Annotated in this window: 50 protein-coding genes (2 of these 50 cut by a window edge); 36 read left to right on the top strand and 14 right to left on the bottom strand. The window is 59.5% G+C overall.

Annotation, left to right across the window (positions count from 1 at the left end; all coding sequences use genetic code 11):
• The 3 genes from ABLX76_RS22600 to ABLX76_RS22590 all read left to right on the top strand — a co-directional run.
• Positions 1-415, top strand: the 3' portion of a protein-coding gene (locus ABLX76_RS22600) for a YfbU family protein (RefSeq protein WP_023290515.1). The gene continues 80 nt to the left of window position 1, outside the view; only the last 415 of its 495 coding nucleotides appear in the window; its start codon lies beyond the left edge, outside the window; its stop codon occupies positions 413-415.
• Positions 416-426: 11 nt separating this feature from the next.
• Positions 427-1,086: a sugar phosphatase gene (locus ABLX76_RS22595; RefSeq protein ID WP_023290514.1), complete on the top strand. Its 660-nt coding sequence runs from the start codon at positions 427-429 to the stop codon at positions 1,084-1,086.
• A 76-nt stretch (positions 1,087-1,162) separates the two neighbouring features.
• A complete protein-coding gene (locus ABLX76_RS22590) occupies positions 1,163-2,995 on the top strand; it encodes an SLC13 family permease (protein ID WP_044524269.1) in 1,833 nt (610 codons plus the stop codon).
• Positions 2,996-3,040: 45 nt separating this feature from the next.
• Here ABLX76_RS22590 and yfbR read toward each other — a convergent pair whose 3' ends face one another.
• Both yfbR and alaA read right to left on the bottom strand, forming a co-directional pair.
• Positions 3,041-3,640 (bottom strand): 5'-deoxynucleotidase, encoded by a 600-nt coding sequence (yfbR, locus tag ABLX76_RS22585; RefSeq protein WP_002913188.1) that lies wholly within the window; start codon positions 3,638-3,640, stop codon positions 3,041-3,043.
• 81 nt (positions 3,641-3,721) lie between these two features.
• Positions 3,722-4,939, bottom strand: a complete 1,218-nt coding sequence (gene alaA, locus ABLX76_RS22580) for an alanine transaminase AlaA (protein ID WP_004201748.1) — start codon at positions 4,937-4,939, stop codon at positions 3,722-3,724.
• Between the two features lie 877 nt (positions 4,940-5,816).
• On the opposite strand from alaA, the gene ABLX76_RS22575 reads away from it, so the two are divergent.
• From ABLX76_RS22575 to nuoN, 14 genes are all read left to right on the top strand, one after another.
• On the top strand, positions 5,817-6,743 hold the full coding sequence (locus ABLX76_RS22575) for a LysR family transcriptional regulator (protein ID WP_262962596.1): 927 nt from the start codon (positions 5,817-5,819) through the stop codon (positions 6,741-6,743).
• A gap of 650 nt (positions 6,744-7,393) precedes the next feature.
• Entirely contained in the window at positions 7,394-7,840 is a 447-nt protein-coding gene (nuoA, locus tag ABLX76_RS22570) for an NADH-quinone oxidoreductase subunit NuoA (protein ID WP_002913181.1), read from the top strand.
• A gap of 15 nt (positions 7,841-7,855) precedes the next feature.
• Positions 7,856-8,530: an NADH-quinone oxidoreductase subunit NuoB gene (gene nuoB / locus ABLX76_RS22565; protein ID WP_002913178.1), complete on the top strand. Its 675-nt coding sequence runs from the start codon at positions 7,856-7,858 to the stop codon at positions 8,528-8,530.
• Positions 8,531-8,617: 87 nt separating this feature from the next.
• Positions 8,618-10,426: an NADH-quinone oxidoreductase subunit C/D gene (gene nuoC, locus ABLX76_RS22560; protein ID WP_025711579.1), complete on the top strand. Its 1,809-nt coding sequence runs from the start codon at positions 8,618-8,620 to the stop codon at positions 10,424-10,426.
• A 2-nt stretch (positions 10,427-10,428) separates the two neighbouring features.
• Positions 10,429-10,929 (top strand): NADH-quinone oxidoreductase subunit NuoE, encoded by a 501-nt coding sequence (nuoE, locus tag ABLX76_RS22555; RefSeq protein WP_002913160.1) that lies wholly within the window; start codon positions 10,429-10,431, stop codon positions 10,927-10,929.
• The gene (gene nuoF / locus ABLX76_RS22550) at positions 10,926-12,263 is read left to right on the top strand and encodes an NADH-quinone oxidoreductase subunit NuoF (RefSeq protein ID WP_002913158.1); all 1,338 of its coding nucleotides are present in this window, start codon (positions 10,926-10,928) and stop codon (positions 12,261-12,263) included. Before nuoE ends, nuoF begins: the two co-directional genes overlap by 4 nt.
• A gap of 33 nt (positions 12,264-12,296) precedes the next feature.
• The gene (nuoG, locus tag ABLX76_RS22545) at positions 12,297-15,023 is read left to right on the top strand and encodes an NADH-quinone oxidoreductase subunit NuoG (RefSeq protein WP_348875330.1); all 2,727 of its coding nucleotides are present in this window, start codon (positions 12,297-12,299) and stop codon (positions 15,021-15,023) included.
• Positions 15,020-15,997 carry an NADH-quinone oxidoreductase subunit NuoH gene (gene nuoH / locus ABLX76_RS22540; RefSeq protein WP_023290510.1) on the top strand — a complete coding sequence of 326 codons (978 nt, stop codon included), beginning with the start codon at positions 15,020-15,022 and terminating at the stop codon, positions 15,995-15,997. The genes nuoG and nuoH overlap by 4 nt, the downstream gene beginning before the upstream one ends.
• A 14-nt stretch (positions 15,998-16,011) precedes the next feature.
• Positions 16,012-16,554: an NADH-quinone oxidoreductase subunit NuoI gene (nuoI, locus tag ABLX76_RS22535; protein ID WP_002913152.1), complete on the top strand. Its 543-nt coding sequence runs from the start codon at positions 16,012-16,014 to the stop codon at positions 16,552-16,554.
• Positions 16,555-16,564: 10 nt separating this feature from the next.
• Positions 16,565-17,119, top strand: coding sequence for an NADH-quinone oxidoreductase subunit J (gene nuoJ / locus ABLX76_RS22530; protein ID WP_004201743.1), 555 nt, complete (start codon positions 16,565-16,567; stop codon positions 17,117-17,119).
• Positions 17,116-17,418, top strand: a complete 303-nt coding sequence (gene nuoK / locus ABLX76_RS22525) for an NADH-quinone oxidoreductase subunit NuoK (RefSeq protein WP_004865088.1) — start codon at positions 17,116-17,118, stop codon at positions 17,416-17,418. Before nuoJ ends, nuoK begins: the two co-directional genes overlap by 4 nt.
• The gene (nuoL, locus tag ABLX76_RS22520) at positions 17,415-19,256 is read left to right on the top strand and encodes an NADH-quinone oxidoreductase subunit L (RefSeq protein WP_032453592.1); all 1,842 of its coding nucleotides are present in this window, start codon (positions 17,415-17,417) and stop codon (positions 19,254-19,256) included. Before nuoK ends, nuoL begins: the two co-directional genes overlap by 4 nt.
• A gap of 298 nt (positions 19,257-19,554) precedes the next feature.
• Positions 19,555-21,084 (top strand): NADH-quinone oxidoreductase subunit M, encoded by a 1,530-nt coding sequence (nuoM, locus tag ABLX76_RS22515; RefSeq protein WP_048297929.1) that lies wholly within the window; start codon positions 19,555-19,557, stop codon positions 21,082-21,084.
• Between the two features lie 6 nt (positions 21,085-21,090).
• A complete protein-coding gene (gene nuoN / locus ABLX76_RS22510; RefSeq protein ID WP_004201737.1) occupies positions 21,091-22,548 on the top strand; it encodes an NADH-quinone oxidoreductase subunit NuoN in 1,458 nt (485 codons plus the stop codon).
• 56 nt (positions 22,549-22,604) lie between these two features.
• On the opposite strand, the gene rnz is transcribed toward nuoN, so the two are convergent.
• On the bottom strand, positions 22,605-23,525 hold the full coding sequence (rnz, locus tag ABLX76_RS22505; protein ID WP_087849538.1) for a ribonuclease Z: 921 nt from the start codon (positions 23,523-23,525) through the stop codon (positions 22,605-22,607).
• 57 nt (positions 23,526-23,582) lie between these two features.
• On the opposite strand from rnz, the gene ABLX76_RS22500 reads away from it, so the two are divergent.
• The 7 genes from ABLX76_RS22500 (at position 23,583) to menE (ending at position 31,172) form a co-directional block, all read left to right on the top strand.
• A complete protein-coding gene (locus tag ABLX76_RS22500; RefSeq protein ID WP_080901565.1) occupies positions 23,583-24,044 on the top strand; it encodes a GNAT family N-acetyltransferase in 462 nt (153 codons plus the stop codon).
• A 135-nt stretch (positions 24,045-24,179) separates the two neighbouring features.
• Positions 24,180-25,469: an isochorismate synthase MenF gene (gene menF / locus ABLX76_RS22495; RefSeq protein WP_348875327.1), complete on the top strand. Its 1,290-nt coding sequence runs from the start codon at positions 24,180-24,182 to the stop codon at positions 25,467-25,469.
• A gap of 82 nt (positions 25,470-25,551) precedes the next feature.
• The gene (gene menD, locus ABLX76_RS22490) at positions 25,552-27,222 is read left to right on the top strand and encodes a 2-succinyl-5-enolpyruvyl-6-hydroxy-3-cyclohexene-1-carboxylic-acid synthase (RefSeq protein ID WP_277475862.1); all 1,671 of its coding nucleotides are present in this window, start codon (positions 25,552-25,554) and stop codon (positions 27,220-27,222) included.
• A complete protein-coding gene (menH, locus tag ABLX76_RS22485; protein ID WP_044524260.1) occupies positions 27,219-27,977 on the top strand; it encodes a 2-succinyl-6-hydroxy-2,4-cyclohexadiene-1-carboxylate synthase in 759 nt (252 codons plus the stop codon). Before menD ends, menH begins: the two co-directional genes overlap by 4 nt.
• Positions 27,978-27,991: 14 nt before the next feature.
• The gene (menB, locus tag ABLX76_RS22480) at positions 27,992-28,849 is read left to right on the top strand and encodes a 1,4-dihydroxy-2-naphthoyl-CoA synthase (protein WP_004201730.1); all 858 of its coding nucleotides are present in this window, start codon (positions 27,992-27,994) and stop codon (positions 28,847-28,849) included.
• A complete protein-coding gene (menC, locus tag ABLX76_RS22475) occupies positions 28,849-29,814 on the top strand; it encodes an o-succinylbenzoate synthase (RefSeq protein WP_277475864.1) in 966 nt (321 codons plus the stop codon). The genes menB and menC overlap by 1 nt, the downstream gene beginning before the upstream one ends.
• On the top strand, positions 29,811-31,172 hold the full coding sequence (gene menE, locus ABLX76_RS22470) for an o-succinylbenzoate--CoA ligase (protein WP_348875325.1): 1,362 nt from the start codon (positions 29,811-29,813) through the stop codon (positions 31,170-31,172). Before menC ends, menE begins: the two co-directional genes overlap by 4 nt.
• Here the strand turns inward: menE and ABLX76_RS22465 are convergent.
• From ABLX76_RS22465 to ABLX76_RS22455, 3 genes are read right to left on the bottom strand one after another with little or no spacing between them, the layout of a single operon-like run.
• On the bottom strand, positions 31,169-32,686 hold the full coding sequence (locus tag ABLX76_RS22465; RefSeq protein ID WP_023290502.1) for a tripartite tricarboxylate transporter permease: 1,518 nt from the start codon (positions 32,684-32,686) through the stop codon (positions 31,169-31,171). The two genes, menE and ABLX76_RS22465, sit on opposite strands and share 4 nt — an antisense overlap.
• An 11-nt stretch (positions 32,687-32,697) precedes the next feature.
• Positions 32,698-33,129 carry a tripartite tricarboxylate transporter TctB family protein gene (locus ABLX76_RS22460; RefSeq protein WP_023290501.1) on the bottom strand — a complete coding sequence of 144 codons (432 nt, stop codon included), beginning with the start codon at positions 33,127-33,129 and terminating at the stop codon, positions 32,698-32,700.
• Positions 33,130-33,144: 15 nt separating this feature from the next.
• A complete protein-coding gene (locus ABLX76_RS22455; protein ID WP_023290500.1) occupies positions 33,145-34,125 on the bottom strand; it encodes a tripartite tricarboxylate transporter substrate binding protein in 981 nt (326 codons plus the stop codon).
• 133 nt (positions 34,126-34,258) lie between these two features.
• Between ABLX76_RS22455 and tctD the strand changes: the two genes are divergently transcribed.
• Together tctD and ABLX76_RS22445 are read left to right on the top strand one after the other, a co-directional pair.
• Positions 34,259-34,936 (top strand): transcriptional regulator TctD, encoded by a 678-nt coding sequence (gene tctD / locus ABLX76_RS22450; RefSeq protein WP_032453566.1) that lies wholly within the window; start codon positions 34,259-34,261, stop codon positions 34,934-34,936.
• A complete protein-coding gene (locus ABLX76_RS22445) occupies positions 34,923-36,329 on the top strand; it encodes a sensor histidine kinase (RefSeq protein WP_032453565.1) in 1,407 nt (468 codons plus the stop codon). The genes tctD and ABLX76_RS22445 overlap by 14 nt, the downstream gene beginning before the upstream one ends.
• Here ABLX76_RS22445 and nudI read toward each other — a convergent pair.
• On the bottom strand, positions 36,321-36,746 hold the full coding sequence (nudI, locus tag ABLX76_RS22440) for a nucleoside triphosphatase NudI (RefSeq protein ID WP_050533212.1): 426 nt from the start codon (positions 36,744-36,746) through the stop codon (positions 36,321-36,323). The two genes, ABLX76_RS22445 and nudI, sit on opposite strands and share 9 nt — an antisense overlap.
• A 138-nt stretch (positions 36,747-36,884) precedes the next feature.
• On the opposite strand from nudI, the gene ABLX76_RS22435 reads away from it, so the two are divergent.
• The 7 genes from ABLX76_RS22435 to yfaU all read left to right on the top strand — a co-directional run bounded on the left by ABLX76_RS22435 (position 36,885) and on the right by yfaU (position 44,281).
• Positions 36,885-37,802, top strand: a complete 918-nt coding sequence (locus tag ABLX76_RS22435; RefSeq protein ID WP_023290496.1) for an Rpn family recombination-promoting nuclease/putative transposase — start codon at positions 36,885-36,887, stop codon at positions 37,800-37,802.
• A gap of 283 nt (positions 37,803-38,085) precedes the next feature.
• Positions 38,086-38,628 carry a YfaZ family outer membrane protein gene (locus tag ABLX76_RS22430; RefSeq protein WP_004201712.1) on the top strand — a complete coding sequence of 181 codons (543 nt, stop codon included), beginning with the start codon at positions 38,086-38,088 and terminating at the stop codon, positions 38,626-38,628.
• A 102-nt stretch (positions 38,629-38,730) separates the two neighbouring features.
• A complete protein-coding gene (locus tag ABLX76_RS22425) occupies positions 38,731-39,927 on the top strand; it encodes a nicotinamide mononucleotide deamidase-related protein YfaY (protein ID WP_044524253.1) in 1,197 nt (398 codons plus the stop codon).
• A 203-nt stretch (positions 39,928-40,130) separates the two neighbouring features.
• On the top strand, positions 40,131-40,916 hold the full coding sequence (locus tag ABLX76_RS22420) for an IclR family transcriptional regulator (protein WP_023290494.1): 786 nt from the start codon (positions 40,131-40,133) through the stop codon (positions 40,914-40,916).
• A gap of 10 nt (positions 40,917-40,926) precedes the next feature.
• Positions 40,927-42,132 carry an L-rhamnonate dehydratase gene (gene rhmD / locus ABLX76_RS22415; protein WP_101977635.1) on the top strand — a complete coding sequence of 402 codons (1,206 nt, stop codon included), beginning with the start codon at positions 40,927-40,929 and terminating at the stop codon, positions 42,130-42,132.
• A 41-nt stretch (positions 42,133-42,173) separates the two neighbouring features.
• A complete protein-coding gene (locus tag ABLX76_RS22410; RefSeq protein WP_032453561.1) occupies positions 42,174-43,463 on the top strand; it encodes an MFS transporter in 1,290 nt (429 codons plus the stop codon).
• A gap of 14 nt (positions 43,464-43,477) precedes the next feature.
• Positions 43,478-44,281: a 2-keto-3-deoxy-L-rhamnonate aldolase gene (gene yfaU, locus ABLX76_RS22405; RefSeq protein WP_023290492.1), complete on the top strand. Its 804-nt coding sequence runs from the start codon at positions 43,478-43,480 to the stop codon at positions 44,279-44,281.
• A gap of 21 nt (positions 44,282-44,302) precedes the next feature.
• On the opposite strand, the gene glpC is transcribed toward yfaU, so the two are convergent.
• Genes glpC through glpA form a run of 3 tightly spaced genes read right to left on the bottom strand, consistent with a single transcriptional unit; the run spans position 44,303 to position 48,349 of the window.
• Positions 44,303-45,481, bottom strand: coding sequence for an anaerobic glycerol-3-phosphate dehydrogenase subunit GlpC (gene glpC, locus ABLX76_RS22400; protein WP_080901569.1), 1,179 nt, complete (start codon positions 45,479-45,481; stop codon positions 44,303-44,305).
• Entirely contained in the window at positions 45,478-46,737 is a 1,260-nt protein-coding gene (gene glpB, locus ABLX76_RS22395) for a glycerol-3-phosphate dehydrogenase subunit GlpB (protein WP_064155531.1), read from the bottom strand. Before glpB ends, glpC begins: the two co-directional genes overlap by 4 nt.
• Positions 46,727-48,349 carry an anaerobic glycerol-3-phosphate dehydrogenase subunit A gene (glpA, locus tag ABLX76_RS22390; protein ID WP_348875322.1) on the bottom strand — a complete coding sequence of 541 codons (1,623 nt, stop codon included), beginning with the start codon at positions 48,347-48,349 and terminating at the stop codon, positions 46,727-46,729. The genes glpB and glpA overlap by 11 nt, the downstream gene beginning before the upstream one ends.
• A 272-nt stretch (positions 48,350-48,621) precedes the next feature.
• Between glpA and glpT the strand changes: the two genes are divergently transcribed.
• Both glpT and glpQ read left to right on the top strand, forming a co-directional pair.
• On the top strand, positions 48,622-49,968 hold the full coding sequence (gene glpT / locus ABLX76_RS22385) for a glycerol-3-phosphate transporter (RefSeq protein WP_023290488.1): 1,347 nt from the start codon (positions 48,622-48,624) through the stop codon (positions 49,966-49,968).
• Between the two features lie 9 nt (positions 49,969-49,977).
• Positions 49,978-51,048 carry a glycerophosphodiester phosphodiesterase gene (glpQ, locus tag ABLX76_RS22380; RefSeq protein WP_348875320.1) on the top strand — a complete coding sequence of 357 codons (1,071 nt, stop codon included), beginning with the start codon at positions 49,978-49,980 and terminating at the stop codon, positions 51,046-51,048.
• A 210-nt stretch (positions 51,049-51,258) separates the two neighbouring features.
• Here the strand turns inward: glpQ and yfaE are convergent, their stop codons facing one another.
• From yfaE to ubiG, 4 genes are all read right to left on the bottom strand, one after another.
• A complete protein-coding gene (gene yfaE / locus ABLX76_RS22375; protein WP_004201692.1) occupies positions 51,259-51,513 on the bottom strand; it encodes a class I ribonucleotide reductase maintenance protein YfaE in 255 nt (84 codons plus the stop codon).
• Complete coding sequence (nrdB, locus tag ABLX76_RS22370) at positions 51,513-52,643, bottom strand: class Ia ribonucleoside-diphosphate reductase subunit beta (RefSeq protein WP_004140835.1); 1,131 nt, start codon at positions 52,641-52,643, stop codon at positions 51,513-51,515. Before nrdB ends, yfaE begins: the two co-directional genes overlap by 1 nt.
• 101 nt (positions 52,644-52,744) lie before the next feature.
• Positions 52,745-55,030, bottom strand: coding sequence for a class 1a ribonucleoside-diphosphate reductase subunit alpha (gene nrdA / locus ABLX76_RS22365; RefSeq protein WP_048297918.1), 2,286 nt, complete (start codon positions 55,028-55,030; stop codon positions 52,745-52,747).
• A gap of 344 nt (positions 55,031-55,374) precedes the next feature.
• Positions 55,375-56,103 (bottom strand): bifunctional 2-polyprenyl-6-hydroxyphenol methylase/3-demethylubiquinol 3-O-methyltransferase UbiG, encoded by a 729-nt coding sequence (ubiG, locus tag ABLX76_RS22360; RefSeq protein WP_023290485.1) that lies wholly within the window; start codon positions 56,101-56,103, stop codon positions 55,375-55,377.
• Positions 56,104-56,249: 146 nt separating this feature from the next.
• Here ubiG and gyrA point away from each other — a divergent pair, with 146 nt between their 5' ends.
• Positions 56,250-57,671, top strand: partial view of a DNA topoisomerase (ATP-hydrolyzing) subunit A gene (gene gyrA, locus ABLX76_RS22355; RefSeq protein ID WP_004201688.1) — the 5' portion only. 1,212 nt of this gene lie beyond the right edge of the window; 1,422 of the gene's 2,634 nt are visible here — the first part of the coding sequence; the start codon lies at positions 56,250-56,252; its stop codon lies off the right edge, out of view.

The following is a 57,671-nucleotide window of genomic DNA, read 5'->3' as shown; positions in this document are numbered from 1 at the left end:
GCGCTATCGTCGTCTGCAAACCATCATTGAGCGTGGGTATGGGCTGCAGATGCGTGAACTGGACCGCGAGTTCGGCCAGTTGACGGAAGAAACCTGCCGTACCGTTATCGACATCATGGAGATGTACCACGCGCTACACGTCTCCTGGACCAACCTGAAAGACGCGGAGGGTATCGACGAGCGTCGGGTCACCTTCCTCGGCTTTGATGCCGCCACCGAAGCGCGTTTTCTCGGCTACGTGCGCTTTATGGTCAATGTTGAAGGCCGTTACAGCCACTTTGACGCCGGCACCCATGGCTTTAACTCGCAGACCCCGATGTGGGAGAAATATCAGCGGATGCTGAGCGTCTGGCACGCCTGCCCGCGCCAGTATCATCTGAGCAGTAACGAAATTAACCAAATCATCAATGCCTGAGGGAGGTGCCCGTGCAGTGTAAAGGTTTCCTGTTCGATTTAGACGGGACGCTGGTGGATTCCTTACCGGTGGTGGAGCGTTCATGGTGCAAGTGGGGGGATCGTTTCGCCATCGACCATGATGAAATTCTCAGTTTTATTCACGGCAAACAGGCCATTACCTCCATTCGCCATTTTATGCCGGGTCGCAGCGAGGAGGATATCCAGGCCGAATTCCGTTATCTCGAGCAGATGGAAGCCACTGATATCGAAGGCATCGTTGCCCTGCCGGGGGCGTTAGCCCTGCTGAATTCGCTCAATGAGGCTGGGATCCCGTGGGCGATTGTCACCTCCGGCTCGATTCCGGTTGCGCACGCGCGTCACCGCGCGGCGGGCCTGCCGATGCCGGAGGTGTTTGTCACCGCAGAGCAAGTGAAGCACGGCAAGCCGGCGCCGGACGCCTATCTGCTGGGCGCCGAGCGGTTGGGGCTGCCTGCCGGGGAGTGCGCGGTGGTGGAAGATGCGCCGGCGGGGCTGCTCTCCGGGCTGACGGCAGGCTGTCGCACCATCGCGGTCAAGGTGCCTGCCGATGCCCCCCGTCTGGATGAAGCCGACCTCGTGCTGAGCAGCCTGGAAGATCTGCTGGTTGAACGCCAGGCCGACGGCGTGGTGAATGTGCGTCTTAAAGCGTAAACCCATGATTTCGCCCCGCGTCGTCGGGGCTTTTTTATGCCACTATGTCGACTCCCACTTGTGACAAGGAAACGTTGTGAACGGTGAATTGATTTGGGTTTTATCCCTCCTGGCCATCGCGGTTGTGCTGTTTGCTACCGGCAAGGTGCGCATGGATGCTATCGCCCTGATGGTCATTGTCGCCTTTGTCCTCAGCGGCACGCTGACGCTGACCGAAGCTTTTTCCGGGTTCAGCGATCCTAACGTGATCCTGATTGCCGCCCTGTTTATTATCGGCGACGGCCTCGTGCGTACCGGGGTAGCCACCAAGATGGGCGCCTGGCTGGTGAGCGTAGCAGGCAACAGCGAAACCAAAATGCTGATCTACCTGATGCTCACCGTCGCCGGGCTGGGCGCGTTTATGAGCTCCACCGGCGTGGTCGCCATTTTCATTCCGGTGGTCCTTAGCGTCTCGGCGCGGATGAATACCTCCCCCTCGCGGCTGATGATGCCGCTGAGCTTCGCCGGGCTTATCAGCGGGATGATGACCCTGGTGGCGACGCCGCCCAACCTGGTGGTCAACAGCGAACTGCTGCGCGAAGGGCTGCACGGCTTCAGTTTTTTCAGCGTCACGCCGATTGGCCTGGTGGTGCTGATCCTGGGCATCGTCTATATGCTGGCGGTGCGCTTTATGCTGAAGACGGATAATGGCGAATCCGCGCGCGATGGACGAAAAAGAAGCACCTTCCGCGATTTGATTCGCGAATATCACCTCACCGGCCGCGCCCGCCGACTGGCGATCCGACCCGGTTCGCCGATGATCGGTCAGCGGCTGGATGATTTAAAGCTGCGTGAGCGCTACTGTGCCAACGTTATCGGCGTTGAGCGCTGGCGGCGGTTCCGTCGGGTGATTGTTAACGTCAACGGGGTATCTGAATTTCGCGCCCGCGACGTCCTGCTGATCGATATGTCCGCCTCCGATGTCGACCTGCGCCAGTTCTGCGGCGAGCAAATGCTCGAGCCGATGGTGCTGCGCGGCGAGTATTTTGCCGATCAGGCGCTGGATGTGGGGATGGCGGAGGTGGCGCTGATCCCGGATTCAGAGATGATAGGCAAAACGGTGCGTGAGATAGCCTTCCGCACCCGGTTTGGTCTCAATATCGTCGGCATGAAGCGCGATGGCAAAGCGATGGATGGTTCCGTGGTCGATGAGCCGCTGCAGCTCGGCGATATCCTGCTGGTGGTCGGCAACTGGCGGCAAATTGCCCTGCTGGCGAAGCGCGGTCGGGATTTCGTGGTGCTCAATATGCCGGTTGAGGTCGATGACGCTTCGCCGGCCCACAGCCAGGCTCCGCACGCGATTTTCTGTCTGGTGCTGATGGTGGCCCTGATGCTGACGGATGAAATCCCCAACCCCATCGCCGCGATCATCGCCTGTCTGCTGATGGGCAAATTCCGCTGCATCAACGCCGAAAGCGCCTACAAGGCGATCCACTGGCCGAGCATTATTCTGATTGTCGGGATGATGCCGTTTGCCCTGGCCTTACAGAAAACCGGTGGGGTGGATCTGGTGGTCAAGGGACTGATGGACGTTGCCGGAGGCGAGGGGCCTTATCTGATGCTCGGCTGCCTGTTTGTGATGTGCGCGGCGATAGGCCTGTTTATCTCTAACACGGCCACCGCAGTGCTGATGGCGCCTATTGCCTTAGCGGCGGCGAAGTCGATGGGCGTGTCGCCCTATCCCTTTGCCATGGTGGTGGCGATGGCGGCTTCGGCGGCGTTTATGACCCCGGTCTCCTCGCCGGTCAACACCCTGGTGCTTGGCCCGGGTAAGTATTCCTTCAGCGACTTTGTAAAGATTGGCGTGCCCTTTACCGTGCTGGTAATGGTGGTCTGCGTCCTGCTGATCCCGGTGCTCTTCCCGTTTTAAGGTATGCAGGCCGGGTAGGGGGCGACCGCTGCCCGGCCTGAAAAATTACAGCGGCGAATCCTGGCTGATTTCATCCAGCGACAGCTGGAAGCTCGGGACAAACACCTGCATAAAGTAATCCATCTCCGCGCTGCGCCGCGACGCCAGCGTTTTTTCCAGACGGCCTTTGGCCAGCAGAAATTCGTTGTTGCCCGCCGACAGCTCTTCGAGGCATTTCAGGTAGGCGCAGAGGGCGTCAGCCTGTTTGACGATCGACTGCTCTTCCTCACTGTAGTGATGCTCGTCAATCAGCGGTTCGAAAATATCGCGCAGCTCGTCAGGCACCATATCCACCAGCTTCTGCTGGGCGATTTTCTCAATCGCCTTATATTCCTGGGCAATCTGCGAATTGAAATATTTCACCGGAGTAGGGAGATCGCCAGTTAAGACCTCCGAGGCGTCATGGTACATCGCTAACAAGGCGATACGCTCGGCGTTGACCTGGCCGCCGAATTTGCGGTTTTTGATCGCCGCCAGCGCGTGGGCGACCATCGCCACCTGCAGGCTGTGCTCGGAGACATTTTCAGTGCGCACGTTGCGCATTAGCGGCCAGCGGTTAATCAGTTTCAGACGGGAGAGGTGGGCAAAGAAATGACTCTGACTCATAGGAACCCTTAATCAGTGACAACATCGGGTTCCATTGTGCGCAGGGATCGCCGCCGGATGCAAATGCCGGCGGCGGCACGATTACAGCTGATGGTAGCCGGAGAGGAAGCGGCCGAAGCGGGAGATCGCCATCTCCAGGTCGTCTTCGCGAGGCAGGGTCACAATGCGTACGTGATCCGGCCACGGCCAGTTAAAGGCAGTACCCTGCACCAGCAGCACTTTCTCCTGCAGCAGGAAATCGAGCACCATTTTCTGGTCATCGTGAATATTGAAGCGTTTGGCGTCGATTTTCGGGAACATGTACAGCGCGCCTTTTGGCTTCATGCAGGAGACGCCCGGAATATCGTTGATCAACTCCCAGGCGCGGTTGCGTTGTTCATACAGACGCCCGCCGGGAATGATGAATTCGCTGATACTCTGGTAGCCGCCCAGCGCCGTCTGGATAGCATGCTGGGCCGGCACGTTGGCGCACAGACGCATCGACGCCAGCATTTCCAGTCCTTCGATATAGCCTTTCGCATGTTTTTTCGGGCCATTCAGCACCATCCAGCCCTGACGGAAGCCGGCGACGCGGTAAGTTTTCGACAGTCCGTTGAAGGTCACCGTCAGCAGATCGGGCGCCAGAGCGGCGATCGAGTGATGCTGGGCTTCATCGTAGAGGATCTTGTCGTAGATCTCATCGGCGAAAATAATCAGGTTGTGCTGGCGGGCGATCTCCACGATCTCCTGCAGCAGCTCTTTGGAATAAACCGCGCCGGTGGGGTTGTTGGGGTTGATGATCACGATCCCGCGGGTGCGAGGCGTAATTTTAGCGCGGATATCGTCAAGATCCGGGAACCAGTCAGAGGATTCGTCACACAGATAGTGCACCGCTTTACCGCTGGAAAGGGACACCGCCGCCGTCCACAGCGGGTAGTCCGGGGCGGGAACCAGCATCTCATCGCCGCTGTTTAACAGCGCCTGCATCGCCTGGACAATCAGTTCGGACACGCCGTTGCCGATGTAAATATCTTCCACGGTGACATCGCGCATTCCCCGCGCCTGGTAATGCTGCATGATGGCTTTACGCGCCGAGTACAATCCTTTCGAATCGCAGTAACCCTGGGCGGTAGGCAGATTGCGGATGACGTCGACGAGGATCTCGTCAGGGGCTTCGAAGCCGAAGGGCGCCGGGTTGCCGATGTTCAGTTTCAGAACCTTATTGCCTTCTTCTTCAAGACGTTTCGCTTCTTTCAGAACCGGGCCGCGGATGTCATAACAGACGTTCTCTAACTTGCTGGATTTTTCGATGGGGGACATGAATCTTGACCTTTTAGCTGTTATCGCCACTCCCTGCCGTGGAAGTCAGCACGGAACAATGTACTCCGCCTCCCCGCTGTTTTGAAGGCTTTGCAGGAGAAGATTTTGCTAACGCAGGATTTTAAGCGTAATTGATTTATCTGCGGCTTGCTGATTTTTCCTGTGGTTTATGCCTTTTCATGGCATTTTTTCGGTCGTCTATGTTGAGGTAGTGCCTTTTTTACCATCATTTATCTGGTTTGTTTGTCTGGTAAACGGAGGGGCTGAAGAATGGATGGCCGCAAAAAAACGCTATCCTTAATGTAATAGCGGTTGATTTGTAATCTTGATGTTAAGTAATTTTAATAAAAAACTGTGCGCAAGCGCATTATTATTATTTTTGACAGGTAATAATCTGAGGTTTGTTAATTTATATAAAATGTTGAAAAAAATTTAAAATTAACTCAGTTAATCCTTATTAAGGCTTATAAAAAGGATGGGAATCGGTTAGAATATCGCCGTTAATATCAGTGGTAGTCGGTATGATTTACGGCTGAATTGGTATCTAATATATTGTTATTACAGAATTTTATTGTTCGTTTTTCGCCAAAAAAGACGTCCGGCGAAAGAGAGGCTTTCTCACCACCACTGTGCGATTTCCCGGGGCGACGTATGACGCCTTGATGGCCGTGGTAATTAATAATAATGAGGAATACGAACAATATATTACTCCGGTGTTCTGCGCATTTGCTCAGATGAGTACTTTGGCATGTAATAACGTTCGTCCAGTTGTTTATCCGCCATCTGACGGTGAGCACAAGGCTCAGGGAATAGCCGGAAACCTGGCGTAAAGCATCAACAAGGCAGGTCAGCGTTAGCCACCTGTAAGTGAAGAAAGATGATTAATACAACACGTCCGATACTCAACCTCGATCTCGATCTGCTGCGCACCTTTGTAGCCGTCGCTGATTTGAACACCTTCGCCGCCGCCGCCGCCGCAGTGTGCCGTACCCAGTCCGCGGTCAGCCAGCAAATGCAACGCCTGGAGCAGCTGGTTGGCAAGGAGCTTTTCGCTCGTCACGGACGCAATAAACTGCTGACCGAGCAGGGCATCCAGCTGCTGGGCTATGCCCGCAAAATCCTGCGCTTTAACGATGAAGCCTGCTTGTCGCTGATGTATGGCAGTCTGCAGGGGGGACTGACCATCGGCGCGTCGGAAGAAACCGCTGATACTATCCTGCCGTTTCTGTTAAACCGCATCGGCTGCTTCTATCCCAGAATGACGCTGGAGATTAAAGTCCATCCCCACGCCGTCATCATGGCGATGCTGAGCGGGGGAGAGGTCGATCTGGCATTAACCACCCATCAGCTTCCCGGTTTTACCGCTTTCACGCTGAGAACGTCGCCTACCCTATGGTACTGTGCGGCGGACTACGTGCTGGCGAAAGGGGAATCGATCCCCCTGATCCTGCTCGAAGAGCCTGGCCCGTTCCGTGAGGACATCATCGCCGCGCTGGAGGCTGCCCGCGTCTCCTGGCATCTGGCCCACGGCGCCTCGTCGCTCTCCGGGGTGAAAGCGGCAGTGAAAGCCGGGCTGGGGGTCACCGCGCGTCCGGTCGAAATGATGAGCCCGGATTTGCGCGTGGCCGGCATTAGCGATGGCCTGCCGGTCCTGCCGGATACCCGGTACGTCGTCAGCTGCAATCCGCAGACGGTGAGCGAACTACCGCAGGCGATTTTTCAGTCTCTGAGCCAGGAGAGCGATCCCTGGCGCGCGGGGCCGGCACTTACTCCGGAAGAGGGAGGAAGCACCTTCATTTTGTGAGGTTATTTTGCTAACAAAGATCACAAAAACTGGTAACAGAATGTAAGTGTCCAAAAAGAGCCTCAGGGGTGGGTTTCTCGTCTGGTGGCTCTTTTTTTTGCACTCTTATTGATGTTTTGAATCTTTTTTTTATTTCTTTGCAGAAAAATCAGCACATTGGCGTGACCGGACGCTCAGCTTGCCGACTTTTTCCTGCACTTTCAACACTTCCTGCTAATGTTAAAAAACCGGATGGATTGTTGCCGATTTCCTGGGGTAATTAACAAAACCGTGTCGCAGATCAAGAAAATACCCCTCTTTGGGGGGAGGAATCGAGGCTAAATCCTGTCAAAATAGCAGGGATTTTTGATTTACGACGGAAACGGACACGATTCAACAACACTAAAACCGAACAGTATGCAAGGTTATTTCGCATAAAAGGGCATTTAATGTTAATGAAAAGATTCCAATGTAAATTAATGTTATGAAAACTTTTGTTAAAGTTGACAAAAGGTTAAAGAAAGGGGTAAAAAGCCACGGCATCTGGGCTTCTCACATCTTCCAGGGACGCTTTTTTGCACGGTTATTTTTTATTCCTCCCGTGAAACGCTGTGGCGTTCATCTGCCAGTAAGAGCAGAGGGTTTTGGCGCTACACTTTTTTGGTTAAGCAATGCGTATGTCAACATCCACTGAAGTCATCGCTCATCACTGGGCATTCGCTATATTTCTCATCATCGCTATCGGTCTGTGCTGCCTGATGCTCGTCGGCGGCTGGTACCTTGGCGGTCGCGCGCGCGCGCGTAGCAAAAACACGCCGTTTGAATCGGGGATCGACTCCGTTGGTTCGGCCCGCTTACGTCTTTCTGCGAAGTTTTATCTGGTTGCCATGTTCTTCGTGATCTTCGACGTGGAAGCCCTGTATCTCTACGCATGGTCGACCTCCATCCGCGAGAGCGGCTGGGTCGGCTTTGTGGAAGCCGCAATTTTCATTTTAGTGCTACTGGCTGGTCTGGTTTATCTCGTTCGCATCGGCGCACTGGACTGGACGCCTGCGCGTTCCCGTCGCACGCTGGTTAACCCGGAAACAGACAGTCCCACTAACCGTCATATGCAGTAAAAGCGAGGCAATAAGATGGATTATACGCTCACCCGCATAGATCCTAACGGTGAGAACGACCGTTACCCCCTGCAGAAACAGGAGATCGTTACCGACCCCCTGGAGCAGGAAGTCAACAAAAGCGTGTATATGGGGAAACTCGAACACGCGCTGCATGACATGGTGAACTGGGGCCGTAAGAACTCAATTTGGCCGTATAACTTCGGCCTTTCTTGCTGTTATGTGGAAATGGTGACGTCATTCACTGCGGTGCATGACGTTGCGCGCTTTGGGGCCGAAGTTCTGCGCGCCTCTCCGCGTCAGGCGGACCTGATGGTGGTCGCCGGAACCTGCTTCACCAAAATGGCGCCGGTTATTCAGCGTCTCTATGATCAGATGCTGGAGCCGAAGTGGGTGATCTCCATGGGCGCCTGCGCGAACTCCGGCGGCATGTACGACATCTATTCCGTCGTCCAGGGCGTGGATAAGTTTATTCCGGTCGATGTGTACATCCCGGGCTGCCCGCCGCGTCCGGAGGCCTATATGCAGGCGCTGATGCTGCTGCAGGAGTCCATTGGTAAAGAACGTCGTCCGCTCTCATGGGTGGTTGGCGATCAGGGCGTCTATCGCGCCAATATGCAGTCGGAACGCGAGCGTAAACGCGGCGAACGTATTGCAGTGACCAATCTGCGGACGCCGGACGAGATTTAATTTGCGCCTGCGGGCGGGAGAACCACTTCGCAAATCAATCTACAACAGCGCGAAGTCTCGCCCGGCAGTCACCACGGACCTTTTGCAATGGTGAACAATATGACCGATTTAACCGCGCATGACGCCGCACCAGCCTGGCAAACCCGCGATCACCTTGATGACCCGGTGATCGGCGAACTGCGCAACCGCTTTGGGCCGGATGCCTTTACCGTTCAGCCAACCCGTACCGGCGTACCGGTGGTATGGGTCAAGCGCGAGCAGCTGCTTGAGGTGGGTGATTTCCTGAAGAAATTGCCGAAGCCTTACGTGATGCTGTTTGACCTGCACGGCATGGACGAACGTCTGCGCACGCACCGCGATGGCCTGCCCGCCGCGGATTTTTCCGTTTTCTATCACCTGATTTCCATCGACCGCAACCGCGACATCATGCTCAAGGTGGCGCTGTCTGAAAACGATCTGCATCTGCCGACCTTCACCAAATTGTTCCCCAACGCCAACTGGTATGAGCGTGAAACCTGGGAAATGTTTGGTATTACCTTCGATGGCCACCCGAACCTGCGTCGCATCATGATGCCGCCGACCTGGGAAGGCCACCCGCTGCGTAAAGACTACCCGGCGCGCGCCACCGAATTCGATCCGTTTGAGCTGACCAAAGCCAAACAGGATCTGGAGATGGAAGCGCTGACTTTCAAACCGGAAGAGTGGGGCATGAAGCGCGGGACCGAAAACGAGGACTTCATGTTCCTCAACCTCGGTCCGAACCACCCCTCCGCGCACGGTGCGTTCCGCATTATTCTGCAGCTGGATGGCGAAGAGATCGTCGACTGCGTGCCGGACATCGGTTACCACCACCGCGGCGCCGAGAAGATGGGCGAGCGCCAGTCCTGGCACAGCTACATCCCGTACACCGACCGTATCGAATACCTTGGCGGCTGCGTCAACGAGATGCCGTACGTGCTGGCCGTGGAAAAACTGGCCGGGATCACCGTGCCGGATCGCGTCAACGTGATCCGCGTAATGCTCTCCGAACTGTTCCGCATCAACAGCCACCTGCTGTATATCTCTACCTTTATTCAGGACGTCGGCGCGATGACCCCGGTCTTCTTCGCCTTTACCGATCGGCAGAAAATCTACGATCTGGTGGAAGCGATCACCGGTTTCCGTATGCACCCGGCGTGGTTCCGCATCGGCGGCGTCGCGCACGATCTGCCGCGCGGCTGGGATCGTCTGCTGCGTGAGTTCCTCGAGTGGATGCCGAAGCGTCTGGACTCCTATGAAAAAGCCGCCCTGCGCAACACCATTCTGAAGGGCCGTTCCGTCGGCGTGGCAGCCTATACCGCTAAAGAGGCGCTGGAGTGGGGCACCACCGGCGCAGGCCTGCGCGCCACCGGTATCGGCTTCGACGTGCGTAAATGGCGTCCTTATTCTGGCTATGAAAACTTCGACTTCGAAGTCCCGACCGGGGGCGGCGTCTCTGACTGCTACACCCGCGTGATGCTGAAAGTCGAAGAGCTGCGCCAGAGCCTGCGCATTCTTCAGCAGTGCCTCGACAATATGCCGGAAGGGCCGTTCAAAGCGGATCACCCGCTGACCACGCCGCCGCCGAAAGAGCGCACGCTGCAGCATATCGAAACCCTGATCACCCACTTCCTGCAGGTATCGTGGGGCCCGGTCATGCCGGCCAACGAATCCTTCCAGATGATTGAGGCGACCAAGGGGATTAACAGTTACTACCTGACCAGCGACGGCAGCACCATGAGCTACCGTACCCGCGTCCGCACGCCGAGCTTTGCGCACCTGCAGCAGATCCCGTCGGCGATCCGCGGCAGCCTGGTATCCGACCTGATCGTCTATCTGGGTAGTATCGATTTTGTTATGTCAGACGTGGACCGCTAATTATGCACGAGAATCAACAACCACAAACCGAGGCTTTTGAGCTGAGTGCGGCAGAGCGTGAGGCTATTGAGCACGAGAAGCACCACTACGAAGACCCGCGTGCGGCGTCCATCGAAGCGCTGAAAATCGTTCAGAAACAGCGCGGCTGGGTGCCGGATGGCGCGATCTACGCCATTGCCGATGTGCTGGGCATCCCGGCCAGCGACGTCGAAGGCGTGGCGACGTTCTACAGCCAGATTTTCCGCCAGCCGGTTGGCCGTCACGTGATCCGCTACTGCGACAGCGTGGTGTGCCACATTACCGGCTATCAGGGAATTCAGGCCGCCATCGAGAAGAAGCTGAACATCAAGCCAGGGCAGACCACCTTTGATGGCCGCTTTACCCTGCTGCCGACCTGCTGCCTGGGCAACTGCGACAAGGGACCGACCATGATGATTGATGAGGACACTCACAGCCATCTGACGCCGGAGGCAATTCCTGACCTGCTGGAGCAGTACAAATGAAAACCGTAATTCGTACTGCGGAAACGCATCCGCTCACCTGGCGCCTGCGCGACGACAAGCAGCCGGTCTGGCTGGACGAGTATCGCAGCAAAAATGGCTATGAAGGGGCGCGAAAAGCGCTGACCGGCATGGCGCCGGATGAGATCGTCACGGCGGTAAAAGACGCTGGCCTGAAAGGGCGCGGCGGCGCGGGCTTCTCCACCGGTCTGAAGTGGAGCCTGATGCCGAAAGACGAATCCATGAACATCCGTTACCTGCTGTGTAACGCCGATGAAATGGAGCCGGGCACCTATAAAGACCGCCTGCTGATGGAGCAGCTGCCGCACCTGCTGGTGGAAGGCATGCTGATCTCCGCGTTTGCGCTGAAGGCTTACCGCGGCTACATCTTCCTGCGCGGAGAGTATATCGAAGCGGCCCAGCATCTGCGCCGCGCGATTGCCGAAGCCACCGAGGCGGGCCTGCTGGGGAAAAACATCCTCGGCACCGGTTTTGACTTCGAGCTGTTTGTCCACACCGGGGCAGGGCGCTATATCTGCGGCGAAGAGACGGCGCTGATTAACTCCCTGGAAGGTCGCCGCGCTAACCCGCGCTCCAAGCCGCCGTTCCCGGCGAGCTCCGGCGTGTGGGGTAAGCCGACCTGCGTCAACAACGTGGAAACCCTGTGCAACGTGCCGGCGATTTTGGCCAACGGCGTTGAGTGGTACCAGAACATCTCCACCAGTAAAGATGCCGGCACCAAGCTGATGGGCTTCTCCGGCCGCGTGAAGAACCCGGGCGTCTGGGAGCTGCCGTTCGGCACCACTGCCCGCGAGATCCTGGAAGATTACGCCGGCGGCATGCGCGATGGCCTGAAGTTTAAAGCCTGGCAGCCGGGTGGGGCAGGGACCGACTTCCTCACCGAAGCGCACCTCGATCTGCCGATGGAGTTCGAAAGCATTGGTAAAGCGGGCAGCCGTCTGGGCACCTCTCTGGCGATGGCCGTTGACCACGAGATCAACATGGTCTCGCTGGTGCGCAACCTCGAAGAGTTCTTCGCCCGCGAGTCCTGCGGCTGGTGTACGCCGTGCCGCGATGGGCTGCCGTGGAGCGTGAAGATCCTGCGCGCCCTGGAGCGCGGCGAAGGCCAGCCTGGCGATATCGAAACCCTTGAGCAACTGTGTCGATTCCTGGGCCCGGGTAAAACCTTCTGCGCGCACGCGCCGGGCGCGGTTGAGCCGCTGCAGAGCGCGATTAAATATTTCCGCGAAGAATTCGAGGCTGGCATTAAGCAGCAGTTCAGCAATACCCATGCAATCAACGGGATTCAGCCGAACCTGCTTAAGACGCGCTGGTAATCTAAAGGTTTTTTTATTTTTGGAAGCACGCTAATGGCTACGATTCATGTAGACGGCAAAGAATACGAGGTCAACGGAGCGGACAACCTGCTGGAGGCTTGTCTCTCTCTTGGGCTTGATATTCCCTACTTTTGCTGGCACCCGGCGCTAGGGAGCGTCGGTGCTTGCCGCCAGTGTGCGGTGAAGCAATATCAGAACGCGGAAGACACGCGTGGTCGCCTGGTGATGTCCTGTATGACTCCGGCATCCGACGGCACCTTTATTTCTATCGACGATGGCGAAGCGAAGCAGTTCCGCGAAAGCGTGGTGGAGTGGCTGATGACCAACCACCCGCACGACTGCCCGGTCTGCGAAGAGGGCGGCAACTGCCACCTGCAGGATATGACGGTGATGACCGGCCATAGCTTCCGCCGCTATCGTTTTACCAAGCGTACCCACCGCAATCAGGATCTGGGGCCGTTTATTTCTCACGAAATGAACCGCTGCATCGCCTGCTACCGCTGCGTGCGCTACTACAAAGATTATGCCGACGGCACCGATCTGGGCGTCTATGGCGCCCACGACAACGTCTACTTCGGCCGCCCGGAAGATGGCACCCTGGAGAGTGAATTCTCCGGCAACCTGGTGGAAGTCTGCCCGACCGGCGTCTTCACCGATAAAACCCACTCCGAGCGCTATAACCGTAAATGGGACATGCAGTTTGCGCCGAGCATCTGCCAGCAGTGTTCCATCGGCTGTAACATCAGTCCGGGCGAACGCTATGGCGAACTGCGTCGTATCGAAAACCGTTATAACGGGACCGTTAACCGCTACTTCCTCTGCGACCGCGGTCGTTTCGGCTATGGCTACGTGAACCTGAAAGACCGTCCGCGTCAGCCGGTTCAGCGCCGCGGCGACGATCTGATTACCCTCAACGCCGAGCAGGCGATGCAGGGCGCGGCGGATATTCTGCGCCAGTCGAAGAAAGTGATCGGCATCGGCTCCCCGCGCGCCAGCATTGAAAGCAACTTCGCGCTGCGCGAGCTGGTGGGCGCCGACAACTTCTATACCGGCATCGCCAAAGGCGAACAAGCGCGCCTGCAGATGATGCTGAAAGTGCTGCGCGAAGGTGGGATCCACACCCCAAGCCTGCGCGATATCGAATCCTACGACGCGGTACTGGTGCTGGGGGAAGACATTACCCAGACCGGCGCGCGCGTCGCGCTGGCGGTGCGTCAGGCGGTGAAAGGGAAAGCACGCGAAATGGCGGCGGCGCAGAAAGTGGCCGACTGGCAGATCGCCGCGATCCTCAACATCGGCCAGCGCGCCAAACACCCGCTATTCGTCACCAACATCGATGACACCCGCCTGGATGACATCGCCGCGTGGACCTACCGCGCGCCGGTGGAAGATCAGGCGCGTCTCGGCTTCGCCATCGCCCATGCGCTGGACGACAGCGCGCCGGCGGTTGACGGCCTGAGCCGCGAACTGCAGGGGAAAGTCGATGTCATCGTCCAGGCGCTGGCCGGGGCGAAAAAACCACTGATTATTTCCGGAACCAACGCCGGCAGCATGGAGATCATCCAGGCCGCCGCTAACGTGGCGAAAGCCCTGAAAGGCCGCGGCGCCGACGTCGGCGTGACGATGGTTGCCCGCGCGGTGAACAGCGTCGGTCTGGGTATGATCGGCGGCGGCTCGCTTGAAGAGGCGCTGGACGAACTGGAAAGCGGCGCCGCAGACGCGGTTATCGTGCTGGAAAACGACCTTCACCGTCATGCTTCCGCCGCCCGCGTCGACGCAGCGCTCTCCAAAGCGCCGCTGGTGATGGTGGTTGACCATCAGCGCACGGCGATTATGGACAAAGCGCACCTGGTGCTCTCCGCGGCAAGCTTTGCGGAAAGCGACGGTACCGTGGTCAACAACGAAGGCCGCGCTCAGCGCTTCTTCCAGGTCTACGACCCGGCCTACTACGACGCGAAAACCGTCATGCTGGAAAGCTGGCGCTGGCTGCATTCCCTGCACAGCACCGTTAACAACCGTCAGGTTGACTGGACGCAGCTGGACCACGTCATCGATGCCGCGATTGCCGCACTGCCGCAGCTGGCGGGCATTAAAGACGCCGCGCCGGATGCGACCTTCCGCATTCGCGGTCAGAAGCTGGCGCGTGAACCGCACCGCTACAGCGGCCGCACAGCGATGCGCGCCAACATCAGCGTCCACGAACCGCGTCAGCCGCAGGATAAAGACACCATGTTCGCCTTCTCCATGGAAGGGAACAACCAGCCGTCCGCCCCGCGTTCGCAGATCCCGTTCGCCTGGGCGCCGGGCTGGAACTCCCCGCAGGCATGGAACAAGTTCCAGGATGAAGTGGGCGGGAAACTGCGCCACGGCGATCCGGGCGTCCGTCTGTTTGAAGCGTCCGCCAGCGGGCTGGAATACTTCACGGCGGTGCCGGCCAGCTTCCAGGCGGAAGACGGGAAATGGCGTATCGCGCCGTACTACCACCTGTTTGGCAGCGATGAGCTGTCACAGCGCGCGCCGGTGTTCCAGAGCCGGATGCCTGAGCCGTACATCAAGCTGAACCCGGCGGATGCCGCGAAGCTTGGCGTCAACGCCGGGGCGATGCTCTCCTTTAGCGTGGAAGGCCAGACCCTGCATCTGCCGCTGGTTATCTCTGAAGGTCTGACCGCAGGACAGGTTGGCTTACCGATGGGCATGCCGGGCATTGCGCCGGTACTGACCGGATCGCGTATTGATTCACTGCAGGAGGCGAAAGCATGAGCTGGTTAACGCCGGATCTTATCGACATTCTGTTAAGCATCCTGAAGGCCGTGGTCATTCTGCTGGTGGTGGTCACCTGCGGCGCGTTCATGAGCTTCGGCGAGCGTCGTCTGCTCGGTCTGTTCCAGAACCGCTACGGGCCAAACCGGGTGGGCTGGGGCGGTTCGCTGCAGCTGGTCGCCGACATGATCAAAATGTTCTTTAAAGAGGACTGGGTTCCGCGCTTCTCGGATCGCGTGATCTTTACTCTGGCGCCGGTGATCGCCTTTACTTCGCTGCTGCTGGCCTTCGCCATTGTGCCGGTCAGCCCGACGTGGGTGGTGGCCGATCTGAACATCGGGATCCTGTTCTTCCTGATGATGGCAGGCCTGGCGGTATACGCGGTGCTGTTCGCCGGTTGGTCGAGCAACAACAAATACTCCCTGCTGGGGGCGATGCGTGCTTCCGCGCAGACCCTGAGCTACGAAGTGTTCCTCGGCCTCTCCCTGATGGGCGTGGTGGCGCAGGCGGGGTCATTCAACATGACCGATATCGTCAACAACCAGGCGCATCTGTGGAACGTTATTCCGCAGTTCTTCGGCTTCGTGACGTTCGCCATCGCCGGCGTGGCGGTGTGTCACCGTCACCCGTTCGACCAGCCGGAAGCGGAGCAGGAGCTGGCCGATGGTTACCACATTGAATATTCCGGCATGAAGTTCGGTCTGTTCTTCGTCGGTGAATACATCGGTATCGTCACCGTTTCAGCGCTGATCGTCACGCTGTTCTTCGGCGGCTGGAATGGCCCGTGGTTACCTCCTTTCATCTGGTTCGCGCTGAAAACCGCGTTCTTCATGATGATGTTCATTTTGATCCGCGCATCATTACCGCGTCCGCGCTATGACCAGGTAATGTCCTTTGGCTGGAAGGTATGCCTGCCGTTAACGCTGGTCAACTTGTTGGTAACGGCGGCTGTCATTCTCTGGCAGGCGCAATAAGGGGTGAATTGAACATGACCTTAAAAGAATTATTGGTGGGGTTCGGCACCCAGGTCCGTAGTATCTGGATGATTGGCCTGCATGCCTTCGCCAAACGTGAAACCCGGATGTATCCGGAAGAGCCGGTCTATCTGCCGCCGCGCTATCGCGGCAGGATCGTGCTGACGCGCGATCCGGACGGTGCAGAGCGCTGCGTCGCCTGTAACCTGTGTGCGGTAGCCTGCCCGGTGGGCTGTATTTCGCTGCAGAAAGCAGAGACGGTAGACGGCCGCTGGTACCCTGAGTTCTTCCGTATCAACTTCTCACGCTGCATCTTCTGCGGTCTGTGCGAAGAAGCGTGCCCGACCACGGCGATCCAGTTGACCCCGGACTTTGAGCTGGGTGAATACAAGCGTCAGGATCTGGTGTACGAAAAAGAGGATCTGCTGATTTCCGGTCCGGGCAAATACCCGGAATATAACTTCTACCGGATGGCGGGTATGGCAATCGACGGCAAAGATAAGGGCGAAGCGGAAAACGAAGCTAAGCCGATCGACGTCAAGAGCCTGTTACCGTAAGGAGAGGGCAATGGAATTCGCTTTTTATATCTGTGGCCTGATCGCCATCCTCGCAACCTTGCGGGTCGTCACCCACACCAATCCGGTGCATGCGCTGCTGTACCTGATCATTTCGCTGTTAGCGATTGCCGGGGTGTTCTTCTCGCTGGGCGCTTACTTCGCCGGGGCGCTGGAGATTATCGTCTACGCCGGGGCCATTATGGTGCTGTTCGTCTTCGTGGTGATGATGCTCAACCTGGGCGGCAGCGAAATCGAACAGGAACGCAAATGGCTGCAGCCGGGGATCTGGATTGGCCCGGCCATCCTTTCCGCAGTGCTGCTGGTGGTTATCGTTTACGCCATCCTGGGGATTAACGACCAGGGTATCGACGGCGCGGCGATCAACGCCAAAGAAGTGGGTATTGCGCTGTTTGGGCCGTACGTCCTGGCGGTGGAGCTGGCCTCCATGCTGCTGCTGGCGGGCCTGGTGGTCGCTTTCCATATCGGCCGCGAAGAGCGCGCCGGCGAGGTGCTGAGCAACCGCGTGAACGACAGCGACAAAAGAAAAACGGAGGAACACGCATGATCCCCTTAACACATGGACTGATCCTCGCGGCCATCCTGTTTGTGCTTGGTCTGACGGGGCTGGTGATCCGCCGCAATCTGCTGTTTATGTTGATCAGCCTGGAAATCATGATTAACGCCGCCGCGCTGGCCTTTGTGGTGGCGGGCAGCTACTGGGGCCAGACTGATGGTCAGATTATGTATATCCTCGCTATCAGCCTCGCGGCTGCGGAAGCGAGTATCGGTCTGGCGCTGCTGCTGCAGCTCCATCGTCGCCGCCAGAACCTGAACATCGATTCAGTAAGTGAGTTGCGTGGATGAACATGCTTGCCTTAACCATTCTTTTGCCATTGATTGGCTTTGTGCTGCTGGCCTTTTCCCGCGGGCGCTGGTCGGAAAACCTTTCCGCCACCGTTGGCATGGGCTCGGTAGGCCTGGCGGCGCTGGTCACCGCCTACGTCGGCGTTGACTTTTTCGCTAACGGCAAACAGGCGGTCAGCGTGCCGCTGTGGACCTGGATGTCGGTTGGGGATTTCAACATCGGCTTCAACCTGGTGCTGGACGGCCTGTCGCTGACCATGCTCTCCGTGGTGACCGGCGTCGGCTTCCTGATCCATATGTTCGCCTCCTGGTATATGCGCGGTGAAGAGGGCTATTCCCGCTTCTTCGCCTACACCAACCTGTTTATCGCCAGCATGGTGGTTCTGGTACTGGCCGATAACCTGCTGCTGATGTACCTGGGTTGGGAAGGGGTGGGTCTCTGCTCTTACCTGCTGATCGGTTTCTACTACACCGATCCGAAGAACGGCGCCGCAGCGATGAAAGCGTTTGTGGTGACCCGCGTCGGCGACGTGTTCCTCGCCTTCGCGCTGTTCATTCTTTATAACGAACTGGGTACCCTCAACTTCCGCGAAATGGTTGAGCTGGCGCCGCAGCACTTCGCTAACGGCAGCACCACGCTGCAGTGGGCGACGCTGATGCTGCTCGGCGGCGCGGTCGGTAAATCCGCCCAGCTGCCGCTGCAAACGTGGCTTGCCGATGCGATGGCGGGTCCGACGCCAGTCTCCGCGCTGATCCACGCCGCCACCATGGTTACCGCGGGCGTCTACCTGATCGCCCGTACCCACGGTCTGTTCCTGATGACGCCGGAAGTGCTGCATCTGGTCGGGATCGTCGGGGCGGTAACACTGGTGCTGGCGGGCTTCGCCGCGCTGGTGCAGACCGACATCAAACGCGTTCTCGCTTACTCCACCATGAGCCAGATTGGCTACATGTTCCTCGCGCTGGGCGTGCAGGCATGGGATGCGGCGATTTTCCATCTGATGACCCACGCGTTCTTTAAAGCGCTGCTGTTCCTGTCGTCGGGTTCGGTGATTCTCGCCTGCCATCACGAACAGAACATCTTCAAGATGGGCGGCCTGCGCAAATCTATTCCGCTGGTGTACGTCTGCTTCCTGGTGGGGGGCGCGGCGCTGTCCGCTCTGCCGCTCATTACCGCAGGCTTCTTCAGTAAGGATGAGATTCTGGCGGGGGCGATGGCCAACGGCCATATCAACCTGATGGTGGCGGGCCTGGTCGGCGCCTTTATGACCTCGCTGTACACCTTCCGCATGATTTTCATCGTGTTCCACGGTAAAGAGCAAATTCACGCGCACGCAGGGAAGGGGATCACCCATCATCTGCCGCTGATTGTGCTGCTGGTGCTGTCCACCTTCGTTGGCGCGCTGATCGTGCCGCCGCTGGAAGGCGTCCTGCCGCAGACCACTGAACTGGCGCACGGCAACGTGATGACGCTGGAGATTGCCTCCGGGATCATCGCCATTGCCGGCATCCTGATCGCCGCATGGCTGTGGCTGGGCAAACGCACCCTGGTGACCTCTATCGCCAACAGCGCGCCTGGCCGCTTCTTCGGTACCTGGTGGTTCCATGCCTGGGGCTTCGACTGGTTATACGACAAAGTCTTCGTTAAGCCATTCCTCGGCATTGCCTGGCTGCTGAAGAGCGATCCGCTGAACGCATTGATGAACATCCCGGCGATCCTCTCCCGCTTCGCAGGTAAAGGCCTGCTGGTGAGCGAGAACGGCTATCTGCGCTGGTATGTGGCGTCAATGAGCATCGGCGCGGTGGTGGTGCTGGCGCTGCTGATGGTATTGCGTTGAGTTTGAGAACCATTGTGTTGCCCGGCGGCGCGCTGCTTGCCGGGCCTACGGGACCGTAGGTCGGGTAAGCGTTAGCGCCACCCGACAAAACAAGCCTCAAACCGAAGTGAATTTTCTGTGAGAATTCGTTGAAAATCAGGTCGTAAAGGACAGGCATTATCGGCGAAGTCAACGTGGACGCCGCCTGCGCGAAGCAACCGGAGCGTATTAAAGTACGTGAGGATTGTGAGCACAGCCGGAGTTCGCTATGACGAGTAAGATAGCCTGAACCGGACTTAAATAAGGAATAAAAATCACCATGTTATTGCCTTGGTTGATATTAATCCCCTTTATCGGCGGCTTCCTGTGCTGGCAGACCGAACGCTTTGGCGTGAAAGTGCCGCGCTGGATCGCGCTGATTACTATGGGACTGACGCTGGCGCTTGGCCTGCAGCTTTGGATGCAGGGCGGCTATTCTCTGACGCAATCCGCGGGTATTCCGCAGTGGCAGTCTGAGTTCGTGCTGCCGTGGATCCCACGCTTCGGCATTAGCATTCATCTGGCGATCGACGGCCTGTCGCTGCTGATGGTGGTGCTGACCGGCCTGCTCGGCGTGCTGGCGGTGCTCTGTTCCTGGCGCGAAATCGAAAAATACCAGGGATTCTTCCACCTCAACCTGATGTGGATCCTGGGCGGCGTCATCGGCGTGTTCCTCGCCATCGACATGTTCCTGTTCTTCTTCTTCTGGGAAATGATGTTGGTGCCGATGTACTTCCTGATCGCGCTGTGGGGCCACAAAGCCTCTGACGGTAAAACGCGTATCACGGCGGCCACCAAGTTCTTCATCTACACCCAGGCGAGCGGCCTGGTGATGCTGATCGCCATTCTGGCGCTGGCATTCGTCCACTTCAACGCCACCGGTGTGTGGACTTTCAACTATGAAGAGCTGTTGAAAACCCCGATGTCCCACGGCGTGGAATACCTGCTGATGCTCGGCTTCTTCATCGCCTTCGCGGTGAAAATGCCGGTGGTGCCGCTGCACGGCTGGCTGCCGGACGCCCACTCCCAGGCGCCGACCGCCGGTTCCGTCGACCTCGCGGGGATCCTGCTGAAAACCGCGGCCTACGGTCTGCTGCGCTTTGCGCTGCCGCTGTTCCCGAACGCCTCCGCCGAGTTTGCGCCCATCGCGATGTGGCTGGGCGTGATCGGGATCTTCTACGGCGCGTGGATGGCCTTTGCGCAGACGGATATCAAACGTCTTATCGCCTACACCTCCGTGTCCCACATGGGCTTCGTGCTGATTGCTATCTACACCGGCAGCCAGCTGGCGTATCAGGGGGCGGTGATCCAGATGATTGCTCACGGTCTCTCCGCGGCGGGTCTGTTTATTCTCTGCGGCCAGCTGTACGAACGTCTGCATACCCGTGACATGCGTCAGATGGGCGGTCTGTGGAGCAAAATCAAATGGCTGCCGGCGATGTCGATGTTCTTCGCCGTCGCCACCCTGGGGATGCCGGGCACGGGTAACTTCGTCGGCGAATTTATGATCCTGTTCGGCAGCTATAAAGTGGTGCCGGTGATCACCGTGATCTCGACCTTTGGTCTGGTATTCGCGTCCGTTTACTCGCTGTCGATGCTGCATCGCGCTTATTTCGGTAAAGCGAAAAGCGAAATCGCGGCGAAAGCGCTGCCGGGGATGTCCCTGCGTGAACTGTCTATCATCCTGCTGCTGGTGGTGCTGCTGGTGCTGTTGGGCTTCTTCCCGCAGCCGATCCTCGACACCTCGCATGCTGCGATGAGCAACATTCAGCAGTGGTTTGTTAATTCTGTTTCTACTACAAGGCCGTAATTCGCCATGACAATAACTCCACAACAACTGATCGCACTGCTACCGCTGCTGATCGTCGGCTTGACGGTGGTGGTTGTGATGCTCTCCATTGCGTGGCGACGCAATCATTTTCTCAATGCCACGCTGTCGGTTCTCGGACTTAACGCCGCGCTGGTCTCGCTCTGGTTCGTCGGCCAGAACGGGGCGATGGACGTCACGCCGCTGATCCGCGTTGACGGCTACGCCATGCTCTATACCGGGCTGGTGCTGCTGGCGAGCCTCGCGACCTGTACTTTCGCCTACCCGTGGCTTGAGGGTTACAAGGACAACAAAGAAGAGTTCTACCTGCTGGTGTTGATTGCCGCCCTGGGCGGCATTCTGCTGGCCGGTGCGAATCATCTGGCGGCGCTGTTCCTCGGCATCGAGTTAATCTCCTTGCCGCTGTTCGGCCTGGTCGGCTACGCCTTCCGCCAGAAGCGTTCGCTGGAAGCGAGCATCAAATACACCATCCTCTCCGCGGCAGCCTCCTCTTTCCTGCTGTTCGGTATGGCGCTGGTGTATGCGAACTCCGGCAACCTGTCCTTCCTTGCGCTGGGCAAGAGCCTGGCGGACAACACCCTGCACGAGCCGCTGCTGCTGGCGGGGCTCGGCCTGATGATCGTCGGTCTTGGCTTTAAGCTGTCGCTGGTGCCGTTCCACCTGTGGACGCCGGACGTTTACCAGGGGGCGCCTGCGCCGGTCTCCACCTTCCTGGCGACCGCCAGCAAGATTGCTATCTTCGGCGTGGTGATGCGTCTGTTCCTGTACATGCCGGTGGGCAACAGCGAAGCGGTGCGCGTGGTGTTGGGGCTGATCGCCTTCGCCTCTATCATCTTCGGTAACCTGATGGCGCTGAGCCAGACCAATATCAAACGTCTGCTCGGTTACTCTTCTATCTCCCACCTCGGCTATCTGCTGGTGGCGCTGATCGCCCTGCAAAGCGGCGAAATGTCGATGGAAGCCGTTGGCGTCTACCTGGCCGGCTACCTGTTCAGCAGCCTCGGCGCGTTCGGCGTGGTCAGCCTGATGTCCAGCCCATACCGTGGCCCGGACGCGGACTCGCTGTTCTCCTACCGCGGTCTGTTCTGGCACCGTCCGATCCTGTCGGCGGTGATGACGGTGATGATGCTCTCCCTGGCCGGTATCCCAATGACGCTCGGCTTTATCGGTAAGTTCTACGTGCTGGCCGTCGGTGTTCACGCCCATCTGTGGTGGCTGGTTGCCGCGGTGGTTGTCGGCTCGGCGATCGGTCTCTACTACTACCTGCGCGTGGCGGTGAGTTTGTACCTGAGCGCGCCGGAGCAGCTGAACCGTGATGCGCCGTCGAACTGGCAGTACAGCGCGGGCGGTATCGTGGTGCTGATCTCTGCCCTGCTGGTGCTGGTGCTCGGTATCTGGCCGCAGCCGTTGATTAGCATCGTGCAGCTGGCGACGCCGCTGATGTAAGTTGATTGCCTCAATAAAAAAACCGCCGGAATGGCGGTTTTTTTATGCCCGGAATGTTACGCCACCCTGTAGACCATAAAGTCTTCCGCCAGCAGGGTGTCCGGGAAAATCTCCCGGCATTCCGCCAGCATCCGCAGGCAGCCTTCGGCATCGTAGCGTGAGCTAAAGTGGGTGGCGATTAGCGTGCCGACCCCCGCTTCTTTGGCAAGCGCTGCGGTCTGCTGACTGGAAGAGTGGCCGCGGCTATTGGCTTTCTCCGCCATCGCCTGCTCCAGCGTGGTTTCGTGCACCATCACATTCGCCCCGCGCGCCATTTCCAGCGCCTGCGGGCAGGGGGCGGTATCGCCGAAGATGGCCAGCGTTTTACCCGGCGTAGCGGGTCCCAGGTAGCGGCTGCCGTCGATCGTCCGGCCATCCGCCAGCGTGACCTGTTCACCGCGCTTAAGCCGGTGAAACAGCGGTCCGGGGGGCACGCCGTCGGCAATCAGCTGGGCGGCGTCGAGGGCGCCGGGCTTGTCATGCTGCTCAATGCGATACCCGTAGCACTCCACCGGATGGCTGAGCGGGAACGCGGTGACCCGATAGCCCTCTTCGTCGAACACCAGACCGGGGCCGACTTCGACGATGGTCAGGGGATAATCGGTCCACGAACCGCTGAGGCGCAGCGCGGTGTCAATGAATTCCTTTATTCCTTTTGGTCCGTAGACCGTCAGCGGCAGCGAATTCCCCTGCATCGAGCGGCTGCACAGCAGGCCGGGCAGGCCGAACAGATGGTCGCCGTGCAGATGGGTAATAAAGATCTTATTCAGTTTGCCAGGATGATGGGGCGTATGCAGAAATTGATGCTGGGTCCCTTCGCCGCAGTCAAACAACCACATTTCGGCGCGGGTTGGCTGTTGCAAATTGAGTATTATCGACGTCATATTACGCGTGCGGGTCGGCACCCCGGCGGATGTCCCCAAAAAAGTTAATTCCATCGTCCAGTGTCCTCAGGGCGAGTCGCAAAGTATCAGTATATCAATAAGGAGCAGCAGATGATGACCTGGCAGGATCTCCATCATAGTGAACTGACCGTTCCCCAGCTGTATGCGCTGCTGAAGCTGCGCAGCGAAGTCTTTGTCGTGGAGCAGCAGTGCGCCTATCAGGATGTCGACGGCGATGATTTGGCCGGGGAAAATCGCCATCTGCTCGGCTGGCGCGATGGCGAACTGGTGGCCTATGCGCGGATCCTTAAAAGCGAAGAGATGTACGATCCGGTGGTGATTGGCCGGGTTATCGTCAGCCCCGCCGCGCGCGGCGAAAAGCTCGGCCATCAACTGATGGCGCAGGCGCTGGCCAGCTGTCAGCGGCACTGGCCGCAAAAGGCGATTTACCTCGGGGCGCAGGCGCATCTGCAAGCCTTTTACGCCCACTTCGGTTTTACGCCGGTGACTGAGGTCTATGATGAGGATGGCATTCCGCACATCGGCATGGCGCGGGAAAGCCGCGCTGGCTGACCCCTGAACATTCGCGTTCCAACCTTGTTCCGGGCCGGCGAGCGGGTGAGTTAAAACCCGCTCCCTCGTCATGGGTACTGCTATTCCGCCGTTGAACCCCTTATAATGTGGGGTTTTACTACCGTGGAGGTTTGCGTGCTGTCTGTTTCCACTGCGCTGGCCCGTTTATGTGACGGCCTGAGTGAGCCCTTTCCTGACTCACCCGGCACGCGAATTATCGATATTGCCTTTCCGCTGAATGATGCCTTCGATCCGCTGCTATGGTGCGGCCAGCAGCCGCAGTGGCCGCAGTTCTACTGGCAGCAGCGCAATGGCGACGAGGAGCTGGCGGCGCTGGGGGCGGTAAAAAGCTTTCCCTCGCTCGACGCCGCAAACCGCTTTTTACACCAGGCCGGGCGGCAGGATCTGCGCATCTGCGGCCTGAATGCGTTTGCCCCGCAGCAGGGCCGGCTGGTGCTGCCGCGTCTGGAGTGGCGTCGGTGCGGCGGCAGGGCCGTGATGCGGCTGGTGCTGCACAGCGACCTCTCCCTGCGCGACGATGCCGTGAAGGCGGGTGATTTTCTCGCCAGTCTGACCACCGCCCAGGCGACCCCTGGCGGCGTGCCGCCGCTGCTGAGCGAGCGCCACTCCTCCGATTATCCCCAGTGGCAGGCAATGATAGACCAGGCGACGCAGGCCATCGCCGCCGGCGACATGGATAAAGTGGTGCTGGCGCGGGCAACCGACCTGCAGTTTGCCGCCCCGCTGGATGCCGCGAGTATCATGGCCGCCAGCCGCAGCCGCAATCTTAACTGTTTTCATTTCCTGATGGCGTTCAATGCCCGGCAGGCGTTTTTCGGCTCCACGCCGGAGCGGCTGTGGCGCCGGCGCGGCGCGCTGCTGCGCACCGAAGCGCTGGCGGGCACCGTCGCTAATCATCAGGATGACGCGAAGGCGCAGCAGCTGGCCGACTGGTTGATGAAAGACGACAAAAATCAGCGGGAAAACATGCTGGTGGTGGAGGATATCTGCCAGCGCCTGCAGAGTGAGGCCTCGACGCTGGACGTTCTGCCGCCGCAGGTGGTGAGGCTGCGCAAGGTGCAGCATCTCCGACGCTGCATCTGGACCGAGCTGGCGGAGCCTGACGACAGCCGCTGCCTGCTGCAGCTCCAGCCCACCGCCGCGGTGGCCGGCCTGCCGCGGCGGGCGGCGCTGGCATTCATTCAGCGCCATGAACCTTTTTCCCGTGAATGGTACGCCGGTTCCGCCGGGTATCTGTCGCTGGCGCAAAGCGAGTTTTGCGTGGCGCTGCGTTCGGCGAAAGTGGACAACGACACTCTGCGACTGTATGCCGGGGCGGGGATCGTCAGCGGCTCCGATGCGCAGCAGGAGTGGCAGGAGATTGACAACAAAGCGGCCGGGCTGCGCTCGCTGCTGTGTCCATAAGACGGGAATGACGATGCATATCAAAACGCCGTCACTTTGCCTTATCTATACTTAGCATCAATATTTGATACCGGACAATTTCATGTCAGTAAGCGCATTTAACCGACGCTGGGCGGCGGTGATCCTGGAAGCTTTAACGCGCCACGGCGTGCAGCATATCTGCATTGCGCCGGGCTCGCGCTCGACACCCTTAACCCTGGCGGCGGCGGAAAACCGCGCCTTTATCCATCATACCCATTTTGACGAACGCGGCCTTGGCCACCTGGCGCTCGGTCTGGCGAAAGCCAGTCGTCAGCCGGTGGCGGTTATTGTGACCTCCGGGACTGCCACCGCGAACCTATATCCGGCGCTGATTGAGGCGGGGCTTACCGGGGAAAAGCTGATTCTCCTGACCGCTGACCGTCCGCCGGAGCTGATCGACTGCGGCGCCAATCAGGCGATTCGTCAGCCGGGGATGTTCGCCTCCCATCCGTCGCAGACGATTTCTCTGCCGCGTCCCTCGCAGGATATTTCCGCCCGCTGGCTGGTCTCGACCCTCGACCAGGCCTTGGGCGAGCTGCACGCCGGCGGGGTGCATATCAACTGCCCGTTCGCCGAACCGCTGTATGGCGATATGGATGATACCGGCGTGGAGTGGCAGCAGCAGCTCGGCAACTGGTGGCAGAGCGATAAACCCTGGTTACGTCAGGCGCTGCAGATGGAAAGTGAGAAACAGCGCGACTGGTTCTTCTGGCGGCAAAAGCGCGGCGTGGTCGTGGCGGGCAGAATGAGCGCCGCCGAAGGGAAAAAAGTGGCCGAGTGGGCGCAAACCCTCGGCTGGCCGCTGATCGGCGATGTCCTGTCGCAGACCGGGCAGCCGCTGCCGTGCGCTGACCTGTGGCTGGGCAACGGCAAAGCGGTGAGCGAGCTGGCGCAGGCGCAGATCGTGGTTCAGCTCGGCAGCAGCCTGACCGGCAAGCGGGTCCTGCAGTGGCAGGCCACCTGCGAGCCTGATGAATACTGGCTGGTGGATAATCTGCCCGGCCGTCTCGATCCGGCGCAGCACCGCGGCCGTCGTCTGCTCGCCAGCATTGACCGCTGGCTTGAGCTTCACCCGGCGGAGAAACGCCAGCCGTGGGCGACGGCTATTCCTGAACTGGCCCGACAGGCGTGGGAGGCGGCGGTCGCCAGCAACGAACCCTTTGGCGAAGCGCAGCTGGCGCAGCGAATTCGGCGCTATCTGCCGGAACAGGGGCAACTGTTTGTCGGCAACAGCCTGGTGGTGCGCCTGATCGACGCCCTGGCGCAGCTGCCGGCTGGCTACCCGGTTTATAGCAACCGCGGCGCCAGCGGCATTGATGGCTTGATCGCCACCGCCGCCGGCGTCCAGCGCGCCAGCGCCCGGCCAACCCTGGCTATCGTCGGCGATCTTTCGGCGCTGTACGATCTCAACTCGCTGGCCCTGCTGCGCCAGGCGTCGGCGCCGCTGGTGCTGATCGTGGTGAACAACAACGGCGGGCAGATTTTCGCCATGCTGCCGACGCCGCAGGACGAGCGGCGCCAGTTCTACTTAATGCCGCAGGACGTTGATTTCAGCCACGCGGCGGCGATGTTCGGCCTGGCCTATCATCGCCCGGCTGACTGGCAGGCGCTGGATGAGGCGCTGGCCGGCGCCTGGCGCAGGGCAGGGGCGACGGTGATTGAGCTGGCGGTCAATGAGACCGACGGCACGCAGACCCTCCAGCAGCTGCTGGCGCAGGTAAGTCGCCTGTGACCCTCAGCGCTGCAGTCGAACATGGCCAGCCGGGTTATCCCTGGCTGGTCTTTCTGCACGGTTTTTCCGGCGACCGCCATGAGTGGCGGGAAGTAGGCGACGCGTTTCGCGCCTGGCCGCGGCTGTATCTCGATCTGCCGGGCCACGGCGGCTCGGCGGATATCGCGGTGCAGGACTTTGCCGGGGTCAATATTCTACTGCAGGCTACGCTTAATAGTTACAACATACTTAACTACTGGCTGATCGGTTACTCGCTGGGGGGCCGGGTGGCGATGAACTTCGCCTGCCAGCCGCGCGCGGGCCTGCGCGGCCTCGTCGTTGAGGGCGGCCATCCGGGGCTGCAGGATGCCGAAGCGCGGCAGGCGCGGCGCAGCAACGACAGCGCCTGGGCGGAACGTTTTCGCCATGAGCCGTTGGCGCAGGTCTTTGCCGACTGGTATCAGCAGCCGGTCTTCGCTTCACTGGATGCCGGGCAGCGCGCGGCGCTGGTCGCCTTACGCAGCCGGAACAACGGCGCGACGCTGGCCGAGATGCTGCAGGCGACCTCCCTTGCCGGGCAGGCCGATCTGCGCGCGTCCCTGCAGGCGCGCGATTTCCCCTTTCACTACCTGTGCGGCGAGCGCGATGCGAAATTTCGCGCCATCGCGCAGGCGCTCGCGGCGGATCTCCATCTTATTCACCATGCCGGACACAACGCGCACCGGGACAACCCGGCGGCGGTGATTGCCTGTCTGGCGCAGATTCTGGCAAGTTAACTGAAGGACATTCTATGATCTCTCTTGATGAAGCAATGCTCTATGCCCCTGTTGAATGGCACGATTGTTCCGAAGGCTATACCGATATTCGCTATCACAAATCGGCCGACGGCATTGCCAAAATCACAATCAATCGCCCGCAGGTGCGCAACGCCTTCCGCCCGCTGACCGTCAAAGAGATGATCCAGGCGCTGGCGGATGCCCGTTATGACGACAATATCGGGGTGATTGTCCTGACCGGCGAAGGTGAGAAAGCCTTTTGCGCCGGCGGCGATCAGAAAGTCCGCGGCGATTACGGCGGCTATCAGGACGACTCCGGCGTGCATCATCTCAACGTACTCGACTTTCAGCGCCAGATCCGCACTTGCCCGAAACCGGTGGTAGCGATGGTGGCCGGCTACTCTATCGGCGGCGGCCACGTGCTGCACATGATGTGCGATCTGACCATCGCGGCGGAAAACGCCATCTTCGGTCAGACCGGGCCGAAAGTCGGCTCCTTCGACGGCGGCTGGGGCGCCTCCTATATGGCGCGCATCGTCGGGCAGAAAAAAGCGCGCGAAATCTGGTTCCTCTGCCGTCAGTATGACGCGCAGCAGGCGCTGGACATGGGGCTGGTGAACACCGTGGTGCCGCTGGCGGATCTGGAAAAAGAGACGGTGCGCTGGTGTCGTGAAATGCTGCAGAACAGCCCAATGGCGCTGCGCTGCCTGAAAGCGGCGCTGAACGCCGACTGCGACGGCCAGGCCGGTCTGCAGGAGCTGGCGGGCAACGCCACCATGCTGTTCTACATGACGGAAGAGGGACAGGAAGGCCGCAATGCCTTCAACCAGAAACGTCAGCCGGACTTCAGCAAATTTAAACGGAATCCCTAATGCGCGTTTCGCAGGTTTACCGCTGGCAGATACCGATGGACGCGGGCGTGGTGCTGCGAGAACGGCGGTTAAAAACCCGCGACGGGCTGTTCATCCACCTGCGGGAGGGTGAGCGGGAGGGCTGGGGGGAAATTTCTCCCCTGCCGGGATTCAGCGCAGAGACTCTGGCGGAGGCGCAGGCGGCGCTACTGCCCTGGGCTCAGGCCTGGCGCGACGGCGCGGAGCCGGCGCTTCCTGCGCTGCCCTCTGTCGCGTTTGGCATCAGCTGCGCGCAGGCGGAGCTCAGCGGCGAGCTGCCGCAGGCCGCGAATTATCGCGCGGCGCCGCTCTGCTCCGGCGATCCGGATGAGCTGTTCGCCAGACTGGCGGCGATGCCCGGCGAGAAAGTCGCTAAGGTGAAAGTGGGGCTCTGGGAGGCGGTCCGCGACGGCATGGTGGTTAATCTGCTGCTGGAAGCCATCCCCGACCTGCAGCTGCGTCTGGATGCCAACCGGGCCTGGACGCCGCTGAAAGCGCAGCAGTTTGCGAAATATGTCGATCCGGCGTATCGCCAGCGCATTGCCTTTCTTGAGGAACCTTGTAAAACGCGGGAGGACTCGCGGGCCTTTAGTCGCGAAACCGGGATCGCTATCGCCTGGGATGAAAGCCTGCGCGAGGCGGATTTTCGCTTCGTCGCCGAGCCGGGCGTGCGCGCGGTGGTGATCAAGCCGACGCTAACCGGCAGTTTACACCGGGTTCAGCAGCAGGTCGCCGCGGCCCATGCTCTGGGGCTGAGCGCGGTGATCAGCTCGTCGATCGAGTCCAGCCTCGGGTTAACCCAGCTGGCGCGGGTTGCCGCCTGGCTGACGCCGCAGACCATCCCCGGACTGGACACCCTGTCGCTGATGGGCGCCCAGCTGGTGCGGGCGTGGCCGGAAAGCACCCTGCCGATGCTCAGCATCGATACGCTGGAGCCGCTGCTGTGACCTTTCGCGACTGGCCCTGGCGGCACTGGCGCCAGCGGCGCGGAGAGGCGCAGGCGCTGCGCCTGAATGACCAGCCGCTGACCTGGCGCGACCTGTGCGCCCGCGTTGACGCGCTGGCGGTCGGGTTTGCCGCGCAGGGCGTAACCGAAGGTCACGGGGTGGCGCTGCAGGCTTTTAACCAGCCGTCGACGCTGCTGGCCTGGCTGGCGCTGCTGCAGTGCGGCGCGCGGGTGCTGCCGCTGAATCCGCAGCTGCCGACGGCGTTGCTGCAGGAACTGCTGCCAGCGTTGACCGTCCAGCATCAGCTGGTGCTTAACGGCGATGCGCTGCCGGGGGATTTACCGGCGTTAACCCTGCTGGCGACAGCGGGAACCCATGCTGTGCCGTGGCGTGGGGATCGTTTCGCCTCAATGACGCTGACCTCGGGGTCGACCGGTTTGCCGAAGGCGGCGGTGCATCATGCCAGCGCCCATCTGGCCAGCGCCGCCGGCGTGCTGGCGCTGATGCCGTTTGCCGCAGAAGATGACTGGCTGCTGTCGCTGCCGCTGTTTCATGTCTGCGGCCAGGGGATTATGTGGCGCTGGCTGCTGGCCGGCGCGCGGCTGACGGTGCGCGATAAACAGCCGCTGGCGCAGATGCTGCAGGGCTGTACCCATGCTTCGCTGGTGCCGACTCAGCTGTGGCGCCTGCTGAATGACGATGCTGCGCTTACCCTCAAGGCGGTGCTGCTCGGCGGCGCGGCGATCCCGGTCGAATTGACCGAGCGGGCGCGGGGGCAGGGGGTACGCACCTACTGCGGTTACGGCCTGACCGAATTCGCTTCCACCGTCTGCGCTAAAGAGGCCGACGGCGCGGCGGATGTGGGCGCGGCGTTGCCGGGGCGGGAGATGAAAATCGTTGCCGGCGAGGTCTGGCTGCGGGCGGCGAGCATGGCCGCGGGCTACTGGCGCGACGGTCAATTGTTGCCATTGACCAACGACGAAGGGTGGTTTGCCACCCGCGATCGCGGCGAGATCATCGATGGACGGCTTACTCTCCTCGGGCGCCTGGATAATCTCTTTTTCAGCGGTGGAGAAGGGATCCAGCCGGAGGAGGTGGAACGGATCATCGGGGCGCATCCGCAGATACAGCAGGCGTTTGTCGTGCCGCTGGACGATGCGGAATATGGCCAGCGTCCGGTAGCGGTGGTGGAATGCGATGACGGCTGCGAAATGAGCGTGCTGGCGGCATGGAGCGCGGAACGGCTGGCGCGTTTCCAGCAGCCGGTGCGTTGGCTGCGGCTGCCGGAAACGTTAAAGAACGGTGGGATTAAGATCTCGCGCCGGGCGCTGCGCGAATGGGTCAATTCGCCGGCTTAGCCGATATTGGCTTCGGCGCGACGCTGGCGCTGTTTACGCCGCAGACGCAGCAGCGGCGGCACCACCAGCACGGCGATAGCCAGCACCAGCAGCGTTTTGGTCACCCCGCTTTGCCACAGGATCGCCAGATTGCCGTTGCTGATCGACAGCGCGCGACGCAGGTTCTGCTCCAGCATCTCCCCCAGCACGAAGCCAAGGATCAGCGGCGACATCGGGAAGTGCATTTTGCGCATGATGTAGCCGAGCACCCCAAGCCCCACCATCAGCAGCAGGTCAAAAGTGGTGCTGTGTACCGCGTAGACGCCGACGGCGGAGACCGCGGCGATGGCCGGGACCAGAAACCACAGCGGAATGGTCAGCATACGGGTGAACAGGCCGATCAGCGGAATGTTCATAATAAGCAGCATCACGTTGGCGATCAGCAGGGCGGCAATCAGCCCCCAGACGATATCCGGCTGCTCGGTGAACATTGCCGGGCCGGGGGTGATGTTATACAGCGTCAGCGCGCCCATCATCACCGCGGTGGTGCCGGACCCCGGCACGCCGAGCGTCAGCATGGGAATAAAGGAACCGCAGGCGGAGGCGTTATTGGCCGCTTCCGGCGCCGCCACGCCGCGAATATCGCCCTTGCCGAAGTTATCGCTGTTACCGCTGAGTTTTTTCTCCGTCATGTAGGTAATGGCGCTGGCGATGGTCGCCCCGGCGCCGGGCAGAATGCCGACGAAGAAACCCACCACCGAAGAGCGCAGGGTCGCGCCGACGCACTGCGCGGCCTCTTTGGTGTTAAACAGCATCCGTCCGGTTTTCCGCACCAGCGTTTGTCCGCCGCTGGTGCTCTCCAGCATCAACAGGATCTCTGAAACCGAGAACAGGCCGATCACCACCACAATAAACTGTACGCCGTCCGAGAGATGGACGCTGTCGAAGGTGAAGCGGTAAACCCCGGTATTGGCGTCCACCCCTACCGTCGCCAGACCCAGGCCGATTAACGCCGCGAGGAACGACTTCAGCGGGTTCTGCGCCATCATGCTGCCAAGACAGGCGATGGCGAAGACCATCAGCGCGAAGTACTCCGCCGGACCGAACGCCAGCGACCACTGGGCGAGCAGCGGCGCGAACAAAATAATACCGCCGATGGCGATCATTGAGCCAAAGAAGGAACTGACGGCGGAAATCGACAACGCAACGCCGCCGCGACCCTGCTGGGCCATCGGATAGCCGTCGAGGGCGGTCATAATGGCGGCGGCATCGCCGGGCACGTTCAACAGAATTGATGAAATACGCCCGCCGTATTCGCAACCGATATAAACCGTCGCCAGCAGGATCAGCGCCGACTCCGCGGGTAAATGCAGGGCGAAAGCCAGCGGCAGCAGAATCGCCACGCCGTTGATAGGCCCCAGCCCCGGCAGGAGGCCGACGATAGTCCCGACAAAGCAGCCGATCAGGGCGATCAGCAGGTTCTCCGGCGTCATGGCGACGGCGAAGCCCTGCGAGAGATAGATCCAGGTATCCATAAACGCCTCCGTTAATTAAACCAGATGCCAAGGGGCAGGGTGACATCGAGCAGGGTGTCGAAGGCGTACCATAACGACACGCCCATCGCGACGCCGGCAATGCCCGCCGCCGGCAGCGTCGCGCCGAACAGCAGACCAATGATCGCCGTCAGCAGCGCGGTGGCCAGCGGAAAACCGAGCCATTCAAACCCCCAGGCGTAGACCACCAGCACCACGACCATGGTCAGCAGACGCTGCAGCACATGCCGTCCCGGCCACTCGACGGCGTCCGGGCGACGTAGCAACATTAACGCCGAGCACAGCAGCATCAGGCCGATGATCCCGAGCGGGAAGGGACGCGGGCCGACGGGTTCATAGGCGTATTCGCTGTGGATCTGCCAGGCGATAAACAGACCGCCAATACATAACAACAGCCACACTCCGGCAAAAATACGATCGCTCATTAGCGCCTCCGCGGATTATTTTGCCAGGCCAAAGGCTTTCGCCTGTTCGCGATAGTCGTTGACCTGCTGCTTAACGTAGGTATCGAGCTCCTTGCCGTTCATGTTGAATTCAAACAGGCCGCGCAGTTCACGTTGCTTTTTGAACGCTTCGGTTTGCTGCAGTTTAGTGAATTCATCGACCCACCACTGGTACTCGGCGTCGCTGACTTTTGGGCCCATAAAGAAGCCGCGAATAATCGGCCAGACCAGGTCGTAGCCCTGCTCTTTAGCGGTAGGGACATCGGCGAGCGCGCCCGGCAATCGTTCACTGGAGAAGACCGCCAGCACGCGGATTTTATTGCCCTGCAGATAGGGCACCATCTCGCTGAGATCGCCGGAGACCGCTTGCACATGGTTGCCGAGCAGCGCGGTCACCGGCTCGCCGCCGCCCTCAAAGGCGACATAGCGCATTTTATGCGGGTCGACGTTGGCTTTTTGCGCCAGCAGCGCCGCTTTCATCCAGTCCTGGCTGCCGATGGAGGCCCCGGCGCCAATCACGATGCTGGAGGGATTTTTCTCCATCGCGGTCATAAACGACTTCAGATCTTTCCATGGCGAATCGGCGCGCACGGCGATCATGCCGTAGTCGGTGCCGACGCTCGCCAGCCAGCGCACGTCATCGACGCTGTAACGGCCGAATTTACCCTGCGACAGGTTCAGCAGCGAGCCGCCGGAGAAGGCGACGACGGTCCCCGGCTCTGCCGGGCGCTGGGCGACAATGGCGTTGTAGGCTACCGCGCCCACGCCGCCGGGCATATAGGTGACGCGCATCGGTTTCTCGATAGCGCCGGTTTCCATCAGGCTCACCTGAATCAGCTTACAGGTCAGGTCAAAGCCGCCGCCGGGTTTAGCGGGCGCGATACATTCGGTGCGGGACGGGGCCTCTGCGGCGAAGGCGGATGTGGTGCAAAGGCACAGCGCGATGGCGCTCAGATGGCGGAAAAATGGCGTTTTCATAGGCTTCCTCAGCAGGTACAGGGCAGGTTTTTTTGATTATGTGAACCGACATATGGCGATTCGGTTGCATGATTGTTAAAACAGTTACCTTTCATTTCCCTTTCAATGCTGCAGCAACGTTACAGGATGTGATATGCGTCTCTTATTAGCCGAGGATAATCGTGAGCTGGCTCACTGGCTGGAAAAAGCGCTGGTGCAGGGCGGTTTTGCCGTGGATTGCGTCGCTGACGGGCGTGCGGCCGACCATCTGCTGCAAAGCGAGCAATATGCGCTGGCGGTGCTGGATATCGGTATGCCGGGGTTCGATGGCCTTGAAGTGGTGCAGCGGCTGCGCAAGCGCGGGCAGACCCTGCCGGTGCTGTTGCTGACCGCCCGCAGCGCGGTAGCGGACCGGGTGAAGGGCTTAAATGCCGGCGCGGATGACTATTTACCCAAGCCCTTTGAGCTGGAAGAGCTCGACGCCCGCCTGCGGGCGCTGCTCCGGCGCAGCGAAGGGCAGGTGCATGAGGTGCAGCAGCTTGGCGAGCTGGCGTATTGTGACGAAGGCTATTTTTTACTCCGTGGCCAGATGTTGTCTCTGACGCCGCGCGAGCTGGCGCTATTGAAGGTGCTGATGTTTCGCCGCACTCGCCCGGTTTCCCGTCAGCAGCTGTTCGAACAGGTGTTCAGCCTCAGCGATGACGTCAGTCCGGAAAGCATCGAACTCTACATTCACCGTCTGCGCAAGAAACTTCAGGCGAGCAATGTGCGTATAACCACCCTGCGCGGTTTAGGCTATCTGCTTGAGTGCGAGCGCCATGAGATGGAGTAAGCCGCAATCGCTCTATGCCCAACTGTTGCTGTTTCTCGGCCTGCCGCTGGTCCTGCTGTGGGGACTCTCCGCGTTTAACAGCTACGTCAGCGCGCTGCAGGCGGCGACGCAAGCCTACGATCGTACCCTGCTGTCGTCGGCGCGGACGGTGGCCGAGCAGCTGGTGGTTCGCGGAGGGCAACTGGAGGTGAATGTGCCCTGGGTGGTGCTGGACAGCTTCGAGCTCAATATGAACGATCGTCTCTATTACAAGGTGCTCGACCCGCAGGGGAAGGTCATTTCCGGCTATGACGATCTGCCCGCGATGCCGCCCTCCACCTCGCGAACTCAGCTCTATCCGGCGCTGGCGTGGTTTTATCATACCGAATATCGCGGTCAGGCAATCCGCGTGGCGCGCCTGCTGCAGCCCATCAACGAAGGCGGCATCGTTGGCATGGCGGAGATATATATTGCCGAAACGCTGCAGTCCCGCCGCTGGCTGGCCGGACAATTACTCTTCTCATCCTGGGTGTCGCAAGGGTTACTGGTCCTGTTGACGCTGGTGCTGGCAGCCTGGCTGCTGCGCCGCGTGCTGCGGCCCATGCGTCAGCTCTCCGCGCTGATGGTGCGCCGTGAACCCGGTCTGCTGACGCCGCTGCCGGAGCTGCTGCCCTGGTCGGAAACGCGGCTGCTGATTGTCGCGTTCAACCGCTACATCGACCGCCTGCGGGTGATGATCTCCCGCCAGGAGCGCTTTAGCGCCGATGCGTCCCATCAGCTGAAAACACCGCTTGCGGTGCTGAAAACGCAGGCTTCGGTAGCCCTGGCCAGCGACGATCCGCAACTGTGGCGCGAAAGTCTGCAGGCGATGCGCGCCACGCTGGACGATACGGTCTTGTTAACGGAGCGGTTGCTGCAGCTGGCGACGGTAAAACAGCGGGAGCAGGCGTTTGCGGTGATTAACTTGCCGGAGATTGTGCGCAACAGCTGCTTTTCACGTATCGCGCAAGCGCGGAGCAAACATATCGATCTTGGCTACGAGGGCGAGCAGTCGGCGGTACATGTGGCAGGCGATAGCGTTCTGCTGGGGGAGCTGTGCGCTAACCTGCTCGACAATGCCATTCGCTATACCCCGGAATATGGAACGGTCACGCTTAGCCTGCATCGCGACGGCGACGCCGTGTTGCTCAGCGTGGAAGACAGCGGTCCGGGAATTGACGACCACCAGGTACACCAGGCGCTGATGCCGTTTCGCCGCCTCGATAACGCGGGCGCGATTCCCGGCGCCGGGCTGGGCCTGGCGCTGGTTAACGATATTGCACGTTTGCATCGTAGCCACCTGCAGCTTTCGCGCAGCGAAAGCCTGGGCGGACTGAAGGCGACGCTGCGCCTGCTGACCGTGGCGTCAGAGTAGCCCCTTCATGCTCAGGGTGAGGCGGGTGGCGGCATTGAGATCGTAGTTTTTAAGCTCATCCGCTTTCACCCAGGCGTAATCGTCAAACTCCTCGTTGATCGTTACGTCGCGATTGGCGCTAACGCAGTCGAAGATCAGATAGATCATATAGATCGTTTCCTGGCGCCCGTCGGGATAGGTTTTCACGCGGGTATCGTCGCGGAAGCTCCATGGCGTGATACGGGTCAACTGCAGTTTTTCGCCAAGCTCCTCGCGGACTTCGCGTCGCAGCGCCTCTTCGATACGTTCCCCTGGCTCCACGCCGCCGCCGGACAAGGCCCATTGTCCTGGAAAAACCCCGCGGTCGGCAGCCATCTTGCACAACAGGTAATGGCCATCATTTTGGATTAGCGGGCAAACAATCGTCCTTTGACGCATGATTTTTCTCCTTCGCAGTAAGTCGGGCCGGGTATCGAGGAAACAGTTTGCGAGGCGCCTCGGCAAACCGCAAGGGAAATACGGCGCTGGCTTTACAGAGTGATAAGTTAAGCGAAAATTATCGTATGGAGAGCCACCATGGAAAGGACCACCCATTCCCCACATGACGCCGTGTTTAAACACCTACTGTCGCATCGGGCGACGGCGCGGGATTTTCTGGACATTCACCTTCCTGAACATTTGCGAGAATTATGCAATCTGCAAACGCTGCAGTTGGAGTCCGGAAGTTTTATCGATGAAGACCTGCGCGCCAGCCATTCCGATATTCTTTACTCGCTGCAAACCCAGGCGGGGGACGGATATATCTATCTGCTTATCGAACATCAAAGCTCTGCGGACCGTCATATGGCATTTCGCCTGATGCGTTATGCGATAGCAGCGATGCAGCGCCATCTGGATAAAGGACATACGCAACTGCCATTGGTGATCCCGCTGCTTTTTTATCATGGGCAAGTCTCGCCCTGGCCGTATCCCATGTGCTGGCTGGAAGGATTTGCTCATCCGCAAACCGCGCGGCAAGTATACAATCAGGATTTTCACTTAATCGATATCACGGTGCTTCCTGACGATACAATAATGCAGCACCGACGGGTCGCGATGCTTGAGTTGCTGCAAAAGCATATCCGGCAACGCGATATGATGGAACTGCAGGAGCAACTAGCCAGCCTGTTGGCGCTGGGATACACTAGCCGCAGACAGCTCAGGACGCTGCTTCACTATTTATTACAGGCAGGAAATGCCGCCGATCCGGTCGCCTTTTTACGTAATCTTGCGCAAAATGTCCCCAGACGGCTGCATAAGGAGACGCTAATGAACATTGCCCAGTTTCTGGAACAACGTGGCCATCAGCAGGGCCTGCAGCAAGGTCTTGAACAGGGAGAACAATTGGCTGCGCAACGTATTGCCAAGGCGATGCTGGAAAACGGGCTTGATCTGGCGCTGGTGGCGAAGCTGACGGGGCTTGCGCCGGAGCGCCTGGCCCTGCTCGCCCATTAATTTTTCTGCTTCCTTCAAACAGCCTGCGCAATGGCGATTGCGCAGATAAATATAGATTTATTCAATCAATACAACCTAATTAAATATAATTCTACTGAATATGAATGCGGTGAAATTTACATTCTTTCGCAAATGCGCGGTGGTATTGCTGTAAAAAGACGCAACTGGTTACACTCTTGTGAAAAATCATTTCGCCAGGTCATTGATTCCTGACGAGTGCGCAGTAGAATTTTCAGGTTTTTTCGGGACTTCTTTGATTTTAATTTTCTGGATAGAGTAAATAATGAAAAAAAGCATTTTTATGGCGCTGGCTGGCGTCATGCTGGTCTCTTCGGCGGCCCATGCGATCAGCGTTACCGGCGAAGCAGGCGAGCATTACACCAACCTTGGGGTCGGCTTCGGCACCGAGTCCACCGGTCTGGCTGTTTCGGGTAACTGGCTGCACAGCGATAACGACGGCGACGCCGCGGGTTTAGGCCTGGGCCTGAATATTCCGCTGGGGCCGTTCCTGGCGACCGTGGGCGGTAAAGGGGTATACACCAACCCGAAACAGGGTGATGAAGGTTATGCGGCCGCGGTCGGCGGCGGCCTGCAGTGGAAAATCGGCGACAGCTTCCGTCTGTATGGCGACTACTACTACTCTCCAGATTCCCTCTCCAGCGGCATTGACAGCTATCAGGAAGCCAACGTCGGCGCCAGCTGGACCATTATGCGTCCGCTCAGCATCCAGGCAGGCTATCGCTATCTGAACCTGGCGGGCAAAGATGGCAACCGCGATAACACCATCGCCGACGGCCCGTACATCGGCGCCAGCGCCAGCTTCTAATCTCCTCCGGCGCGGTCTCTTCTTGCCGCGCCAGATTTTCCTCCTCGTCAGCCTCCCGCTTTGCGTTATAGTATTTGCCACCTGGCAGGCAAGGAGTGAGCAATGTTGAATGTGGAAATGCTGTCCACTGGCGATGAAGTGTTGCATGGTCAAATCGTTGACACCAATGCAGCATGGCTGGCGGATTTCTTTTTTAATCAGGGTTTACCATTAACGCGCCGTAATACCGTCGGCGACGATCTCGATGCGCTGGTGGCGATTCTTCGCGAACGCAGCGAACAGGCGGATGTGCTGATCGTCAATGGCGGCCTCGGCCCAACCAGCGACGACCTGAGCGCGCTGGCCGCGGCCACCGCGAAAGGCGAAGGACTTATTTTGCATCCGGAGTGGCTGGAAACCATGACCCGCTTCTTTGCTGAACGCGGGCGGCCGATGGCGGAAAGCAACCGTAAGCAGGCGGAAATCCCCGCCAGCGCCGAGATGATCAATAACCCGGTGGGCACGGCCTGCGGCTTTGCCATCCAGCTCAATCGCTGCCTGATGTTTTTCACCCCCGGCGTTCCCTCTGAATTCAAAGTGATGGTCGAGCAGGAGATTTTACCGCGCCTGCGCCAGCGCTTTACGCTGCCGGAACCGCCGGTATGCCTGCGGCTGACCACTTTTGGCCGCTCGGAAAGCGAGCTGGCGCAAAACCTCAATCCGCTGACGTTACCGCCTGGCGTGGTGATGGGCTACCGCTCGTCGATGCCGATCATTGAGCTGAAGCTGACCGGACCGGCTGAGCAGCGTGACGCCATGCTGGCCCTGTGGCCGGAAGTGCGTAAAGTGGCTGGCGACAGCCTGATTTTCGAAGGCACTGAAGGGTTACCGGCGCAGATTGCACGCTGCCTGCAGGAGCGGCAGCTGAGCCTGACGCTCAGCGAGCAGTTTACCGGCGGTCTGCTGGCGCTCCAGCTGTCCCGCGCCGGCGCGCCGCTGCTGGCCAGCGAAGTGGTCCCGGCGCAGGAGGAGACGCTGGCGCAGGCGGCCCGCTGGGCGGCCGAGCGGCGCATTAACCATTTTGCCGGCCTGGCCCTGGCGGTGAGCGGCCAGGAAAACGATCATCTTAACGTGGCCCTGGCCACCCCCGACGGCACCTTCGCGCTGCGGGTGAAGTTTAGCGTCACCCGCCACAGCCTGGCGGTACGCCAGGAAGTCTGCGCCATGATGGCATTAAACCTGCTGCGTCGCTGGCTGAATGGCCAACCGCTGGCCAGTGAACATGGCTGGATTAACGTGGTGGATTCCCTCTCAATGTAAGTCGTTTCCCGGCGCGCGGGCTTCTCCCGGGCGCCGGTTGTCCAGCCTGTTGTACTCTCCTGAAAAAATTCTGTGCGTTAAGTCGCAATTTTCCGCTGCGAACGGTCCAGCATACGGGAAAGCGATTGCCCCGCGATGTCGCTCACACTTTACCGCCCGGACAACCGCAACACTGATTCCAGTATTCAGGATTGGAGTCCAGTATGTTGGAATCAACGAAAGTCCCGGCGCTGACCCGCGCGATTGAGATCCTCAATTTAATTGGCCGCATCGGACCCTGCAGCGCGGCGACGATAATAGCGGAGCTGGGGATCCCGAAAAGCACGGTTTATCTGCTGCTGGGCGAGCTGAAAAAGCAGCGCTTCATCAGTATGGATAATCAGGATAACTACTGCCTGTGGACCAAACTGGTGGAGCTGGCCGGGCAGGCGCTAAGCAAAATGGACCTGCGCGAGCTGGCGCGGCCGCGCCTGACCCGGCTGATGGATGAGTGCGGCCTGCTCTGCCATCTGGGCATTATCGATCACGGTAACGCCTACTACATTCTGAAAATTGAATCACCCGCCACCATTAGCGTGCGTTCGCACGAAGGAAAGAGCCTGTCGCTTTACCGCTCCGGGATCGGCAAATGTCTGCTGGCCTGGCAGCCCGCCGGGGTTCAGGCATCGATTATCGATGAACTGCAGTGGGAGCGGGCTACGCCAACGACCATCAGCAATGCTCAACAGCTGCGGGAGGAGCTGGGGCGGATCCGCGCCCGGGGCTGGAGCTTTGATAATGGCGAGGACTATCCGGACGTGCGCTGCGTGGCCGCCCCGGTTTTTAACGCCAATAACGACCTGACCGCCGCCATCTCGGTGGTGGGTACCCGTCTGCAAATCAATGAAGACAATCGCGATTACCTTGCCGGTAAGGCGATTGCCTGCGCGAAAGATATTTCACGACTGCTGGGGTGGAAAAGCCCCTTTGAACAACTCGCCTCATCATAAGGAGAACACCATGACCCTACCGAAAATTAAACACGTCCGCGCCTGGTTTACCGGCGGCGCCACCGCAGAGCAGGGCGCCGGCGGCGGCGATTACCACGATCAGGGGGCTAACCACTGGATTGACGATCATATCGCCACGCCGATGAGCAAATACAGACAGTATGAGCAGTCCCGCCAGTCGTTTGGCATCAACGTGCTGGGCACGCTGATTGTGGAAGTGGAAGCCGACAACGGGCAGACCGGCTTTGCCGTGTCGACGGCCGGAGAGATGGGCTGCTTTATCGTGGAAAAACATCTCAACCGCTTTATCGAAGGCAAATGCGTCAGCGATATCAAACTGATCCACGACCAGATGCTCAACGCCACCCTTTACTACGCAGGATCCGGCGGTCTGGTGATGAACACTATCTCCTGTGTCGACCTCGCGCTGTGGGATCTGTTCGGGAAAGTGGTTGGCCTGCCGGTCTACAAACTGCTGGGCGGAGCGGTGCGTGACGAAATCCAGTTCTATGCCACCGGCGCCCGTCCGGATCTGGCGCAGGAGATGGGCTTTATCGGTGGCAAAATGCCCACCCACTGGGGGCCGCACGATGGCGACGCCGGGATCCGCAAAGACGTCGCCATGGTGGCGGACATGCGCGAAAAATGCGGCCCGGATTTCTGGTTAATGCTGGACTGCTGGATGAGCCAGGACGTTAACTATGCCACCAAACTTGCCCATGCCTGCGCCCCTTACAACCTCAAGTGGATCGAGGAGTGCCTGCCGCCGCAGCAGTATGAAGGTTATCGCGAGCTGAAGCGCCAGGCGCCGGCCGGGATGATGGTGACCAGCGGCGAGCACCACGGCACCCTGCAGTCCTTCCGCACCCTGTCGGAGACCGGAATCGATATTATGCAGCCCGACGTCGGCTGGTGCGGCGGCTTAACCACGCTGGTGGAGATAGCGGCTATTGCTAAAGCGCGCGGGCAGCTGGTGGTGCCGCACGGCTCGTCGGTTTACTCACATCATGCGGTGATCACTTTCACCAACACGCCGTTCAGCGAGTTTCTGATGACCAGTCCTGACTGCGCCACGCTGCGTCCGCAGTTCGACCCGATCCTGCTCGGCGAGCCGGTACCGGAGAGGGGGCGGATTCATAAATCGGTACTGGATAAACCCGGCTTTGGCGTCGAGCTCAATCGCGACTGCAACCTGAAACGTCCTTATCAACACTGATCCCCCGGGCCGCCCGGCGGCCCACGCCTGAGGATATTATGATGAGCAACACTCTGCTGGAGAGCGTGGTGAAGAAAAACCGCGCCCGCTTAATCCCCTTTATGCTGGCGCTGTACGTGCTGGCGTTTCTTGACCGTTCGAATATCGGTTTCGCCAAAGAGACCTACCAGCTGGACACTGGCCTCAGCAACGAAGCCTATGCGCTGGGGGCGGGGATTTTCTTTGTGGTCTATGCCTTTCTTGGGGTGCCGGCCAACCTGCTGATGCGCAAATTTGGCGCCAGAAAATGGATCGGCTGCACCACGCTGCTGTGGGGCGTGCTGTCGGCGGCGATGGCGTGGGCGGATACGGAAGCGAAATTCCTGCTGGTACGTACCCTGCTGGGCGCGGCGGAGGCGGGCTTCTTCCCCGGCATGATCTACCTCACGTCTCAGTGGTTTCCCCAGCAAAACCGCGCCAGCATTATGGGGCTTTTTTATATGGGGGCGCCGCTGGCGCTGACCCTCGGTTCGCCTTTATCCGGCGCGCTGCTGGAGATGCATGGGTTTATGGGCCATCCCGGCTGGTTCTGGATGTTTGTGATTGAAGGCCTGCTCGCCGTCGCCGCGGGAGCGTTCACCTTTTTCTGGCTGGACGATTCGCCGCAGCATGCCCGCTTCCTGAGCGCGGCGGAGAAACAGGCCCTGATAAGCGAGCTGGCGCGAGAGGAGGAGAAAAAGGTCACCTCGCGTCTGTCCGATGCGCTGCGTAACGGGCGGGTCTGGCAGCTGGCGCTGATCTACATGACCATTCAGGTGGCGGTCTATGGCCTGATTTTCTTCCTGCCCACTCAGGTCGCCGCGCTGTTGGGCACCAAAGTCGGCTTCATTGCCTCGGTGGTGACGGCTATTCCGTGGGTGGCGGCGCTGTTCGGCACCTGGCTTATCCCTCGCTACTCCGATCGCACCGGCGAGCGGCGCAATATTGCCGCGCTGACGCTGCTGGCGGCAGCGGTCGGGATTGCGGTTTCCGGGCTGGTGGCGCCGGTGCTGGCTATCATCGCGCTGTGCGTGGCGGCGGTTGGGGTGATTGCCGTGCAGCCGGTCTTCTGGACGATGCCGACGCAGCTGCTCTCCGGCACGGCGCTGGCCGCCGGGATTGGCTTCGTTAACCTGTTTGGCGCCATCGGCGGCTTTCTGGCGCCGATCGTTCGCGTGCAGGCCGAAACGCTGTTCGCCAGCAGCGCCGCTGGACTGTTAACCCTGGCCGGCGTGGCCATCATCGGGGTGATCATCATCTTCTCATTAAGCCTCACCCGCGCGGTTCCTCAGCGCGGCGGCGTACAGCATTGATTAAAGGAATCGCTATGAACGCACTGTTATCTAACCCCTTCAAACGTGGATTATTACGCGGTGAGACGCAAATAGGCCTGTGGTTGAGCTCGACCTCCTCCTATCTGGCGGAGATTGCCGCCACTTCAGGATATGACTGGCTGCTGATCGACGGCGAGCATGCCCCGAACACTATTCAGGACCTTTATCATCAGCTCCAGGCCATCGCCCCTTATGCCAGTCAGCCGGTGATCCGTCCGGTGGAGGGCAGCCGCAGCCTGATAAAACAGGTGCTGGATATTGGCGCCAGAACGTTGCTGGTGCCGATGGTCGATACCGCCGAGCAGGCGCGGGAAGTCGTCTCGGCAACCCGTTATCCTCCCGTCGGTAGCCGCGGCGTTGGCGCCGGCGTGGCCCGGGCGGCGCGCTGGGGCAGAGTGGAGAATTATATGGCGGAGGCGAATGACGAACTCTGTCTGCTGATTCAGGTGGAGAGCCGAACCGCGCTGGAAAATCTGGACGCTATCCTCGAGGTGGAGGGCATTGACGGGGTGTTTATCGGACCGGCGGATCTCTCCGCTTCGCTGGGACACCCGGACGATGCTGGCCATCCTGACGTGCAGCGGGTGATTGAGCAGAGCATCCGGCGCATTCGCGCGGCGGGAAAAGCGGCCGGATTTCTGGCGGTCGACCCGGCGATGGCGGAAAAATGTCTCGCCTGGGGGGCCAATTTCGTCGCCGTCGGGGTCGATACCATGCTGTACACCCAGGCGCTGGACCGCCGGCTGGCAATGTTTAAATCCGCCAGCGCTCAGCCGCAGGAGAAAGCGAGCTATTGACGGCGCAGGCTGGCGCCGGACTCAGGCGAGCGCCTGCGCCAGCACCGTCAGCGGATGTTCGCAGCGTTTGCTGGTGGACATTTCTATCTGCCATTTACAGGTCTCGCAGTCGGTGACGACGATGTCGGCGCCGCTCTCCTCAATCTGACGGAACAGCGGGGCGCCGATAGCCTGGGATAGCGCGTAATTCTCAGTCTTAAACCCGTAGGTGCCGGCGATGCCGCAGCACTGCGAATCCAGCACTTCCAGCTGCAGGCCAGGGATCAGCCGCAGCAGTTCGAGGGTATACTGCGACCAGCCCATTTTCTCCATATGGCACGGCGTGTGATAGACCACCTTCAGCGGCAGCGGGCGCAGCGGCAGCGTTTTGCCACTATCCAGTTGTTTCCAGATCCAGCGAGTGGCCAGCTCCACCCGGTCGCGGAGATCGCTGTTGTCGACATCAAGGAGGTGCGGGTATTCATCGCGCAGCGTAAAGGTGCAGGTCGAGGAGGTGGCGATGATCGGCAGCGCGTTTTCCCGCATCGCGGCGACGTTGCTCTGCGCCTGCTTACGCGCTTTGTCAAAAAAGCCGTTGGCGATCAGCGGCACGCCGCAGCATTTTTCCCGTGATAACAACTGCACGCCGGTGCCCAGCGCATTGACGACGCGAATCAGATCCTTGCCCAGCTGCGGGTGGTTATAGTTGACGTAGCAACCATGAAAGAAGGCCACCTGCTCAGGGTACTGCGCCTGTCTGGCCGCGAGCTGGCGGTAAGCGCGGCGGAAGGTGCCGAAGCCATATTTTGGCAGCGTGCGGCGATGATCGATATTGAGCGCCGCGTCGAGCAGGCGGCGTACCGGTTTTAAGCCGGTGGTGGCGTTTACCAGTGGGGCAAAGGGGGTGGAAAGGGTGCCCATCAGATCGGTATGGCTGAGAATAGCGTCGCGCAGGGTCGGTTTTTGCTGGCCATACTGTGCCCGGGCGCGCTGAATGATATCGCCAATTTTCACATCCGACGGGCAGGCGACCTCACAGCGCTTGCAGTTAATGCAGTACTTGAGCGCCTCATCGTACAGCGCGCCATCCTTCAGGCGCAGGCGTTCGCCGTCCGGCCCCGCCTGTTTCGGCCCGGGATAGCGCGGATTGACCCGGCTGACCGGACAGGTAGTGGTACAGACCGTGCACTTAATGCAGCTTTCAAAACGGGTATCGTTCATGGTCGGCCTCCGGCGAGGGCGTGGATCTGTCTGGCGGCGTGCAGTGCGGTGACGGCGCAGACCCCGCCGCCGCAGCCGAGCTGAATGGCATCGAACCCGCCGAGCAGTGAACCGATGGCGAAAAGATTGCTGAACGGCTGCCCGCCCAGCATGGGGCGCAGCAGGGCATCGGTTTTCACCCCGAAGCGCTGCCACGGCTGGGAGGCAAAGAAGTCGCGCTGGTACCAGTCGTCGCGCGGCAGGGTCTGCTGTAGATCGAGACCGAGAATGGGTTCGCGCACGCTATCCCGCGTGGCGACAAGACCGTTACTGAAAAAGCTGCCGCTGGCCAGCACGGTAAAACGCGGACGCAGCGCAATATCGCCGTGATTTCGCGTCCAGACGGCCTCGACGGCGCCCTGTCGATGGCTGATGTTCACCACTTCATCGCCGGCAAGCCAGGTGCCGCCGCCGCGAATAAACTGCCGCTGCAGCAAACTGTGCAGGCGCATCCCGGGAACCGAAGGCGGCAGCGTCGGCAGCAGACGCAGCGGGCAGGGCAGGCGCGCCTGCAGCCAGTGGTACAGGCGATCGTCGGCGAGGCCAAAGCAGGCGGGCATGATTAGCAGCTCATGCTGCTGCGCCAGCGGCAGCAGCGCCGCATGCAGGGCAGGCCAGTGGTTTTCATCGTCGAGGAGGCGGGCGATATTGGCGGCGCGAAACTCGGTGGGGTTGTCACGTAAAACATCCAGCAGCGGTAACTCGATTTCCGCCGCTACGGCGGTGACGCCGGTTTGCCCGAGCGCGGCGGCGGCGAGATGCGGCTGAAAATCGGCAAAGCCGCTGATCCCCACCAGGCAGACCCCCTGTCGGGGGAGTGGCGCGACAGGAACCTCCTGCGGCGATAGCCACGCCGCGCGCAGCGTCCCCAGCGGCGTTACCCGCCGGTGCGGGCGGTGCGCGTCGCCCTGCATCACCGCGCCGCAGGCGGCCAGCAGGGCTTCAGTTTGTTTTGCGTATTCGAGCACCGCCCCGGCGCCGAGCCGGGAATAAGGGTGCTCAGGAAGCAGTTCAGCGAGCTGCTGCAGACCTTGCGCGAGGTCAGTGACGTTATCGCCGTTCGGCAGCGCCGAGAGCAGATCTAATGACGCGGAGGAAAAATGCAGCGCGCTTTGCCCGCGGCTGATGATCACGCTGCGCAGGCCGGACTGATTCAGCGTCAGGCCGCACAGCAGGCCGGCCAGTCCGCCGCCGATAATCGCGCAGTCAAATTTCATCCTGATGCTCCTGTGGCAGTCCGCACAGGCCGAGGTAGACCCAGCGGGTGAATTCGCTTTCGCGCAGCGCGTCGCCCCAGGCGATGGGCTGCACGCCCTTCCAGCGCTCATTGAGAAACGCCGACAGCTGGGTCAACGACTGCGCGGGGGTTGTGACGTTAAAGCGCTGCAGCAGACCGGCGGCGCGGCAGGCGCAGAGTTCCCCCTGGCAGGTCCCCATGCCAATCCGGGTACGGCGGCGCAGGTCGAGCAGGGTGTGGACCGCCAGATTTTCCACCGCGTATTTCACTTCACCAGCGGTGACGGCTTCGCATTCGCAGACCATACTACGGTGCTGGCGGCTGTCGCCAAGCCAGGCCGGCGTGCGATCGCCATGGCGGTAGACAGCAGAGCCGCGCAGCGGGCCCGGCAGGGAGATAATTTTTCGCAGGGTGCTTTCCGTCGGCTCCTGCGACCCGGGCAGCGGGCTCTCGGCCGTGGAACAGGGGGTGGTGTTGCCCAGCTTACGACAGACGGCGTCGGTGGCCCACTCGGCCATCAGGCGATAGGTCATCAGCTTGCCGCCGGTGATGGTAATAAAGCCTTCCATGCCGTCGCGCTGAGCATGGTCGAGCAGGACGATGCCGCGGCTGACGCTGCGTCCGCTGGGATCGTTGTCGCTGGCCACCAGCGGGCGCACGCCGGAGTAGGCGCGGAGGATCCGGGTGCGGCCCATGACCGGCGCCAGCTTTTCACCTTCGCGCAGCAGGGTTTCGACTTCCGCGGTCGTTACCCGGTTGTCGTCAATTTCGTCATAAGGAATATGCATCGAGGTGGTGCCGATCAGCGAGATGGTATCCCCGGGCACCAGAATATCGGCATCGGCTGGCTTACGGCAGCGGTTGATCACCAGGTTGTTAATCCGGTGGTCAAGGATCAACAGCGATCCCTTCGCCGGGAACATGGTGATGCGCAGGTCGGCATATTCCGCAATGCGCTGCCCCCAGATCCCGGCGGCATTGACCACTACCCCGGCGTACAGAGCGCGGGTCTGGTGAAGCTGACGATCGTATACCTGGACGCCACAGACGCGGTCGCCCTGGCGCAGCAGGCCTGTCACTTCGCAGCCGGTGAGGATCTGCGCGCCGTGTTCGCGGGCGTCGAGCATATTGGCCGCGGTGAGGCGAAACGGGTCAATGGTGCCATCCGGGACCTGCACCGCCCCCAGCAGCGTCGGGTTGACGGCGGGCTCGCGGCGCAGCGCCTCCTGCGCAGAAAGCGGCGTGGCCTCTATGCCAGCCTGCTGGCAGGCGGCGATAAAGGTCTGCTGCCAGGCCAGATCGTCTTCAGGCAGGGTAATGAACAGACCGCCGGCCGGTTCGATACAGTGACGGGCGATGCGGCGCAGGATGCGGTTCTCATTGATGCATTCGCGGGCGGATTCGTTGTCGGTCACCGCATAGCGGGCGCCGCTGTGCAACAGCCCATGATTACGGCCGGTGGCCCCGGTGGCGATATCATGGCGCTCAATGAGCACTGTGCGTAATCCGCGTCGGGCGCAGTCGCGGGCGATGCCGGCGCCGGTTGCTCCGCCGCCGATGATGATGACCTCGCTATCAAGACGTCCCGTCATCTTCAGCTCCTCTGCTTTCGTTTACCGCCATTTAGCCACAATTAATAAGGTTATTGTTTGATTTCGAGCATATTCGCGCGTTATTTGAGCGCGTTATGTGATTTTGTGCTCACATTGGAACCTTTTGTCATATTTCTGTAACAAATTGTGCGATGTTTCACAGTATCAGCTCTACGTATTGCCTACCATCGCGGCCAGATTCGAAGTTGGTGATTAATCTGGGATTGTTGTCGTGACGTCAGTAAAAAACAGCAAGGGCCACGGAGGCTGATATGTTAAGTATTTTTAAACCCGCCGCGCATAAAGCGCGTTTGCCAGCCGCGGAGATCGACCCGCTCTATCGTCGGTTACGCTGGCAGATTTTTATCGGCATCTTCTTTGGTTATGCCGCTTACTATCTGGTTCGTAAGAACTTTGCCCTGGCGATGCCCTATCTTATCGAGCAAGGTTTCTCTCGCGGCGATCTCGGTTTCGCCCTTTCCGGCATCTCCATTGCCTACGGATTTTCGAAATTCATCATGGGATCGGTCTCTGACCGTTCGAATCCGCGCATTTTCCTGCCGGCGGGGCTGATCCTCGCCGCGCTGGTGATGCTGGTGATGGGCTTCGTACCGTGGGCCACCTCGAGCATCATGATCATGTTCGTGCTGCTGTTTCTCTGCGGCTGGTTCCAGGGGATGGGCTGGCCGCCGTGCGGCCGTACCATGGTCCACTGGTGGTCGCAGAAAGAGCGCGGCGGAATTGTTTCAGTGTGGAACTGCGCGCATAACGTCGGCGGGGGGATTCCGCCGCTGCTGTTCCTGTTAGGTATGGCCTGGTTTAACGACTGGCACGCGGCGCTCTATATGCCGGCTTTCGGCGCTATTTTGCTGGCGATTTTCGCCTTCGCGATGATGCGCGATACGCCGCAATCCTGCGGCCTGCCGCCGATCGAAGAGTATAAAAACGACTACCCGGACGATTACAGCGAAGAGCATGAACAAGAGCTGACGGCGAAGCAGATCTTTATGCAGTACATTCTACCGAACAAGCTGCTGTGGTACATCGCGGTCGCCAACGTCTTCGTTTATCTGCTGCGCTACGGCATTCTCGACTGGTCGCCGACCTACCTGAAAGAGGTGAAGCACTTCGCGCTTGATAAATCCTCCTGGGCCTACTTCCTGTATGAGTACGCGGGGATCCCGGGCACCCTGCTGTGCGGCTGGATGTCGGATAAAGTGTTTAAAGGCAACCGCGGCGCCACCGGCGTGTTCTTTATGACCCTGGTGACCATCGCGACCGTCGTGTACTGGCTGAACCCGCCGGGTAACCCGGGCGTCGATATGGCCTGTATGATTATTATCGGCTTCCTGATCTACGGCCCGGTGATGCTGATTGGTCTGCATGCGCTGGAGCTGGCGCCGAAGAAAGCCGCCGGCACCGCCGCAGGCTTCACCGGCCTGTTCGGTTACCTCGGCGGTTCCGTGGCCGCGAGCGCCATCGTCGGCTACACCGTCGATTTCTTCGGCTGGGACGGCGGCTTTATGGTGATGATCGGCGGCAGCGTGCTGGCGGTTGTCCTGCTGGTTATCGTGATGCTCGGTGAACGTCGCCATCATCAACAGCTGAAGCAAGCCTAAGGAGCGGCGATGAACATGAAACTCACCGCGCTAATGAGCGGCATGATGTTGGCCAGTTCGGCGCTGTGCTTCAGCGCGGCAGCGGCGGATAAAATGGTTATCGCCCACCGGGGTGCCAGCGGTTATCTGCCGGAACATACCCTGCCGGCGAAAGCGATGGCTTACGCTCAGGGGGCGGATTACCTTGAGCAAGACCTGGTGATGACCAAAGACGACCGACTGGTGGTGTTGCACGACCACTATCTGGATCGGGTGACCGACGTCGCTCAGCGCTTCCCGCAGCGGGCGCGTCAAGATGGCCGTTTTTACGCCATCGACTTTTCCCTGGCCGAGATCAAGTCGCTGACGTTTACCGAAGGCTTTGAGCCGAAAGATGGCAAGAATGTGCAAACCTATCCCGGGCGTTTCCCGATGGGCAAATCCGATTTCCGCATTCATACCTTTGAAGAAGAGATTGAGTTTGTCCAGGGGCTGAATCATTCCACCGGCAAAAACATCGGTATTTACCCGGAAATCAAAGCGCCGTGGTTCCACCATCAGGAAGGCAAAGATATTGCCGCCAGCACGCTGAAAGTGCTGAAAGAATATGGCTACACCAGCAAGCAGGATAAGGTCTATCTGCAGTGCTTTGACGCCAACGAGCTCAAGCGTATTAAGCATGAGCTGGAGCCGAAGATGGGCATGGATCTCAAGCTGGTGCAGCTTATCGCCTATACCGACTGGAATGAAACCCAGCAGCGGCAGGCTGACGGCAAGTGGGTGAACTACAGCTATGACTGGATGTTCAAGCCGGGGGCAATGGCGCAGATTGCGCAGTACGCCGACGGCATTGGACCGGATTATCATATGCTGGTGGCGGAAGGCTCAAAGCCGTGGGCGGTGAAGCTGACGGCGATGGTGAAGGAGGCGCACGCCAGCCATCTGCAGGTGCATCCGTATACCGTGCGCGCGGATCAGCTGCCGGAGTACGCCAGCAACGTCAATCAGCTCTATGACCTGCTGTATCACCAGGCGGACGTCGACGGCTTGTTTACCGATTTTCCGGATAAAGCGGTGCAATTCCTGGACGCTAAACGCTAAATATCCCTGCAGGCTTCGGGTCGGGCCGAGGCAGCGTCCGTGCAAAACACGGCCCTCAGCCCGCATCCATGCGGGCTGCCCCGGCCTTCCGGGAACGTCTCAGCGATTTTGAGGCCGCAACACCGGCAGTTTCAGCAGCCCAGGACGGCAGTGCGTAAACGGCCGGTCCTGGAACAGTAGGTCAGGTAAGCGTAGCGCCACCTGACAAGACTACATCTCGATCTCAATATCGCCTTTCGCCCGGCAGCAGCAGGGCAAAATTTCTCCCGGCTGGATAAAGGCCAGCGGCTCGGTCAGCCAGTCAACCTGGCCGGAGACCAGACGAGTACGGCAGGAGCCGCAATAGCCTGCGCGGCACTGATACTCGACGTCGATATTATGCGATTCAAGAGCAGCCAACAGAGAAGGGTGTTCATCCTGACACTCAAGGCGAGTGTCAGAAATTTTCAAGAAGATCCGCTTCATTACAGCTGGAAGTTGCTCAGGTCGTCGGCATCGACTTCAGAGTCGATCTGGCCGACCAGGTAAGAGCTGACCTCTACTTCCTGCGGCGCCACCTGGACGTTGTCGGAGACCAGCCAGGTGTTGATCCACGGGATCGGGTTGGAGCGGGTCTGGAACGGCAGATCGAGGCCTACCGCCTGCATGCGGATATTGGTGATGTACTCGACGTACTGGCAGAGAATATCTTTGTTCAGGCCAATCATCGAGCCGTCGCGGAACAGGTAGTCCGCCCACTCTTTCTCCTGCTGCGCCGCCAGCACGAACAGGTCATAGCACTCCTGCTTGCACTCTTCGGCGATTTCCGCCATTTCCGGATCGTCGCTGCCGGAGCGCAGCAGGTTCAGCATATGCTGAGTGCCGGTCAGGTGCAGCGCTTCATCGCGGGCGATCAGGCGGATAATTTTGGCGTTGCCTTCCATCAGTTTGCGCTCGGCAAAGGCGAAGGAGCAGGCGAAGCTGACGTAGAAGCGGATCGCTTCCAGGGCATTGACGCTCATCAGGCACAGATAGAGTTTCTTTTTCAGCTCGCGCAGATTGACGGTCACGGTCTTGCCGTTGACGGTGTGGGTGCCTTCGCCCAGCAGGTGCCAGTAGCTGGTCATCTCGATCAGCGAATCGTAATAGTGGGAGATCCCCTCGGCACGCTTCTGGATCTGCTCGTTGGTGACGATATCGTCGAACACGGTCGCCGGGTCGTTGACGATGTTGCGGATGATATGGGTGTACGAGCGCGAGTGAATGGTCTCGGAGAAGGCCCAGGTTTCCACCCAGGTCTCCAGCTCCGGGATGGAGATCAGCGGCAGCAGTGCCACGTTCGGGCTACGGCCCTGGATGGAGTCGAGCAGCGTCTGGTACTTCAGGTTGCTGATGAAAATGTGTTTTTCATGTTCCGGCAGCGCCTGGTAGTCAATGCGATCGCGGGAGACGTCAACCTCTTCCGGGCGCCAGAAGAAGGAGAGCTGTTTTTCAATCAGCTTTTCAAAGATATCGTATTTTTGCTGATCGTAGCGGGCCACGTTAACCGGCTGGCCAAAAAACATTGGCTCAAGCAGCTGATCGTTTTTCGTCTGTGAAAAAGTGGTGTATGCCATTGAAGTGAGTCCTGTTGAACTGTACTGCCCGGCGGCGATGCGTTGGCCGGGCCTACAAAATCGTAGGCCGGGTAAGCGTAGCGCCACCCGGCAAAAATACCTTAGATCTTACAAGCGCCGCTTTCGCAGCCGTCGTCCTGGATGGACGGCGCCAGGTCATCCTGAGCGTCTTCAGCGCCATCACGGGTGTTGTGATAGTACAGCGTTTTGACGCCGAATTTATAGGCGTTGAGCAGGTCTTTCAGCAACTGCTGCATCGGCACTTTTCCGGAAGGGAAGCGCGTCGGATCGTAGTTGGTATTCGCAGAGATCGACTGGTCGATAAACTTCTGCATGATACCCACCAGCTGCAGGTAGCCGTCGTTGTTCGGCATTTCCCACAGCAGTTCGTAGGCGTTCTGCAGGTTTTCGTAGTCCGGCACCACCTGGCGCAGGATCCCATCCTTCGACGCTTTGATACTCACGTGGCCGCGCGGCGGCTCGATGCCGTTGGTGGCGTTGGAGATCTGCGACGAGGTCTCGGACGGCATCAGCGCGGAGAGCGTGGAGTTACGCAGGCCGTGGGTTTTGATGGACGCGCGAAGCGCTTCCCAGTCGTAGTGCAGGGCTTCGCTGACGATGCCGTCCAGGTCTTTTTTATAGGTATCGATCGGCAGGATACCCTGCGCATAGGTGGTTTCGTTGAACCACGGGCAAGCGCCCTGTTCGATAGCCAGTTCGTTGGAGGCCTTCAGCAGGTAGTACTGAATCGCTTCGAACGTTTTGTGGGTCAGGTTGTTGGCGCTGCCGTCGGAGTAGCGTTTGCCATGCTTCGCCAGATAGTAAGCGAAGTTGATCACGCCGATGCCCAGCGTACGGCGGCCCATTGCGCCGCGTTTGGCGGCCGGGATGGGGTAATCCTGATAGTCGAGCAGCGCGTCCAGGGCACGCACCGCCAGCACCGCCAGCTCTTCCAGCTCGTCGAGGCTGTCGATAGCCCCGAGGTTGAAGGCCGACAGGGTGCACAGCGCGATTTCGCCGTTTTCGTCGTTGACGTCTTCCAGCGGTTTAGTCGGCAGGGCGATCTCCAGGCACAGGTTAGACTGGCGCACCGGGGCGACCACCGGATCGAACGGGCTGTGGGTGTTGCAGTGGTCGACGTTCTGGATGTAGATGCGGCCGGTGGAGGCGCGCTCCTGCATCATCAGCGAGAACAGCTCAACCGCTTTAATGCGCTGCTTGCGAATGCTGTCGTCCTGCTCGTACTGGGTGTACAGGCGCTCAAATTCGTCCTGATCGGCGAAGAAAGCGTCATACAGGCCCGGGACGTCGGAAGGGCTGAACAGGGTAATGTCGCCGCCCTTCAGCAGACGGGTGTACATCAGCTTGTTGATCTGCACCCCGTAGTCCATGTGACGAACGCGGTTGGCGTCGGTCCCGCGGTTGTTTTTCAGCACCAGCAGGCTTTCCACTTCCAGATGCCACATTGGGTAGAAGAGGGTCGCCGCGCCGCCGCGTACGCCGCCCTGCGAGCAGGACTTCACCGCGGTCTGGAAATGTTTGTAGAACGGAATGCAGCCGGTGTGGAAGGCTTCGCCGCCGCGGATCGGGCTGCCCAGCGCGCGAATGCGGCCGGCGTTGATGCCGATGCCGGCGCGCTGGGAAACGTATTTCACAATCGCGCTGGAGGTGGCGTTGATGGAGTCCAGGCTGTCGCCGCACTCGATCAGCACGCAGGAGCTGAACTGACGGGTTGGGGTACGCACGCCGGACATGATCGGCGTCGGCAGCGAGATTTTAAAGGTCGACACCGCGTCGTAGAAACGCTTGATGTAGTCCAGACGCGTTTCGCGCGGGTAGTTAGAGAACAGGCAGGCAGCCACCAGAATATAGAGGAACTGCGCGCTCTCATAAATTTCGCCGGTGACGCGGTTTTGTACCAGATACTTGCCTTCCAGCTGCTTAACGGCAGCGTAGGAGAAGTTCATGTCGCGCCAGTGGTCGAGGAAACCGTCCATCTGCTGGAACTCTTCTTCCGTGTAGTCTTCCAGCAGATGATGATCGTATTTACCCTTCTCGACCATCTTCACCACGTGATCGTAAAGCGCCGGCGGCTCAAACTGGCCGAAGGCTTTTTTACGCAAATGGAAAATCGCCAGACGCGCGGCGAGGTACTGGTAATCCGGCGCCTCGCGGGAGATCAGATCCGCAGCGGCTTTGATAATGGTTTCGTGGATGTCCGCGGTTTTAATGCCGTCATAGAACTGGATATGCGAGCGCAGCTCTACCTGGGAAATCGAAACGTTATTCAGTCCTTCTGCCGCCCAATCCAGTACGCGATGGATTTTGTCGAGATTGATGCGCTCGGTGGTTCCGTCGCGCTTTGTCACCAGCAGACTCTGATTCATGTGGATTTTACCTGTCCGTGAAAGAAAATATCCCCCGTTTATCCACAGAAGGCCGTTGTGACTAACTCTGTGGATAAATACTATATGTAGGGGGTTGTCGATAAAAGGAACGCTATATGGTGAGTATTTTAGTAAGGAATCTTTTGAGTACAAGGGTTGATTTTGACGTTAAATTGAGGTTGCGGAAGGGTAATAATCCGCAAGTCCACGTCGCATAAGGCCTGGAGAAGAAGTCAATAAAACAGAAAAAAAAATGAAAATTTGATCGAGTGCTGATTTCTTCATCGGAAGAAATAATCACGCGGCTTGATGCCGCGCAATCATCATAAGCGCAGGTGCTGACGTCACGCTTTTTTGGCGCTGGTATGCAACATATAGTTAACATCAACCCCCGGCGCCAACTTGAAGGTGTTGGTCAACGGATTGTAATGCAGGCCGATGATATGCTGCTCTTTCAGAGAAGTCTGATCTACCCAGCCCAGCAGTTCGGCCGGCTTGATAAACTTTTTCACATCATGAGTGCCTTTGGGCACCATCTTCATGACATATTCCGCGCCGACCACTGCCATCAGCCACGCTTTACCGTTACGGTTGATGGTGGAGAAGAAGACCTGGCCGCCAGGCTTCACTAGCCGCGCGCAGGCGTGGACGACCGACTGTGGGTCAGGGACGTGCTCCAGCATCTCCATGCAGGTGACGACGTCATATTGCTGCGGATGCTTCGCGGCATGTTCTTCAACCGTTTCCTGAACATACTCCACCTGAATTCCGCTCTCCAGGGCGTGCAGTTTCGCCACCTGCAGCGGCTCGGCGCCCATGTCCAGCCCGGTGACCGTCGCGCCTTCGCGCGCCATGCTCTCGGCGAGGATGCCGCCGCCGCAGCCGACATCGAGGACTTTTTTACCGAACAGGCCGCCAGAGCGTTCGGCGATATAGCCCAGCCGCAGGGGGTTAATGCGGTGGAGCGGTTTGAACTCGCCCTCCAGATCCCACCAGCGCGAGGCGACGGCTTCGAATTTGGCGATTTCAGCATGATCGACGTTAGGGGCTACCGACGTTTTTTCGGCATTCATGGGCGCTTTTACTCCTTTTCTGTTCAGACCTGCGAGTATATCAGCAGCGCGCCATGAATAAACCGTATTGCTTTACCTCTCTTAGCGCGGCTGTGTTATAATTTGCGACCTTTGAATCCGGGATACAGTAGAGGGATAGCGGTTAGATGAGCGACCTTGCGAGAGAAATTACACCGGTCAACATTGAGGAAGAGCTTAAGAACTCTTATCTGGATTATGCGATGTCGGTCATTGTTGGCCGTGCGCTGCCGGATGTCCGAGATGGCCTGAAGCCGGTACACCGTCGCGTACTTTACGCCATGAACGTATTGGGCAATGACTGGAACAAAGCCTATAAAAAATCAGCCCGTGTCGTTGGTGACGTAATCGGTAAATACCACCCGCACGGCGACTCCGCGGTATACGACACCATCGTGCGTATGGCGCAGCCGTTCTCGCTGCGTTACATGCTGGTGGACGGCCAGGGTAACTTTGGTTCCATCGACGGCGACTCCGCCGCGGCGATGCGTTATACCGAAATTCGTCTGGCGAAAATCGCTCATGAGCTGATGGCCGATCTTGAAAAAGAGACGGTCGATTTCGTTGACAACTATGACGGCACGGAGCGTATTCCGGACGTCATGCCGACCAAAATTCCTAACCTGCTGGTAAACGGCGCCTCCGGGATCGCTGTCGGGATGGCCACCAACATACCGCCGCATAACCTGACGGAAGTGATCAACGGCTGTCTGGCCTATGTCGACGATGAAGACATCAGCATTGAAGGGCTGATGGCGCATATTCCTGGCCCTGATTTCCCGACCGCCGCCATTATCAACGGCCGTCGCGGCATTGAAGAGGCCTACCGCACCGGTCGCGGTAAAGTCTACATCCGCGCGCGCGCGGAAGTGGAAGTGGACGCGAAATCCGGCCGCGAAACCATCATCGTGCATGAAATTCCCTATCAGGTGAACAAAGCGCGCCTGATTGAGAAAATCGCCGAGCTGGTAAAAGAAAAACGCGTGGAAGGCATCAGCGCGCTGCGTGACGAGTCTGATAAAGACGGGATGCGCATCGTGATTGAAGTGAAGCGCGACGCGGTAGGGGAAGTGGTGCTCAACAACCTCTATTCCCAGACCCAGCTGCAGGTCTCCTTCGGCATCAACATGGTTGCTCTGCACCATGGCCAGCCGAAGATCATGAACCTGAAAGACATCATCGCCGCCTTCGTGCGCCACCGCCGCGAAGTAGTGACCCGTCGCACCATTTTCGAGCTGCGTAAAGCCCGTGACCGCGCGCATATCCTCGAAGCGCTGGCCGTGGCGCTGGCCAATATCGACCCGATTATCGAACTGATCCGTCGCGCGCCGACCCCGGCTGAAGCGAAAGCGGCGCTGGTTGCCCAGGCGTGGGATCTCGGTAACGTCGCGGCGATGCTGGAGCGTGCCGGTGATGACGCCGCGCGTCCGGAATGGCTGGAGCCAGAGTTCGGCGTGCGCGAGGGTAAATACTACCTGACCGAGCAGCAGGCCCAGGCGATTCTGGATCTGCGTCTGCAGAAACTGACCGGCCTTGAGCATGAAAAACTG

It is taken from the genome of Klebsiella sp. JB_Kp004, from assembly GCF_040065795.1.
Classification (GTDB): Bacteria; Pseudomonadota; Gammaproteobacteria; order Enterobacterales; family Enterobacteriaceae; genus Klebsiella; species Klebsiella quasipneumoniae.
Note: the sequence above shows the minus strand (reverse complement) of the source record. Positions and strands in the feature narration are given on the sequence as shown.

Bases quoted from the DNA above. Each gene is read 5' to 3' on its own strand.
- yfbR (WP_002913188.1), bottom strand. From the start codon at position 3,640: ATGAGTCAGAGTCATTTCTTTGCCCACCTCTCCCGTCTGAAACTGATT.
- alaA (WP_004201748.1), bottom strand. From the start codon at position 4,939: ATGTCCCCCATCGAAAAATCCAGCAAGTTAGAGAACGTCTGTTATGAC.
- ABLX76_RS22575 (WP_262962596.1), top strand. From the start codon at position 5,817: ATGATTAATACAACACGTCCGATACTCAACCTCGATCTCGATCTGCTG.
- nuoA (WP_002913181.1), top strand. From the start codon at position 7,394: ATGCGTATGTCAACATCCACTGAAGTCATCGCTCATCACTGGGCATTC.
- nuoB (WP_002913178.1), top strand. From the start codon at position 7,856: ATGGATTATACGCTCACCCGCATAGATCCTAACGGTGAGAACGACCGT.
- nuoC (WP_025711579.1), top strand. From the start codon at position 8,618: ATGGTGAACAATATGACCGATTTAACCGCGCATGACGCCGCACCAGCC.
- nuoE (WP_002913160.1), top strand. From the start codon at position 10,429: ATGCACGAGAATCAACAACCACAAACCGAGGCTTTTGAGCTGAGTGCG.
- nuoF (WP_002913158.1), top strand. From the start codon at position 10,926: ATGAAAACCGTAATTCGTACTGCGGAAACGCATCCGCTCACCTGGCGC.
- nuoG (WP_348875330.1), top strand. From the start codon at position 12,297: ATGGCTACGATTCATGTAGACGGCAAAGAATACGAGGTCAACGGAGCG.
- nuoH (WP_023290510.1), top strand. From the start codon at position 15,020: ATGAGCTGGTTAACGCCGGATCTTATCGACATTCTGTTAAGCATCCTG.
- nuoI (WP_002913152.1), top strand. From the start codon at position 16,012: ATGACCTTAAAAGAATTATTGGTGGGGTTCGGCACCCAGGTCCGTAGT.
- nuoJ (WP_004201743.1), top strand. From the start codon at position 16,565: ATGGAATTCGCTTTTTATATCTGTGGCCTGATCGCCATCCTCGCAACC.
- nuoK (WP_004865088.1), top strand. From the start codon at position 17,116: ATGATCCCCTTAACACATGGACTGATCCTCGCGGCCATCCTGTTTGTG.
- nuoL (WP_032453592.1), top strand. From the start codon at position 17,415: ATGAACATGCTTGCCTTAACCATTCTTTTGCCATTGATTGGCTTTGTG.
- nuoM (WP_048297929.1), top strand. From the start codon at position 19,555: ATGTTATTGCCTTGGTTGATATTAATCCCCTTTATCGGCGGCTTCCTG.
- nuoN (WP_004201737.1), top strand. From the start codon at position 21,091: ATGACAATAACTCCACAACAACTGATCGCACTGCTACCGCTGCTGATC.
- rnz (WP_087849538.1), bottom strand. From the start codon at position 23,525: ATGGAATTAACTTTTTTGGGGACATCCGCCGGGGTGCCGACCCGCACG.
- ABLX76_RS22500 (WP_080901565.1), top strand. From the start codon at position 23,583: ATGATGACCTGGCAGGATCTCCATCATAGTGAACTGACCGTTCCCCAG.
- menD (WP_277475862.1), top strand. From the start codon at position 25,552: ATGTCAGTAAGCGCATTTAACCGACGCTGGGCGGCGGTGATCCTGGAA.
- menB (WP_004201730.1), top strand. From the start codon at position 27,992: ATGATCTCTCTTGATGAAGCAATGCTCTATGCCCCTGTTGAATGGCAC.
- menC (WP_277475864.1), top strand. From the start codon at position 28,849: ATGCGCGTTTCGCAGGTTTACCGCTGGCAGATACCGATGGACGCGGGC.
- ABLX76_RS22465 (WP_023290502.1), bottom strand. From the start codon at position 32,686: ATGGATACCTGGATCTATCTCTCGCAGGGCTTCGCCGTCGCCATGACG.
- ABLX76_RS22460 (WP_023290501.1), bottom strand. From the start codon at position 33,129: ATGAGCGATCGTATTTTTGCCGGAGTGTGGCTGTTGTTATGTATTGGC.
- ABLX76_RS22455 (WP_023290500.1), bottom strand. From the start codon at position 34,125: ATGAAAACGCCATTTTTCCGCCATCTGAGCGCCATCGCGCTGTGCCTT.
- tctD (WP_032453566.1), top strand. From the start codon at position 34,259: ATGCGTCTCTTATTAGCCGAGGATAATCGTGAGCTGGCTCACTGGCTG.
- ABLX76_RS22445 (WP_032453565.1), top strand. From the start codon at position 34,923: ATGAGATGGAGTAAGCCGCAATCGCTCTATGCCCAACTGTTGCTGTTT.
- nudI (WP_050533212.1), bottom strand. From the start codon at position 36,746: ATGCGTCAAAGGACGATTGTTTGCCCGCTAATCCAAAATGATGGCCAT.
- ABLX76_RS22435 (WP_023290496.1), top strand. From the start codon at position 36,885: ATGGAAAGGACCACCCATTCCCCACATGACGCCGTGTTTAAACACCTA.
- ABLX76_RS22430 (WP_004201712.1), top strand. From the start codon at position 38,086: ATGAAAAAAAGCATTTTTATGGCGCTGGCTGGCGTCATGCTGGTCTCT.
- ABLX76_RS22425 (WP_044524253.1), top strand. From the start codon at position 38,731: ATGTTGAATGTGGAAATGCTGTCCACTGGCGATGAAGTGTTGCATGGT.
- ABLX76_RS22420 (WP_023290494.1), top strand. From the start codon at position 40,131: ATGTTGGAATCAACGAAAGTCCCGGCGCTGACCCGCGCGATTGAGATC.
- rhmD (WP_101977635.1), top strand. From the start codon at position 40,927: ATGACCCTACCGAAAATTAAACACGTCCGCGCCTGGTTTACCGGCGGC.
- ABLX76_RS22410 (WP_032453561.1), top strand. From the start codon at position 42,174: ATGAGCAACACTCTGCTGGAGAGCGTGGTGAAGAAAAACCGCGCCCGC.
- yfaU (WP_023290492.1), top strand. From the start codon at position 43,478: ATGAACGCACTGTTATCTAACCCCTTCAAACGTGGATTATTACGCGGT.
- glpC (WP_080901569.1), bottom strand. From the start codon at position 45,481: ATGAACGATACCCGTTTTGAAAGCTGCATTAAGTGCACGGTCTGTACC.
- glpB (WP_064155531.1), bottom strand. From the start codon at position 46,737: ATGAAATTTGACTGCGCGATTATCGGCGGCGGACTGGCCGGCCTGCTG.
- glpA (WP_348875322.1), bottom strand. From the start codon at position 48,349: ATGACGGGACGTCTTGATAGCGAGGTCATCATCATCGGCGGCGGAGCA.
- glpT (WP_023290488.1), top strand. From the start codon at position 48,622: ATGTTAAGTATTTTTAAACCCGCCGCGCATAAAGCGCGTTTGCCAGCC.
- glpQ (WP_348875320.1), top strand. From the start codon at position 49,978: ATGAACATGAAACTCACCGCGCTAATGAGCGGCATGATGTTGGCCAGT.
- yfaE (WP_004201692.1), bottom strand. From the start codon at position 51,513: ATGAAGCGGATCTTCTTGAAAATTTCTGACACTCGCCTTGAGTGTCAG.
- nrdB (WP_004140835.1), bottom strand. From the start codon at position 52,643: ATGGCATACACCACTTTTTCACAGACGAAAAACGATCAGCTGCTTGAG.
- nrdA (WP_048297918.1), bottom strand. From the start codon at position 55,030: ATGAATCAGAGTCTGCTGGTGACAAAGCGCGACGGAACCACCGAGCGC.
- ubiG (WP_023290485.1), bottom strand. From the start codon at position 56,103: ATGAATGCCGAAAAAACGTCGGTAGCCCCTAACGTCGATCATGCTGAA.